The organism is Streptomyces sp. NPDC052101 (genome assembly GCF_040680235.1).
In the GTDB taxonomy this organism is placed as follows: Bacteria; Actinomycetota; Actinomycetes; order Streptomycetales; family Streptomycetaceae; genus Streptomyces.
On the sequence record NZ_JBFAWH010000048.1, the window covers coordinates 1 to 41,160 of the forward strand.

At 74.0% G+C, this 41,160-nt stretch carries 28 protein-coding genes and 2 pseudogenes; 13 read left to right on the forward strand and 17 right to left on the reverse strand.

What is annotated here, in order from left to right:
• Positions 1 to 36: 36 nt before the first annotated feature.
• The 8 genes and pseudogenes from AB0L75_RS39950 to AB0L75_RS39985 all read left to right on the forward strand — a co-directional run.
• Positions 37 to 3,969, forward strand: coding sequence for an SDR family NAD(P)-dependent oxidoreductase (locus tag AB0L75_RS39950; protein ID WP_365191185.1), 3,933 nt, complete (start codon positions 37 to 39; stop codon positions 3,967 to 3,969).
• 49 nt (positions 3,970 to 4,018) lie between these two features.
• A complete protein-coding gene (locus AB0L75_RS39955) occupies positions 4,019 to 5,545 on the forward strand; it encodes an MFS transporter (RefSeq protein ID WP_365191187.1) in 1,527 nt (508 codons plus the stop codon).
• Between the two features lie 101 nt (positions 5,546 to 5,646).
• Positions 5,647 to 5,838, forward strand: coding sequence for a DUF5302 domain-containing protein (locus tag AB0L75_RS39960; RefSeq protein ID WP_365191189.1), 192 nt, complete (start codon positions 5,647 to 5,649; stop codon positions 5,836 to 5,838).
• 367 nt (positions 5,839 to 6,205) lie between these two features.
• On the forward strand, positions 6,206 to 7,999 hold the full coding sequence (locus AB0L75_RS39965) for an acyl-CoA dehydrogenase (RefSeq protein ID WP_365191191.1): 1,794 nt from the start codon (positions 6,206 to 6,208) through the stop codon (positions 7,997 to 7,999).
• A gap of 95 nt (positions 8,000 to 8,094) precedes the next feature.
• Positions 8,095 to 8,967 carry a 4'-phosphopantetheinyl transferase superfamily protein gene (locus AB0L75_RS39970; RefSeq protein WP_365191192.1) on the forward strand — a complete coding sequence of 291 codons (873 nt, stop codon included), beginning with the start codon at positions 8,095 to 8,097 and terminating at the stop codon, positions 8,965 to 8,967.
• 673 nt (positions 8,968 to 9,640) lie between these two features.
• Complete coding sequence (locus tag AB0L75_RS39975; protein ID WP_365191193.1) at positions 9,641 to 11,815, forward strand: condensation domain-containing protein; 2,175 nt, start codon at positions 9,641 to 9,643, stop codon at positions 11,813 to 11,815.
• 308 nt (positions 11,816 to 12,123) lie between these two features.
• Positions 12,124 to 12,327: pseudogene (locus AB0L75_RS39980) on the forward strand (hypothetical protein); the annotation flags it as partial.
• A 391-nt stretch (positions 12,328 to 12,718) separates the two neighbouring features.
• Positions 12,719 to 12,989 (forward strand): annotated as a pseudogene (locus tag AB0L75_RS39985) (IS982 family transposase); the annotation flags it as partial.
• Between the two features lie 58 nt (positions 12,990 to 13,047).
• Here AB0L75_RS39985 and AB0L75_RS39990 read toward each other — a convergent pair.
• The 17 genes from AB0L75_RS39990 to AB0L75_RS40070 form a co-directional block, all read right to left on the reverse strand.
• Positions 13,048 to 14,574 carry an amino acid adenylation domain-containing protein gene (locus AB0L75_RS39990; RefSeq protein ID WP_365191194.1) on the reverse strand — a complete coding sequence of 509 codons (1,527 nt, stop codon included), beginning with the start codon at positions 14,572 to 14,574 and terminating at the stop codon, positions 13,048 to 13,050.
• 91 nt (positions 14,575 to 14,665) lie between these two features.
• A complete protein-coding gene (locus tag AB0L75_RS39995) occupies positions 14,666 to 15,514 on the reverse strand; it encodes an OAM dimerization domain-containing protein (RefSeq protein WP_365191195.1) in 849 nt (282 codons plus the stop codon).
• Between the two features lie 6 nt (positions 15,515 to 15,520).
• Positions 15,521 to 17,095 carry a lysine 5,6-aminomutase subunit alpha gene (locus AB0L75_RS40000; RefSeq protein WP_365191196.1) on the reverse strand — a complete coding sequence of 525 codons (1,575 nt, stop codon included), beginning with the start codon at positions 17,093 to 17,095 and terminating at the stop codon, positions 15,521 to 15,523.
• Complete coding sequence (locus AB0L75_RS40005; protein ID WP_365191197.1) at positions 17,092 to 18,321, reverse strand: L-erythro-3,5-diaminohexanoate dehydrogenase; 1,230 nt, start codon at positions 18,319 to 18,321, stop codon at positions 17,092 to 17,094. Before AB0L75_RS40005 ends, AB0L75_RS40000 begins: the two co-directional genes overlap by 4 nt.
• Positions 18,318 to 19,637, reverse strand: a complete 1,320-nt coding sequence (locus tag AB0L75_RS40010) for a lysine 2,3-aminomutase (RefSeq protein ID WP_365191215.1) — start codon at positions 19,635 to 19,637, stop codon at positions 18,318 to 18,320. Before AB0L75_RS40010 ends, AB0L75_RS40005 begins: the two co-directional genes overlap by 4 nt.
• Before the next feature lie 171 nt (positions 19,638 to 19,808).
• On the reverse strand, positions 19,809 to 20,498 hold the full coding sequence (locus AB0L75_RS40015; protein WP_365191198.1) for a GNAT family N-acetyltransferase: 690 nt from the start codon (positions 20,496 to 20,498) through the stop codon (positions 19,809 to 19,811).
• Between the two features lie 67 nt (positions 20,499 to 20,565).
• Positions 20,566 to 21,594 carry a histidinol-phosphate transaminase gene (locus AB0L75_RS40020; RefSeq protein WP_365191199.1) on the reverse strand — a complete coding sequence of 343 codons (1,029 nt, stop codon included), beginning with the start codon at positions 21,592 to 21,594 and terminating at the stop codon, positions 20,566 to 20,568.
• The gene (locus AB0L75_RS40025) at positions 21,591 to 21,962 is read right to left on the reverse strand and encodes a cupin domain-containing protein (RefSeq protein WP_365191200.1); all 372 of its coding nucleotides are present in this window, start codon (positions 21,960 to 21,962) and stop codon (positions 21,591 to 21,593) included. Before AB0L75_RS40025 ends, AB0L75_RS40020 begins: the two co-directional genes overlap by 4 nt.
• A 96-nt stretch (positions 21,963 to 22,058) precedes the next feature.
• Positions 22,059 to 23,339 carry a hypothetical protein gene (locus AB0L75_RS40030; RefSeq protein WP_365191201.1) on the reverse strand — a complete coding sequence of 427 codons (1,281 nt, stop codon included), beginning with the start codon at positions 23,337 to 23,339 and terminating at the stop codon, positions 22,059 to 22,061.
• 62 nt (positions 23,340 to 23,401) lie between these two features.
• On the reverse strand, positions 23,402 to 24,154 hold the full coding sequence (locus tag AB0L75_RS40035) for a GNAT family N-acetyltransferase (protein WP_365191202.1): 753 nt from the start codon (positions 24,152 to 24,154) through the stop codon (positions 23,402 to 23,404).
• A gap of 43 nt (positions 24,155 to 24,197) precedes the next feature.
• On the reverse strand, positions 24,198 to 25,535 hold the full coding sequence (locus AB0L75_RS40040; RefSeq protein ID WP_365191203.1) for an MFS transporter: 1,338 nt from the start codon (positions 25,533 to 25,535) through the stop codon (positions 24,198 to 24,200).
• On the reverse strand, positions 25,535 to 26,602 hold the full coding sequence (locus tag AB0L75_RS40045) for a methyltransferase (RefSeq protein WP_365191204.1): 1,068 nt from the start codon (positions 26,600 to 26,602) through the stop codon (positions 25,535 to 25,537). The genes AB0L75_RS40040 and AB0L75_RS40045 overlap by 1 nt, the downstream gene beginning before the upstream one ends.
• A 35-nt stretch (positions 26,603 to 26,637) precedes the next feature.
• The gene (locus AB0L75_RS40050; protein ID WP_365191205.1) at positions 26,638 to 27,990 is read right to left on the reverse strand and encodes a hypothetical protein; all 1,353 of its coding nucleotides are present in this window, start codon (positions 27,988 to 27,990) and stop codon (positions 26,638 to 26,640) included.
• 8 nt (positions 27,991 to 27,998) lie between these two features.
• Positions 27,999 to 32,396 carry an amino acid adenylation domain-containing protein gene (locus AB0L75_RS40055; protein WP_365191206.1) on the reverse strand — a complete coding sequence of 1,466 codons (4,398 nt, stop codon included), beginning with the start codon at positions 32,394 to 32,396 and terminating at the stop codon, positions 27,999 to 28,001.
• Positions 32,393 to 32,689, reverse strand: a complete 297-nt coding sequence (locus AB0L75_RS40060; protein ID WP_365191207.1) for an acyl carrier protein — start codon at positions 32,687 to 32,689, stop codon at positions 32,393 to 32,395. The genes AB0L75_RS40055 and AB0L75_RS40060 overlap by 4 nt, the downstream gene beginning before the upstream one ends.
• 20 nt (positions 32,690 to 32,709) lie before the next feature.
• Positions 32,710 to 33,597: a hypothetical protein gene (locus AB0L75_RS40065; RefSeq protein ID WP_365191208.1), complete on the reverse strand. Its 888-nt coding sequence runs from the start codon at positions 33,595 to 33,597 to the stop codon at positions 32,710 to 32,712.
• Between the two features lie 28 nt (positions 33,598 to 33,625).
• Entirely contained in the window at positions 33,626 to 34,924 is a 1,299-nt protein-coding gene (locus AB0L75_RS40070) for a tryptophan 2,3-dioxygenase (RefSeq protein WP_365191209.1), read from the reverse strand.
• Positions 34,925 to 35,340: 416 nt separating this feature from the next.
• Here AB0L75_RS40070 and AB0L75_RS40075 point away from each other — a divergent pair, with 416 nt between their 5' ends.
• The 5 genes from AB0L75_RS40075 to AB0L75_RS40095 form a co-directional block, all read left to right on the forward strand.
• Positions 35,341 to 35,931, forward strand: coding sequence for a TetR family transcriptional regulator (locus tag AB0L75_RS40075; protein WP_365191210.1), 591 nt, complete (start codon positions 35,341 to 35,343; stop codon positions 35,929 to 35,931).
• Positions 35,932 to 36,370: 439 nt separating this feature from the next.
• Positions 36,371 to 37,237: a hypothetical protein gene (locus tag AB0L75_RS40080; RefSeq protein ID WP_365191211.1), complete on the forward strand. Its 867-nt coding sequence runs from the start codon at positions 36,371 to 36,373 to the stop codon at positions 37,235 to 37,237.
• Between the two features lie 745 nt (positions 37,238 to 37,982).
• The gene (gene metK, locus AB0L75_RS40085) at positions 37,983 to 39,191 is read left to right on the forward strand and encodes a methionine adenosyltransferase (protein ID WP_365191212.1); all 1,209 of its coding nucleotides are present in this window, start codon (positions 37,983 to 37,985) and stop codon (positions 39,189 to 39,191) included.
• Positions 39,192 to 39,221: 30 nt separating this feature from the next.
• Positions 39,222 to 40,205 (forward strand): carbohydrate kinase family protein, encoded by a 984-nt coding sequence (locus tag AB0L75_RS40090; RefSeq protein ID WP_365191213.1) that lies wholly within the window; start codon positions 39,222 to 39,224, stop codon positions 40,203 to 40,205.
• On the forward strand, positions 40,193 to 41,160 hold a 968-nt coding region (locus AB0L75_RS40095; RefSeq protein WP_365191214.1), incomplete at its 3' end, for a homocysteine S-methyltransferase family protein. The genes AB0L75_RS40090 and AB0L75_RS40095, both read left to right, overlap by 13 nt.

The window sequence follows — 41,160 nt, forward strand, 5'->3', positions numbered from 1 at the left end:
GAGCCGGTGGACGAAGTCCGTACGCTGGTGCGGGCGTTGGGTGCACTGTATGTGTCGGGGCAGGAGATCGCCTGGGAGGAGGCGCTGCCCGAGGGTGTGCCGGTCGACCTGCCCACCTACGCCTTCCAGCGCGACCACTACTGGCTCGCACCGGCCCGCAGCGGTCTGCGCGACGCGCGGCACGCGGGCCTCGTACCGGCCGAACACCCCTGGCTGGCCGCGATCGTGGCACAGGCGGACGGTGAGGGACACCTGCTGTCGGGGCGGCTCGCGCTGACCGAGCACAGCTGGCTGCGGGACCACGCCGTCTTCGGCTCCGTCCTCGTCCCGGGCACCGGACTGCTCGACCTGGCGCTCACCGCCGCCCGCGCGGTCGGTGCGGCCCGCGTCGGTGAACTCACCCTGGCCCAGCCCCTCGTCCTCACCACGGACACGCCCATGCGGATCCAGGTGAAGGTGGGCGCGCCCGACGACGAGGGCCGGCGGTCCGTCGCGATCTTCAGCCAGCCCGAGGCCTCCGGCGAGCCGGGCGGCTGGACGACGCACGCGACCGGTGAGCTGGCCGACGACGCGCCGGACGGCCGACCGGACGGGCTCGCCGACCTGCTCGACTGGCCGGTGCCCGGCAGCGAGGCCGTACCGCTGGAGGGCTTCTACGACACACTGAGCGCACAGGGACTGGAGTACGGGCCCGCCTTCCGCGGGCTCACCGGTCTCGCACGACGCGGCACCGTCGCCTACGGACGCGTCGTGCTGCCCGAGCAGCAGCGCGCCGACGCCGACGGGTTCGGCGTGCATCCGGCACTGCTGGACGCCGCGCTGCACGTCCTCGCCGCCGTGGACACCGGTGAGCGGCCGGAGAACACCGTCCTGCTCCCGTTCGCGTGGACCGACGTGGCCCTGTACGCGACGGGCGGCACCGAGCTGCGCGTACGCGTCGACGTCACGGAGACGGACGGGTCGGGCGGACACCAGGTGAGCCTGCTCGCCACCGACCCGGCCGGAGAGCCGGTCCTGTACGCGGCCGGGCTCAGGGTGCAGCAGGCTCACGCGCAGCAGCTGCGCCCCTCGGCCCCCACCGCTCCGGACGACCTGTACCGCGTCGACTTCCAGCCGGTGAACCCGCCCGAGGCCACGCTGCCCGAGGGCACCGTCGTGCTGGGCGGCGGCGACGGCAGCGCACTGGCCGAGACGCTGGGCGTGCGGCGCCACGCGGACGTCGACGCGCTGCTGGCGGCGGACGACAACCCGCGCCTGATCGTCGTCGACGCCACCGGCGGCGCCGCCACGGACCTCGAGGCGGCGGCGCGGGCCACCACGCTCGACGCGCTCGGTGTGCTGCAGCGGCTGCTGGCCGAGGACGGACCGGCGGATGCCGCGCTGGTCTGGCTGACCCGCGACGCGGTCGCCGCCCGGCCCGAGGACGCCGTCGGCGCCCTGGACGCCTCCCCCTTGTGGGGTCTGGTCAGGGCCGTGCGCGGCGAGTATCCCGACCGGGTGCTGCGGCTGGTCGACCTGGACGGCACCGAGCCCGGCATCGGTGCGCCGGCCGAGCTGCTGGCCGCCGCGCTCACCCTGGACGACGAGCCGGAACTCGCGGTGCGCGCGACGACCGTGTACGCCCCGCGGCTCGTGCCCACACGACGGGACGCGGCGCGTGGCGCGGCCACGCTCACCCCGCCCGGCACGGACGGCCCCTGGCGGCTGGACATCCGCGAGAAGGGCAGCATCGACAGCCTCGAACTGGTCCCGGTGGACCGGCCGGAGCCGCTCGGCGAGCACGAGGTGCGCGTCGAGGTGCGGGCCGCCGGCATGAACTTCCGTGATGTGCTGAACGCCCTCGGCATGGTCGCCACCCCCGCACTGGGCCTGGAGTTCGCGGGCGTGGTGCTGGAGACGGGCTCCGCGGTGACGCATCTGCGGCCCGGGGACCGGGCCATGGGTCTGGCGCTCGGCGCGTTCGGCACCGAGGTGCGCGGCGACGGGCGGCTGATGACCCGGCTGCCCGGCACGCTGACCTTCGAGGAGGGGGCGACGGTTCCGCTCGCCTTCCTCACGGCGTACTACGGGCTCACCGAGCTGGGCGGGCTGCGGGCCGGGGAGAAGGTCCTGGTGCACGCGGCCGCCGGCGGTGTCGGCATGGCCGCCGTACAGCTCGCCCACCACCTGGGCGCCGAGGTCCACGGCACGGCCAGCCGCGCCAAGTGGCCCGCCCTGCACCGGCTCGGACTGCCGGCCGGGCGGATCGCCTCGTCCCGGGACACCGGTTTCGAGCAGCAGTGGCTGGACGCCACCGGCGGGGCTGGTGTCGACGTCGTACTCAACTCGCTGGCCGGGGAGTTCACGGACGCCTCGCTGCGGCTGCTGCCGCGCGGCGGCCGGTTCCTGGAGATGGGCAAGACCGACATCCGCGACGCGGGGGAGGTGGCCGCCGCCCATCCCGGCGTCACCTACAGCGCGTTCGACCTCATGTCGCTGGAGCCGGAGCACCTGCAGCGGCTGCTGACGGAGGTGTCCGGCCTGCTGGCCGACGGCAGCGTCGAGCCGCTGCCCTACCTCGCCTACGACGTGCGGGAGGCGCCCGCCGCGTTCCGTCACATGGCGCAGGGGCGGCACACCGGCAAGCTCGTGCTCACCGCGCCCCGAGCGCTCGACGCGGACGGCACCGTGCTGATCACCGGCGGCACGGGGGAGCTGGGCCGTGAGGTGGCCCGCCATCTGGTCACCGAGCAGGGGGTGCGGCACCTGGTGCTGACGTCCCGTCAGGGTGCCGCGGCGCCCGGCGCCGCCGAGCTGGCCGAGGAACTCCGGGCCGCGGGTGCGCGGTCCGTGCGGCTCGCGGCCTGCGATGTCGCCGTCCGCGAGGGCGCCGCCGAGGCCCTGGCCGCGGTCGCGCCCGAGCATCCGCTGACCGGCGTGGTGCACCTCGCGGCCGTCCTCGACGACGGGGTCCTGCGCAACCAGACCGCCGAACGGTTCGAGCGGGTGCTCGCCCCCAAGGTGTCGGGTGCCTGGCAGCTGCACGAGCTGACCCGGGACTCGGACCTCGCCGCGTTCGTGCTCTTCTCCTCCGTGGCCGGCACCCTCGGTTCACCCGGCCAGGGCAACTACGGCGCCGCCAACGCCTTCCTCGACGCCCTCGCCGCGCACCGGCGTAGGCGGGGCCTCGCCGGCACCAGCCTCGCCTGGGGCCTGTGGGCGCAGGGCGGTACGGGCCTGACGTCCCGCCTCGGCGAGGCGGAGCTGGCCCGGATGCGCCGCCAGGGTGCCCGTGCGATGACCGTCGCCGAGGGCCTGGCGCTGCTGGACGCGGCCCTCCTGCGGCCCGAACCGCACCTCGTGCCGGCCCGGCTCGACCTCGGTGCGCTGCAGCGTGCCGGTGCCGAGCGGCTGCCGGCCGTACTGCGGGCGCTGGTGCGCACCGGGCCGAAGCAGGCGGCGCAGGCCGTGGAGCAGGGGTCCGCGTTCCGGGACCGGCTCGCGGACCTGCCCGGCGAGGAACGCGCCGCCTCCCTGCGCAGGTTCGTCCAGCAGGAGGTCACCGCGGTGCTCGGCCTGTCGGCCCCCGTCCCCCAGGACAAGCCGATGCGGGAGTTCGGCTGGGACTCGCTGATGGCGGTGGAGCTGAAGAACCGCATCGCCAAGCACACCCAGGTCGCCGTGCCGAGCACGCTGGCGTTCGACTATCCGACGCCCCGGGCGATCGCCGACTTCCTGCACACGCGGCTGTCCGCGGACGAGCCAGGCCGCGACGACACGCCGCCGGCCGACCCGGCGCGGGCCGCCCAGTGGGCGCTGGCCCGGGTCAGCGCCGACCAGCTGCGGCAGAGCGGACTGCTCGACCGGCTGCTGGAACTGGCCCGTCCCACCGCCGCGCCGGCCGACGCCGGCGAGGCACTGCGCGCCGCGGAAGAACTGACGGCCGAGGAGATGGACGAGGCCCTCGATTCCATCCTGGGCGGCGTCTGACGCCGCCCATGTCCCCCCACCCCAACCGTGTTCCACAGGAGTTGATCAAGTGACAGTGGCAACAGGGACCACACCCGCACCGGCGGCCTCGCGCCGCAAATGGGTGGCTCTCGCCGTGGTGCTGCTCGCCGCCTTCCTGGACAACGTCGACTCGACGATCGTGACCGTCGCGCTGCCCCGCATCCAGGACGACCTGGGTGCCGGCTTCGCCACCGCGCAGTGGACGCTGGCCGGTTACGCCCTCGCCTTCGCCGTCTTCCTGATCACCGGCGGCCGCCTCGGCGACATCTACGGGCGCAAACGGATGTTCCTCACCGGCGTGGTGGGCTTCACCCTCGCGTCCGTGCTGTGCGGCGCGGCCGGCTCACCGGGCGTGCTGGTGGCCGGCCGGCTGGCGCAGGGGCTCATGGCCGCGCTGATGGTGCCGCAGGTCATGTCCGTCATCATGACGACGTTCGAGCAGAAGGAATGGGTCGTCGCCTTCTCGATGATGGGCGCGGTGCTCGGCCTCGGCGGAGTCACCGGCCCGCTGATGGGCGGTGTGCTGACGGACCTGGACGTGCTGGGCCTCGGCTGGCGCGCGGTCTTCCTCATCAACGTCCCGTTCGGGATCCTGGCCGTCGCGCTGGCCCTGTGGTGCCTGCCCGAGAGCAGGTCCGAGCAGGCGACCCGGCTGGACGTCCCGGGCGTCGCCCTGGTCAGCCTCGCCGCCCTCGGACTGATGTACCCGCTGGTCCAGGGCCGTGAACAGGGCTGGCCCGGCTGGATGTTCGCCATGATGGGCGTGGCGCTGGCGCTGCTGGTTCCGTTCGCCCTCTACCAGCGGCGGCGGCACGCGAGGGACGGATCGGCGCTGGTGCCGCCCACCCTGTTCCGGCACCGCTCGTTCACCGCGGGAGTGTTCGTGGTGATGCTCGCCTTCTCCGGCATCACCTCGTTCTTCCTGGTCCTCACCTACCAGATGCAGCTGGGCCTCGGCTTCTCGGCCCTGCGCACCGCCCTGGTGACCGTGGCCTTCCCGATCGGCATCACGGCGACCTTCCAGATCGCCTGGCGCAAGGGCACCGCCAACGGGCGGGCGTTCGTCGCCGCCGGCACCTCGGTCATGGCCCTCGGCACCCTGCTGATGATCCTGCTGACGCACACCCAGGGCCGGGACCTGACCTGGTTCCAGCTGGCCGGCGCCGAACTGGTCGTCGGCCTCGGCATGGGCCTGTGCTCGCCCGTCCTCACCAACGTCGTCCTCGGTGACGTACCGCCGCAGGACGCCGGGGCGGGCTCCGGAGTCGTCAACGCGCTCATCCAGTTCGGCACCGCCACGGGCATCGCCGTCGTCGGCGTGATCTTCTTCAGCCTGTCCGGTTCCGGGAGCGGCGACCGCGCCCAGCGCTTCAGCGACGCCACCGCCGCCACCCTCTGGTACAACGCGGCCGTCTTCGCCCTGGTCGCCCTGCTCAGTCCGCTGCTGCCCGGGAAGAAGCAGGCCGCCGAGGACACCGGCGCGCAGGCCGCCGCGGCGGGCGAGGGCGGCGGCACCGGCGGCGCCCCGGGCCGGCTCGCGGCCGACGCGGCGTAGGCCGAATTCCATTCCTCTCGAAAAACAGGGTATGGCCGGTGCCGATTTTCTGTGCCAGCCTGACCGTCCAGTAAATATCACCACTCCCCCCGGAGGTCCGTATGGCGGAGACGCCGCAGAACAAAATCGACGAGAACGGCGACAGCGACGCGCGCCGTAAATTCCGCGAGGCCCTCGAACGCAAGGAGAGCGCCACCCGGTCCAGGAAGGCCCACGAGGAGGGCCGGCTTCGGGTCAAGGGCATGAGCGGACAGGCCGGCCAGAAGCGCTACTTCCGGCGCAAGACCGGCTGACGCCGCACAGCGCGCGCTCGGGCTGCCGCGCCTCCCGGTCATTCCGGAGAGGCGCGGCAGCCCTTTTTGCACCCCTTCTTTCCACTCCTCTTTCCGTCCTCCTTTCCCGTGCCTCTTCTGCCCCTTTCTCCGCCGCTTCGACGGTCGGCTCCGACTCCGCTGGAAGAACGCTTGAAAACCGCTAGGAAACCGCTGTGGTTCCGCTCGCGGGACACTGGAGCAATACCGGATCACGTCGCTGTGAGCAGCGTATTCACGTCACCTGTCCGCCGTGTCCCCGAGCCCGCGTGAACGGCATCTCCAGCCCAGCTCCAGCGGGCCGCGAGCCGCCGCCGCCAGGGTCGTTCCAGGGCACCGCAGGGACATCGTGAGGACGAAGGAGCTGACCACCGTCACCATGACCACCATCGCCGAGACCGCACAGGCACCGGTTGCCCGGCACGGCCGCTGGGAGGCGGACGCACGTACCCGCGCAGCCCGGCTGGAGAACCTGCTCGGCGACCCGTACGACCCCGCCAACCCCCATGGCCTGCACGCCCTGTTCACCGCCGACGACCGGCGCACCCCGCCCGCCGAGACGGAGGCCCTGCTGGCCGCGACCGGCCTCGGAGCCGAGTTCGTGCCCGCCGAGCACGGCGGCCTGCTCACCCGGGCCGACCTGCTCGCCCGCGCCCTGCGTCCCGTCTTCCGGCGCGATGTCGCGCTGGGGTTCGGACACGGCATCACCTCGCTGTTCGCCACCGGCGCGGTGTGGGCGGCCGGCAGCCCGGCACAGCGCCACGACCTCGCGCGCCTGCTGCTCGGCGGGGGACGCGCCACGATCCTGCACCACGAGCTGGCCCACGCCAACGCCATCCTGCGCGACGAGTTCACCGCGCTCCCCGAGCCGCGGCGCGGCGGCTACCGGCTCGACGGCCGCAAGGACGTCATCATCAACGCCTCCCGGGCCGACGCCCAGGTCGTCTACGCCCGCACCGACACCGCGCGCGGACCGCACAGCCACTCGGTGTTCCTCCTCGACCCCGCCGAGGCACAGCCCGGCACCATGCGCCACCTGCCCCGGGTGGAGACCACCGGCATGCGCGGAGTGCTCTTCTCCGGACTGGAGTTCGCCGGCCGTCCCGTTCCCGGCGACGCGCTCGTCGGCCGTACCGGGGACGGCGTCCCGCTCGCCCTGCGCACGTTCCAGGTCAACCGCAGCGTGATCTGCGGTGTCGTCATCGCCGCCGCGGACACCGTCCTGCGCTCCGCGGTCCGGGCGGCCACCACCGGGCGCAGCGGACCTGTCGCCCGCCGCTGGCACAAGGCGCTCACCGGTGTCTTCGCCGACCTGCTGGCCTGCGACAGCATGGCCACCGTCGCGCTGCGCGCCCTGAGCCTGCTGCCCGACCGGGCCCATGTGTTCGCCGCCGCCGTGAAGTACGTCGTACCGGACCTGCTGCGCGAGAACCTGGACGAACTCGCCACCGTGCTCGGCGGCCGCGGCTACCAGCACGGCAGCCCCGAGTACGGCTCCCTCGACAAACTCGTGCGGGACCTGCCCGTCGCCGGACTCGGCCACGCCGGCACCGCTTCCTGCCAGGCCGTGATCGTGCCGCAGCTGCGCACGCTCGCCGAGCACGCCTGGTTCGCCGAGGAGGAGCCGCCGCCCGAGCTGTTCCGCGAGGGTGCCGAACTGCCGCCGCTGGACTACAGCGTGCTGGGCATCGCGGGCGGCGGCGACTTCATGGCCGCCTCCCTCGTCGGCTCGGCCGCCCGGCTCGCGTCCGCGCGCGGTGTCGGCGGCCAGATCGCCGCACTGGCGGAACTGGCCGAGGCGTTCGTCGTGGAACTGCGCGCCCTGCGCGAGACCTGCCGGCGGCTGCCCCCCTCCGCGGCCTCGGCATCGGCGAGTCCCGCCGTGTGCGTCCTCAGCGACCGCTACAGCCTGATCGTCAGCGCCGCCGCGGTCCTCGGCATCTGGGAGGGCCAGGACGGCACGGACCCGTTCCTCGCGGACCCCGGCTGGGCCGTGCTCGCCCTGTCCCGGATCGGCGAGCGGCTCGGCATCCCGGTGCCCGACCTGCCCGACGGCTGCACCCGGCACGTACTGGACGAACTGATCCGCCGCTACCGGGCCGGGCTCAGCTTCGACCTGGACGCGACGGTCCTCGCCCAGTGACCGGGCCCCACCGTGACCGGGCACAGGGTGACACCGCCGGCCCGTCGCGCGTGCGACGACCCGCGGAAGGAGACACAGGCGGAAGGAGATTCAGGGTGAAGGCACCGACCAGCGGCGAACCGGCCCTCCGGCCGGCCGATGCCGACCGCATCACCGAGCCGATCCACGTCAGCGGCCCCGACGGGCCCTGGCACCGGGTCCGCGCCGGGATGGAGCTGCGCGGCAACGCCGTGGTGCACACCACCTGGGGCGAATGGCTCGGCGCGGCCGTCACCGACCCGGCGCTGCGGCCCCTGCTCGGCCGGGACTGGCAGCGCTACCGGCGCACCGCCGACCCGCTCGTCCGGTTCCGGTTCGTCACCTCGCGCATGGTCACCAAGTTCACGGCCGCCGCCGCGCTGGGCACCGAGCCGGCCGAACTGGACCTGGCGTACCGGATCGGCGGGCGGCCGTATCTGCGCGGGCTCGACCAGATCGATGTGAGCCTCACCCACACCGACGACCTGATCGCCGTGGGCGTCAGCCGCAACGGCCGGATCGGCGTGGACGCCGAACCCGCGGACCGGACCATGTCCTTCGACCTCATGCAGAGCCACATCTGCACCGCCGCCGAACGCGCGGAACTGGAGCGCCTGCCCGAGCGGCGGCGGCCGGCCGGACTGCTGCGGCTGTGGACCCTGAAGGAGGCCTACACCAAGGCCCTGGGGCAGGGACTGCGGCTCGGTTTCAGTGAGTTCGGCTTCGGCGCCGAGGGCGGGGGGCTGCTGGCACCCGACGGCCGCCCCGCCTCCCGGGGCGAGTGGGCGTTCGCCACCCACCGCGTCCTCGACCGCTACCTCATCAGCGTGGCCTGCCACGACGCCGGCCTGGACACCTCCCGCGACACCTCCGCCCGCACCATGCTCGACGAGGGCTTCCTGGGCGCGGTCGCCGACCTGCTCCCCACCTTCGACGCGCCCGCCGGGTGACACCTGCCGCGCCGAGGGCGTACGACCGGTACGCGACCGCCGGGTGACACCTGCCGCACGCAGCACGTACGACGGGTAGGCGCCCGCCGGGTGACACCTGCGGTGGGCAGGACGTCCGGCTGGCAGGCGTGCCCGCCGGGTGGCACCTGCCGCGCCGGGGGCGTGCGACCGGTACGCGCCCGCCGGGTGACACCTGCCGCACGCAGCACGTACGACCGGCACGCGCCCGCGGATGACACCTGCCGCGCGCCGAGGAAGTACGAGCGGCATGCGCGCCGGTGTCCGCCGAACCCGGCGCCGTGTCGGTGCCCGGTCCGGGAACCCGGCGTCGACGCTGGGTCCGGGGACTCGGGTCCGGGACTCGGTGTCGGCGCTCGGTTTGGGGATTCGGTGTCAGTGCCCGGCCCGGGACTCGGTGTCGGCGCGTGGTTCGGGGATTCGGTGTCGGTGTCCGGTCCGGGAACCCGGTGTCGGTGCCCGCACCAGCGCCGTGTCAGCGCCGTGTCAGCCCTTTGTGGGCGGGCCCGTCCATACTCGTCGAGCGCTCTCAGACAGAGGGGGGATAGGGGGCCGCCAACGCCGTATGCGCCGTGCGTGAAGGCTCCCGCGCAGAGCCGTCCGTGCCGACGGCACGCCGTACGCGCAGCCGCGCGGTGCGCGCCCCGGACAGCCGATGACCGCCAACCACACCTGGCCCCTGCCGCCCGAGGAGGCGACGACGGTCGTCGTCGCCCTCGGCCGGCCGTCCCACCACGAGACGGCCCTCGAACTGCGCGGCCCCCTGGACCGGGCCCGGATCGAGGCCGCCCTCGACCACGTCGCCGTCCGCGCCCCGGCCGCTCGGGCCTGGCGTCACCGGATCGACCGCCACGGCCCCCGCCACCACACGCTGCGGCTCACCGCCGTGGACGCGGGAACCCCGGCCGACGCCTACCCCTACGGCCTGCTCGCCGACCTGCTCACCCACCCGGAAGACGCCGCCCGTCCCACCTGGCGCATCCGGCCGACCCCGCTGCAGCGGGAACTCCTCGCCGACGCCGACGCCAACCCCGGCCGTCACGTCGAGCAGCTCGCCTGGTCCTGGCACGGGCCCCTCGACGAAGACCGGTTCCGCGCCTCCTGGCAGTGCGTCACCGACCGCGAGAGCGCGCTGCGCACCGTCTTCGACGACGGCCCCGAACCACTGCTGGCCGTGCACGACCATGTCACCGCGGACGTGCTGTGCCTGCCCGCGGGCGCGGCGCACTGGGCCGACCTGGTCGAGGACGACCGCCGGCGCGGCATCGACCCGCGCAGGCCCGGAGCCCTGCGGGTGACCGTCCTGGCCGCGGACCGCCCGGCGCCGTACGGGACCACGCCCGCCCGGGTGCTGCTCACCTACCACCACGCGCTGCTCGACGACTTCAGCGTGCGTCTGCTGCTGCGCGAGTTCTACCGCGCCTACCTGGCCGACGGCCGGCTCCCCGGCGGGGAACGCCGCCCCGACCTGCGGGACTACACCGGCTGGCTCAGCGGCCAGGACACCGGACCCGCCCAGGACTACTGGGCTCGCACCGTCCGCCCGCCCACCACCGCGACCCCTGCCCTACCGCCCACAGCCCCACCCCCACACCTACCCCTACCGTCCGCTGCCACCGGGCCGGCCGGGCACCTGCCCGCCGCCGCGAAACGCGTCCGGCTGCGGCTGACCGCGGAGCAGACGGAGCGGCTGCGCGCCTGGGCGGCACGCTGGGGCGGCACGGAAAGCGTCGCGCTGCACGCCGTATGGGCGGTGCTGCTGTACCGGGCCCAGGGAGCCGAGGCCGCGGCACGGGTCCGCTTCCATGTCGCCGCCCCCGGCCGGGGCATCCTCCTCGACGGCGTGGAGAGCCTGCCCGCCGCGCTGCGCACCCCGCTGCCGCTGTGTGTCGAGGTCGACCCGCGCGCCACCGTGGCGACGCTGCTCACCGAAGTGCGCGACCACGTCCTGGACATGACGGCCTACGAATGGGTCTCGCCGGGCCAGGCACGCTCCTGGAGCGCGGGCGAGACGGGCGAGCCGGACGGCACGGCCCGCCCGGACGGCGCCGACCTGCCGAGCGCCGCGGACGACGGCAGTCTGCTCGTCTTCGAGAACAGACCACGGCACCCGGACGGTCTGACGGCCGGCCTTGCCGCCGAGGGCATCCGCGTGGAACCCGCCGAGACCCTCGGCGCCCTGACGGCGTTCCCGCTCACGCTCGCCGCCCACCACCACGACGACGGCGGACTCGTGCTCACCGCCTCCCACGACCCCTCCCGGCTCGCCGACGTCACCGAGATCCTCTCGGGCAGCGCCCTGCTGCTGTCCGAACTGCCCTACACGGCAGGCGACTCCATGACCGTGGCCGACCTGCTGCGCCTCCTGCCGAACACCGGCACCCCCACCGCCCAGCCGCCCGGTTCCCCAGCCGCGGACGGCCCCGGCCCGGCAACCGACGCGCCGCACGAGGCGCCCCTCGAACCACTGCGCGCCGCCGTGGTGCCCGGCGCGGGCACCATCTGCCTGGTCCCGAGCCGCGGCATCCCGCGCTCCTGGTACGAACGCCTCGCCCGCGCCTACCGGGGCCCCGAGGCGATGGTCCTGCTGCACCCCGGTCCCGGCGGAACACACACTGGGCACACCGCGCTGCGCGGCCTGACCGACCCCGCCCGGCTCGTCGTCGTGGGCGGGTTCTCGGGCGGCGGAAGCGCCGCGTACGAGACCGCCCGGCTGATCGCGGAAGCCGGTGGCCGCCCGCCGCTCCTGGTGCTCACCAGCGCCGCGACCGGGCCCCTGGGCCTGGCCCGACTGCTCGAAACCACCGCCACACGGGCCGACCGCACCTGACGACCGGACAGCTCGCCCGCATCTGAGGCAAGGGCAGGAGGGGGCTCCGCTCACTCGGCCAGGGATTCGGCGACGAGCCGCCGGCGCGCGCCTCGTCGGGGCGGCCGGTGCCGACGGCGATACGGGCACGCACCGCCAGGAGCTGCCGCTCGACGGCCGGTGTGCCCGCGAACGGCAAGGCCCCCTGGACTTCTTCGACGCGCCGCCGGGCGGCCTCGGTCCTCGGCGGATCGGCCATGAGATCGAGTCGGGCGGTACTGACGCGCAGGCCGATCCACATCGTCAGGTCCTCCCGGCCGTCGAAGCCGCGGATCGAGACGCCGGCCGCGGACAACCGGATCCTCGGCACGTCCGGGTCCATCGAGGTCACCGCCGAGTTGCCCGCCGGCTCACGGGTCGAGGCGAAGGCCGCCTGCGCCGAGTTCCGGGGCGTCGGCCGGCTCGGCGACGTCGCCTTCGCGGGCGGCTACCGCTCGGTCAAGCCAGAGGACGCCGCAAGCGCTCGCCTCACCGTCGCCGACGGCGGCGTCGACGTCACGGCCCGCAGTCTGCAGGGAGGAACACCCCGCGTGGTCCGAAGACATGACCGGCGGACGGTGTCATGCCGTTGCCCTGGATGAATGAGTCCAAGGGGAGCGGGCTGGCCGCAACGAGGTTGACTGTGTCCTGTCAGCGCCTGCTCAGTTCAAGCGCCGCCGGTAGTAGGAGATCGTGACGACCCCGAGCAGCGGCCCCCATAGCAGTAGCGGTGCGTAACAGGCGTCCATCACGGCGAGTGCCAGCCCTGTCGGAGCTCCATGCGCCCCTCCGAAGCCGCGCGCGTTGGGGATCGTCAGCAGCATCAGAAGGGCCGCGCCGAGCGATGCCGGAATCACAGCGGCCAGAGGCGCGACACGCTTCCCCCACTTCTGGGGCCTTCGCCTACACCTGGTCTGTACCCTGGGCGCGCTGCCAGTCCTGTTCGCGCTCACCGGCGCGAAGGCCGACGAGCGCGAGACGCTGCGTGACATGCTCGATGCCGCCCCGGAGGTCACCGCCACCCGTCCGACGCAGACGATCACCGTAGTTGTTGCGCCCGGCTCGCAAGGGCGAACCCGAGCGGGCTGGGGCGCATCTGTTCAAGCCTTCGCGTCAGGTCATCGAGTCGATCAACCAGACCTTCAAAGGGCAGCTCAAGCGATCCCTGATCGCCTTCGATCACTGACCTCGACCGACCCCTTGCACTCATCCAACTAGGCGGCGAGCGCTGCCCGGTCCAGTTTGCCGTGCGGGGTCACCGGGAGGCGGTCCAGGTGCAGTACGTGCTGCGGGAGCATATGGGCCGGCAGGCGTCCGCCGAGTGCCGTACGGACGGCCGCCGGGGGCAGCACGTCGCGGTCCGCCACCACGTATGCCGTGAGGGACTGGTCCCCGTGGGGGTCCTGCGTCACCAGGCACGCCGCACCCGAGACGCCGGGCAGGGCGCGCAACGCCGCCTCGATCTCGCCCAGTTCGATACGGAAGCCGCGCAGTTTCACCTGGCCGTCCTGGCGGCCCGCGTAGTACAGCCGGCCCTCCGCGTCGGCCACTGCCCAGTCGCCGCTCCGATAGTGACGGCCCGTGCCGTCCCCGGTGTCGACGAAGCGAGCCTCCGTCAGCTCCGGCCGGTCCAGGTAGCCATGGCTGACGCCCGCCCCGGCCACCCAGATCTCACCGGACTCGCCGACGGCCACCGGGCGGCCCTGCGCGTCGCGCAGCGACACCGAGAGGTGCGGCAGCGGCCGGCCGATCGGAGTGCGGCCCACCGCCGCGTCCCCGAGCACGGCCGGGGTCAGCGGACACCAGGTGACGTGCACGGTGGTCTCGGTGATGCCGTACATGTTGACCAGCTGCGCGTCCGGCGCGATGTCCGCCGCCCACCAGCGGCGCACGTCAGCCGGGACCAGCGCCTCCCCGCCGAACACGACCCGGCGCAGTGCGGGCAGCCGCACCTTCTCCGACTCGGCCTCGGTGACCAGGTTGCCGAAGGCGGACGGCACCTGGTTGAGCACGGTGACCTGCCGCGCTGCGAGCAGCCGGGCGAACTCCAGCGGGTCCGTGGCCGCCCCCCGGTCGACGACGACCAGGTGACCGCCGTACAGCAGCGGCCCCCACAGCTCCCAGACGCTGAAGTCGAAACTCAGCGAGTGGAACAGCGTCCACACGTCCGCCGGTCCGGTGCCCAGCAGCGGTATCGACGCGTCCAGCAGCGCCAGCACCTGGGCGTGGCCGACCATGCAGCCCTTGGGGTTGCCGGTCGATCCGGAGGTGTAGATCACGTACGCGGTGTCCTCGGGCAGCCGGGGCGGTGCGGCCCTGTCCGCGCGGGCGGCCTCCCGGGTCGCCAGGACGTACGGGCCGGCCTGGGCGACGGGCGTCTCGTCCGGGAGCAGACCGCTGTCGGACAGCACCAGTTCCGTGCCGGAGTCCTGCATCAGGTACTCCTGGCGGGCCGCCGGATAGCCCGGATCCACCGGCAGATACGCCGCCCCGGACCGCAGGATGCCGAGCACGGCTCCCGGCGCGTACCGGCTGCGCGCGGCTCGCAGCGCCACCAGCCTGCCCGGGCCCGTACGGCCCGCGAGCCGCTGGGCGATCTCGTCGGCGAGCCACTCCAGCTCCAGATAGGTCACCTCGCCGTCCGCGTCGGAGGCGGCGGTGCGGGCGGCGTTGCGGGCCGCGACCGCCGCGAACCTGGTGTCGAGGCGGTCGGCCGCATGGGCGGCGATGGGGGCGTTCATCGGGTCCTCCTGTCGGGCGGGAAGTCGGGCGGGACACGGGCGGTTGTGCGGACGGCCACGCCGGCGGTCGTAGGGGCGGTCATAGGGGCGGTCATACAGCGCTCTCGGCGAGCACCGCCGGGACCGGGACCGGGGCCGGTGACGGTGCGGGGGCGGGTACCAGGGCGTGCACCAGATAGCTGGCGACGTCGCCCGGCGTCGTACCGCGGCCGAAGATCCGGTCCGCGCCCAGCGCCTCGGCCGCCGCCGCGTCGAAGCGGGGCCCGCCCACGACCAGCAGCGGCCGCTCGTGTTCGGCGAACTCCGCCCGCAGCTCCGCGCTCAGCTCGCGCACATTGGTCAGATGCGCGTCCCGCTGGGTGACGGCCTGGGACACCAGGACGGCGTCGGCACGCTCCGCCCGGGCCCGGCGCGCCAGGTCACCCACCGGCACCTGCGCGCCCAGGTTGACCACGCGCATCTCCTTGTAGGCCTCCAGGCCCTTCTCGCCGGCGAAGCCCTTGATGTTGAGGATCGCGTCGATGCCGACCGTGTGCGCGTCAGTGCCGACGCACGCGCCGACCACCACCAGCGGACGGCCGAGCCGTTCGCGTACCGCGGCGTCGGCCTCCTTCGCCGACAGCAGCGGGTAGTCGCGCTCGGCCACGACCACCTCGTCGAGGTCCACGGCGTGCGCGACCGGCCCGTACACCACGAAGAAACTGAACTGGGTGCCGCCGACCGGCTTGCTGTGCACCAGCAGCGGCCGCTCCACGCCCATGCGGCGCGCCAGTTGCAGCGCGGCGCCCTCGGCCCGCGGGCCGTGCGGCAGGGGCAGGGTGAAGGACAGCTGCACCATGCCGTCGTCGGTGGTGTCGCCGTACGGGCGGACCGGCCCGGCGTCACCGGTTGCGGCGGCACGCAGGGCGGCCGGATCCCGGTCAGGGCGCGGAATGCTCATGGGATCTCACGTTCCTTCCAGAAGGTCGACGGCCGGATTGCGGTATCCGGGCGCTCGGGCCACCACACCGTCCGCGCCCCGGCCGCCGTCCGCGGGGCGCCGCATGCCGCCGAACGTGCCGCGCCCGATGGCGTCCAGCAGCCCCGTCCCGCAGATGTCCTCCAGCAGGGCGACGGCCTCGTCGAGGACCCGGTGCGCCCGCTGGACGATGAACCCGTCCGGGGCGGGCCGGAAGTCCTCGGCCAGCGAGCCGGCCGCGCCGAGCACATAGCGGACGTTGCGCAGCGCCAGGTCACGGTCGGACAGGAAGGGGGTGACGACGGCCTCCGTCATCATCCCGACCAGCAGGATGCTCTGCCCGGTCAGCGCCCCGGCCAGGTTGAAGAAGCCGTTCAGGAGATAGCCGCGGAAGATGTCGCCGGTCATGTGCTTCGTCGGCGGCATCCACTTCAGCGGCGCGTCGGGGAACAGTTCGCGGGCCAGCAGCGCGTGCGCCAGCTCCAGCCGGAACGACTCCGGCCGGTCCGGGTCGATCTCGAAGGCGTGCCCGAGGCCCATCTGACCGGCCGCCAGACCCGCCTCCGTGGCGAAGTACTCGTTCAGCAGCTGGCTCGCCGTCACCGTGTGCGCGGCGTCCACCGCGTCGGCGGTCGTGAGGTAGTTGTCCTCGCCGGTGTTGATGACGATGCCCGCCCGCGCGTGCAGCTGACGGGAGAAACGCTGGTCGACGAAGGTGCGCACCGGGTTGATGTCGCGGAAGAGGATGCCGTACATGGAGTCGTTCAGCATCATGTCGAGCCGTTCGAGGCCGGCCAGCGCCGCGATCTCCGGCATGCACAGCCCGGACGCGTAGTTGGTGAGCCGGACATAGCGGCCCAGTTCCGTCGAGACCTCGTCGAGCGCGGCGCGCATCAGCCGGAAGTTCTCCCGGGTCGCGTAGGTACCGGCATAGCCCTCGCGGGTCGCGCCCTCGGGCACGTAGTCCAGCAGCGACTGGCCGGTGGAGCGGATCACGGCGATCACGTCGGCGCCGCCGCGCGCCGCGGCCTGCGCCTGCCGGATGTCCTCGTAGATGTCACCGGTCGCCACGATCAGATAGATCCACGGAGCCGGCGGGTTCCCCAACTCGCCCGCCATGCGATCCCGTTCGGCCCGCCGGGCGTCGATCACGGAGATACCCCGGGCGACCGCCCGGCGTGCCGCCAGCGCCGCAGCCTCGGCGTCCGCGCCCTCGGGGACACGGAAGCGAACACCGCGCGCCGCGGCCTTGGCGGCCAGCTCGGTCAGATCCCGGTACGCGCCGGTGCGCAGCGCGTCCCACACCGGCAGGCACACACCGTGCTCCAGGCCGACCGCGTCGGCGACGGTGTCGACCAGGCGGTTGACCCAGGGGATGCCCTCGGCGTCGGCGCCGTCGAGGCCGGCCAGGCGCAGCGTGGCCCGTTCCACGGACTTCGTGGTGTGCGACCGGGCCAGCTCCACCACCGGGCGCCCGGCCCGTTCGGCCAGCGCCCGCGCCCGGGCCACGGCCGCCTCGTCCAGCCCCAGCTTTCCCGACGAGATCGCCACGGGCGCCGTCATGGCGTCCCTGCCAGACCGGCGACGCGGCCGCCCCCGGCACCCACCGCCCGGCCGCCCCCGGTACCGACCGCCAAGTCGTCTCCGGCGTGGGGCGCCGGGTCGTTCCCGGTACGGGTCGCGGGGTCGTCTCCGGCACCCACCACCGGGTCCGCCTTGGCACCCACCGCCCGGTTGAACAGGGCGCGTACCCCGGGTACTTCGCGGAGCAGTGTGAGGGCGAGGTCGCTGTGGCCCGGCTGGTAGCCGTTGCCGATGAGGAGGGTGACGTCCCGGGCCAGCCCCTCGGCGCCGAGCGCCGCCGTTGCGAACGAGGTCGCCATGGAGAAGAACACCACGGTGCCGCCGTCCCGGGTGGCCAGGACTGCCGCGTGTTCGCAGCCGGCCACGTCCGTGCATACCACCGTCACGTCGAACTGGCCGCCGTACGGCCCCAGTTGCGTGTGCAGGGCGAGCGCGTCGCGGGCATCCGCCCGTACCGTCTCGTCCGCGAGTCCGCTCGCGGTCAGCGCCGCCTCCTCCGCCGCGTCGGGCACCACCCCGGTCAGCCGCCCGGCACCGGCCCGGCGGGCGGCCGCCAGGGACAGCGAACCGGACTTGCCGGACGCGCCCAGCACCAGCACCGAGGGCGCGGTGCCCGCGCGGCTGTACGAGGTGACGACACGCTCGGTCAGCGCTGGGGCCCCGCACACGTCCAGGACGGACAGGGCCAGTTCGCCGGGCAGGTCGTCGGGCAGCACCGCCGCCACCGACCGGCCGAACAGGATCGCGTGGCCGCGCGCGGGGACCCGCTCGCTGAGCCCGTCCCAGTCGCGCAGCCCGTCGGTGATCTCCAGCGGAGTCAGGGTCAGCGACACCAGCGTGGCGACCCGGTCACCCGGGCGCAGCCCCAGCGGGGAGGCCGGGCCCACCTCGGCGACGGTGCCGATCAGCATGCCGCCCGACCCGGTCACCGGGTTGTGCATCTTGCCGCGGTCGCGCACGATCGCGCACACCGCCGCCCGCAGCGCCCGGGCGTCCGTGCCGTGCGCCTCGCGCAGCTGCCGGAACGAGGCGGCGTCGAGGTTCAGGCACGCCACGTCCACCCGGACCTCGTCCGCGGCGATCCGCGGATCGGTGTCCAGGCGCAGCGCCGCCTGCGGCAGCACCCCGGCGGGTTCCCGCACCCGGTGCAGGCCGAGCCCCGAAGACGTGGCCGCCGTCGTGGCCGCCGTGGTGGCCGTACTCACGAAGCCGCCCCCATCAGCACCTGGGCGCTCGACCACCACCGTCGGCCCTCCTCGGGCAGGGTGTGCACCGGGTCGTAGTAGTGGTGCACCCGCTCCAGCGCGGTCGGATCGTCGTGCTCGACGGTGGTGCGGTAGTTCTTGCTCCACGAGGAGATGCCGCGCTCCCGGTCGTAGCCGTCGGCCTGGTCCACCCACCGCTTGCCGACGTACGGCACGTCGCACACCAGCCGCGGGGTGGCGAAACCCGGCAGATAGCCCATGATCGACCGCTGCAGCCGCTGCGCCCGGGCCAGCGGGAGCCGCCAGTGCTCGGCGCCCGGGATCATGTCGCAGAGGTAGAAGTAGTACGGCACGACACCCGCCGAGTCCAGCAGGGCGAAGCACAGGTCGAGCAGGGCCTCGGGGGTGGCGTTCACCCCGTCGAGCAGCACCCCCTGGTTGCGTACGTCGCGCAGCCCCGCCGCCAGCAGCGCCCGGGAGGCCTCGGCGACCAACGGGGTGATCTGCTGGGCCGCGTTGGCGTGGGTGTGCAGGGCCAGTGAGACACCGCGCGAGCGGGCCTTGGCCGACAGCTCGGCGATCCCCTCCAGGACGCGTGGCGCGAGCCAGTGCTGCGGCAGCCCGATCAGGCCCTTGCTGGCCAGGCGGATGTCCCGCACCGAGTCCAGCTCCAGCAGCCGGTCGACGAACGAGGCGAGCCTCGGCCAGGGCACGTTGGCCACGTCGCCGCCCGAGACCACCACGTCGCGCACGGACGGCGTGGCCCGCAGATAGTCGATCATCCGGTCCAGCCGGTCCGCGGGACGCAGCACGAAGCGGTACTTGGTGACCTGCGGCGTCGACGTTCCGACGAGGTCCATGCGGGTGCAGTGCCCGCAGTACTGCGGGCAGGTCGTCACCAGCTCCGCGAGGACCTTCGTCGGGTAGCGGTGGGTCAGGCCCTCCACCGCCCACATCTCCGCCTCGTGCAGGGAGTCCCGGGACGCCAGCGGATGGCTCGGCCACAGCGGCTGCCGGTCGGAGGCGACCGGCAGCATGTACCGGCGCACCGGGTCCTCGTACCAGGCGGCCGTCTCGACCGGCCCGTCGGGCGCGATGGTGTTCAGCACCTGCGGCGGCAGCAGCAACGGCATCGTGGCGTGCTCGCGCTGGTCGGCCACGAGATCGTCGTAGAAGGTGTTCGCGAGGCCGCCGCCCGCCACCGCGCGCAGCTCCTCGACACCCTTGACACAGTGCGCGCGCTGCCACTGCGCGTCACGCCACTGCCGTTCGGTGACGTCCCGCCAGCCGGGAAAACGCCGCCAGTCCGGCTCCACGGCCGCATGGCGGCGGTAGGCGTACGGCTGCGGAAGAGGCTCGGCGACGGTGTCCGCGGGGACGGTCCCTGCGAGCGGTGAACGGGACACCCTGCTCCTCGTTTCCTCCGGCGTCTCGCCGGTCAGTCGGTGGGCCGGCCGGACGCCAGCGGGCGTCCGCCGCCGGCCTGGTCAATGGGCGAAGCGGTAGACCAGCAGGTCATCGGCTCCGCGTTCGGGCAGCAGCGTGAACCCGGCGCGTTCCATGACGGCCTGTGAGGCCCGGTTGTCCTCGGTGGTCGTGGCCACGACCGTGCGGACACCGGGCCGGGTCAGCGCCCAGTGGGCCAGCTCACGCAGCGCCTCGGTCGCATACCCCCGGCCCCTGGCCGCTTCGGCGAGGTCGAAGCCGATCTCCGCCGAGCCGTCGGCGGGCGGTCCGTGGAAGCCCATCGCGCCGACGACCTGGGCGTCCTCGGTGCTCAGCAGCAGATACATGCCCCAGCCCGGCTGGTGCAGCCCGGCGTCGGCGGCCCGCACCAGCATCTTCGCGGCGATCCGGGTCTCGGCGCTCGGCGCGCCGCCCACCCAGTGCAGTCCGGCCGTCTGCCCGCCGGTGATCTCCCGGGCCTCCTCGGGCAGCGCCTCACGCAGCCACAGCCGGTCGGTCGCCAGCAGCTGCGGCGCGGAGCGGGCGGCGTCCTCGGCGGCGGCGCGGCGGACCGGTGCGGGGCGGCCGTCGGACCACACCTCGGCGATCCGGTCCAGGCAGGCCTGCTCGGTCCCGGTCCAGTCGGTGGACTCCCAGCCGGCCGGCAGCGGCGACCGGCTGGGCCACACGGCGTACTGCTGCCGGGTGTTGACGATGACTGCGTGCGTCATGCTGATTTCTCTCCTGGAGGGGTGTGGTCCGCTTCGCCGGGCAGTTGTCCGGCGGCAGGGCCCGGGGTCACGGGAGCGGGTCGATCCCGTCGAGGGCGTCGAGGAGGCGTTCGAGGTCCTCTTGCGGACCGAGGGACACGCGCAGATGTCCGGTGAGCCCGAACCGTCCGGCGTCCCGCACGAGAATGCCGTGCTCGTCGGCGAGCAGCCGCTCGGCGGCCGCGGAGTCGGAGACCGGTACGGCCACGAAGTTCGTCGCGGAGGGCAGCGACCGCCGGCCCCGGCGCTCCAGCTCCGCGTGGAACCAGGCGCGGCGCAGCGCGTTGTCGCGGCACACCCGCCGCAGGTGCTCGCCGTCGGCGAGCGCGGCGACGGCCGCCGCCTGCGCCACGGAGTTCACGCTGAACGGCATGGTGCCCTGCACGGCGCGCAGCCGGCCGATGAGATCCGGGCTGCCGACGGCGTAGCCGATGCGCAGCGCGGCCAGACCGTGGGCCTTGGAGAAGGTGCGCAGCGACAGCAGCGGAGCGCCGGTGCCCAGGTAGTCGCACAGCCGGGGGGTGCCGGCCGGGGCGAACTCCAGGTACGCCTCGTCCACCACCAGGGGTGTGCCGGTCACCGCGGCCCGCTCCACCAGCAGTTCGAGGTCGGCGTGGCCGAGCACGGACCCGCTCGGGTTGTGCGGGTGGCACAGGTAGACGATGCCCGCGCGCTCCATGGCGGCCGCGACGGCACCGGCGTCGGCGCGGTTCCCGTCGAGCGGGATCTCCTCGCAGCCGCGGCCCGCCGCCTCGAGACAGATGCGGTAGCCGGGGAAGGTCCCGGCGGTCGTGACACCCGGCCGGCCGCGGTCGCCGAGGGCCAGCGCGGTCAGCAGGACCAGCTCGTCGCTTCCGTTGGCCACGGCGACCCGGTCCTCGGCGACACCGTTGTGCTCGGCGATGGCCCGGACCGGATCGAGCCGGGCGGGGTCGGGGTAGCGGGCCGTGGGGCACAGCGCCTCCTGGGCGGCCCTCAGCGCGAGGGGACTGGGGCCGTAGGGGCTCTCGCTCAGGTGCAGACGGGCCGGGCCGGTACGGACGGCCGCCGTGGTCACGCCTTGTCTCCCAGCAGGACGCCGAAGCAGTAACTGCCCGGCTCCGCCTCCAGGGTGAGGAAGCGATGCTCGGCCCCGGCGGGCACATGCAGCAGCGCCGGGGACGACAGCTCGTGGGTCTCGCCGTCGACGGTCACCTCGATGCGGGCGCCGCCCGGGCGGGGCGAGACGAGGAAGTAGATCTCGGGCACCTCGTGCCGGTGGAGGTCGGCGACGGGCCTGCCCACCAGGTGGTCGATCGGACCGCCGGCGAGCTGGACCGGCACCCCGCCGAACATGTCCGCCGTCAGATAGAACGGCGCGGGCTCGTGATGGCCCGCCACCGGGAGGAACTGCGGTATGTCAGTGCGGACCTCGGCGGTTGCCACGATGACTTCTCCCCTTTCGGACCAGACCGGGCAGTGATGCTGCGCAGAGCGTGGACGATCCGGCTCGAGCGCCGCTGGAGCTGTTGCCCGGCCGGTTCACGAGGCCGGCGCGAGGACGGACCCGGACACCGTGCGCTGCTGCCTGCCGGGGACCTCCACCGTGAAGGACAGCAGGCCGAGCACCTCCTCGACGACCTGGAACATGGTGTCGTGGTCGGGCACCGCCCCCTCCACCCAGCCGATCTCGCCCGACTGCACGCCCGCGGGGACGGGGTCACCGGGGGAGAACGGGCAGACGACGCTCTCCACGCCGTCCAGGGCGAGGGTGGCGCGCAGGCCCTGCACCCCGGCATAGGTGCCGCCCTCGACGGGCGCCGCGAACGAACGGGTGAACACCACCCGTTCCCCGCCCTCCGGCGCGTCCGGCACCTGCTCGCCGAGGGCCAGGCGCCCGGCGAGCGTGACGGGGTGCGGATCCCCGGCGAGGCGGGCCAGTTGCACCTGCCAGCCCCCGAGCCGCCCGTTGACCTCGATGATCCGCGGGCCGGCCGGGGTCAGCTTCACCTCGGTGTGGGTGATGCCGGTGGTCACGCCCAGGGCGTGCAGCGCGTCGGTGACCAGCCGGAGCGTGGCCGCGTGTTCCGGCTCGGGCAGCACCGCCGGGCGTATCTGTCCGGTCTCGCGGAACGGCGGCGCCAGCGGGAACTTGCCGGTCACCGCCCAGTGCGAGACACGGCCGCCGGACACCGCCGACTCCACCGAGACGTAGTCGCCGTAGGGCCCGCAGTCCCGGCCCCGCAGGTACTCCTCCAGCACCAGGTCCGCCTCCCGGTCTGTGCCGGACAGCAGCTCGCCGGCGAGTGCGGCGCCGTGCTCGGCGTCCTCGACCAGATGGGTGCTGCGGCTGCCCTCACCGGACGACGGCTTGAGCACGGCGGGCAGCCCGACCGCGGCGAGCGCCGCCGCCCAGTCGCCGGGCTGTTCGAGCCGGTGGGAGCGTACGGAGTCCACGCCCCGTTCCCGCAGCCGCCGCCGCTGGGCGTACTTGTCGCGCAGCAGCCGCACCGTCTCCGGCGCGTGGTAGGGCAGCCCCAGCCGTACGGCGAGTTCCGCGGTGTCGGACAGCCTGGACTCGCTGAAGGTCACGATGGCGTCCGGGCGGTGGGCCCGCAGCAGCTCCGCCGACGCGTCGAGATCCCCGGGATCCAGTACGACGACGGGCGCCAGATCCTCGACCAGCGGCCGGACGGAGTCCGTGTCCGGGGAGGGCCACATCGCCAGCACCGGCGTGCCCAGCGGAGCCAGGCCGTCGACGATGTCGAGCGCGGTCGCGGAGCCCCGGTCGTAGACGACGGCGATGACGGAACGGTCGGGCATGGGCGTCTTCCTTCGCTGGCGGGTGGGTTCGTGGGCTGTGCGGGGGCTTCGGACTGCGGGCTTCAGACCGTGGGCAGGTCGGACTCCTCGGCGTAGCGCACTCCGGAGAGCACACTCGCCAAGGGGGCGTGCGGGGCGGCGGATCCGCCCGGGCGGGCGGGCGGGGCCGGAACGCCGAACAGGGGCAGCGCGGGCCCGGTGCCGCTCACCTCGGCCCCGACGGAGCGGTGCGCCGACCAGCGGTCCCGGCTGAGCCGGAAGCGGTCGCTGACGGCCCGTTCGCCGCGGACGGCGTTGACCTGGACGCCGTCGTGCTCGAAGCCGAACTTGCGGCACACGCCCTGCGAGGCGTCGTTGCCCTGGCGGACCACGGAGAACGCCTGCTCGGCGCCGAGCCCCGTGAAGGCCAGCTCCAGGGCGGCGGCCCGGGCGTGCCCGCCGAGCCCCTCGCCCTGCCGGCTCCGGGACAGCCAGGACGTCAGCAGGACCTCCCGGGTGACGCCGAAGTCCCGCGCGCCGAGGCTCTGCGAGCCGATGACCTCGCCGTCGTGGACGACCACCAGGTAGAGCGTCCAGTCCTCGGGGCTCCAGGACGCCATCGCGTTCCAGTGCCGCTGCAGCACCCGGCGGGCGACCTCCTCGGGGGTGCCGTCCGTCCACTGAGAGAAGAACGGCATGAAGCCCGGCGCGTGAACGCCCTCGACGGCACGCTCGGCGAGCGCGTCCAGATCCTCGGGCGAGGGCCAGCGCAACTCGATGCGCGAGGTGCGCACCCGGACGGCGGTGAGCGGCCAGTGGTTCATGGTGTACGACATCTGCGGACCTTCGCTGAGGATTTCGCTGAGGATTTCGCTGGGGCTAGGCGGCGGCCGGAGCCGGTTCGGGAGTGGCGACGGCCCGGTCCTCCTCCGCTTCGGCGGTGCTCTGCTCACCGTCCACCGCGGGCAGGTCCGCGGCGGCGCCGAGCGTCGTCCGCAGCCGTACGGCCACGGCGACGACGGCGAGGCAGGCGAAGACCAGCACGGCCACCAGGGCGATGCCGTCCGCGACCGGCAGAGTGGCGCCGGCCAGAGCCGGGCCGGCCACGGAACCGGTGGAGACGGCCACCGACAGCAGGGCGTTGACCCGGCCGCGGATCGCCTCCGGCGCGAGGTCGTTCAGCAGGGACGTGACCACCGGGAAGACCAGCGCCTCACCGACCGAGAGCAGCACGACTCCGGCCAGCGCCAGGCCGAGCGCGCTCCCGCCGCGCTGTTCCCCGGCGGCCAGGACCAGGGCCCATGCCACGGCCCAGGTCGCCCCGGAGACGGCGAGGACCGTGCTGCGCCTGATCCGCCCCAGCCGTTCGGCCAGCAGCACCTGGGCGACCACCGCGACCACGATGTTGACGGCGAAGGCGCCGGAGACGCCGCCCGCTCCCACCGCGCCGTCCCTCGTCAGATAGCCGGGCAGGCCCGAGCGGAACTGCCCGTACGACACGAGTGAGCACAGCGTCAGAGCGCCCAGGAGGGCGCCGATGTGACGTTGTGTCAGCACCTCGCGGTAGCCGCGCCGGCCGGTGCTCTGCACACCGTCACCGCCGCCCGCGCCGGCGGCCTCGACGGCCCGCGGCAGCAGCCAGAACAACGCCGCCCCGGCCAGCCAGAACGTCGCACCGTCGGCGAGGTACAGCGCCGCGAACCGCGCCGCCCGGGATCCCGTGTCCAGGGACGCCACCGCACCGCCGGCCAGCACACCGAGCCCGGTCATGGCGTTGAACACGGCGTAGTCCGCCGAGTAGGCGAGCTGCCGCTCCCGCGCCGAGGCGGCCCCGGCGTACAGGAACCGCAGCACCGTGCCGACTCCGCTGATCCCGAAGCCGTACACCACCGCCGCGACCATCGCCGTGACCGCGCCGGTGGCCTGCGCGTACAGGGCCGTGCCCGCGCCCGCGACCGCCATCACCACCGGGACCGTGGTGCGCGGCGTGAACCGGTCGAGCAGGGCGCCCCACAGCAGCCCGCCGACCACGGCGGTGGCCGCCTGCACGGCCAGCGTCGACGACGGCACCCACGCGGGCAGCCCCCGTACCTCGCTGAGATAGATCCACAGGAACGGCAGCACCAGGCCGCCGCCGAAGGAGTTGACGGCGTTGACGCCGAGAACGATCCGGGTGCGGGGGGTCAGCTCCCGTACCGCTGCCAGGGGCCCGGGCATCAGTGCGCCTCCAGTACGTACAGCCACGAGTGCGGCGTGCCGAACGGCACGATGCGGCGCGGCACCAGGCCGGCCGCCGCGAACAGTTCCTCGTAGGTCTCCTTGGTGTGCAGCGGGACGCCCATGAGGGCGTGCGCCAGCTCGTAGCCGAGCGAGAACACCGGCAGTGCCGTCGCGTTCTCGCTGTCCGGACGCAGCACGGTGTCGGCGAGCACGAACGTGCGGGCCGCGGGGAACGCCTCACGCATCCGCGTGAAGGTGTGCGGACGGGTCACCGGATCGGCGAGCAGGTCGTGCAGCAGGAAGAAGCTCATCACCGTGTCCACTTCCGCGAGCTTGTCGCGGTGCGCGTCCCGGTGGCACACGTCCAGCACGTCCGTCTGGATCGCCTGCACCCGGTCCGCGAGCCCCGCCTCGGCGATCGTGCGGTGCCCCAGCTCGGTGGCCGGGCCGCTGATGTCCAGGCCCAGGCCGCGGGTGCCGGGGCGCTCGCCGACGACGCGGGAGACCCGTGCGGAGATGCCGCTGCCCAGGTCGGCGAGGACGGAGAAGTCCACGTCGGCGAGGACCTCGTCGAGCGTGCCCGCCATGAACGAGCGGTCGTTCTGACCCGAGCCGAGCGCCACCATGGCCTCGTCGCGCAGCACGCCGGTGCCGAACGCAGCCTCGCCGGAGACGATGCGATGGGCCTGTGCGAACACCTCGTCGTATCCGCCGACGCCCCAGGTGAAGTAGCCGCGCATGCGGATGATCTCCTGGCCGGCGGAGGTCAGCAGCGCCTTGTCGCCGTCCTGCAGCCGCAGCCAGCCGCAGGTGGCGGCGGCCCGGACGAGTTCGCGCAGGACCCGCTCGCGGACGGCGGGGCCCAGGTCGGCGGCGACGACCCGCAGGTCCAGCAGCGGGTCGGCGGCCAGCCGGTCCCAGATGCCGAGGCGGTCCAGGGCGTGGACGACCGTAGCGGCGACATAGCCGTTGAAGGCCTGGTCCACGCCCATCGGGGCGGGTGCGGCACCGGCCCAGTCGGCGGGCGGTGCGAGGGCGGTGGTGTGGTCCTGGACGACGGTCATGACAGTCCTTTCAGGGGGAGGGGGTCGGCCGGGTGTCAGACTGCGGTGGGGGCGGGCCACTCGGTGAGCAGCTCGTCGAGCAGTTCGGCGGCGGAGGCGGATCCGGCGACGGGGGCGTAGACGGCGAGCGCCACCGCCCACCGGCCGTCCGCCGGAGCCAGCGCACACCGCACGAGCGGGACGTCGGCGGCGGCGAACGTCGCCTCGACGGCGGCGGCGCGCGCGCGGGCGGCCGGCTCGCCGCGTTCGTCCCGGGGCAGTACGTCCGCCGGCACCGGCTGCCGGGAGACGGCCGCGAACCAGCGGCCGGTGTGCCGGGTGAACACCGTGCGCAGCTCCGGACGCCGCTCCAGCAGCCGGGCCAACGCGGCCTCGGCGGCGGCCCGTTCGGGCGCCGGGCCCGGCAGCACGGCCGTCGCGCACAGCGTGTGCTCCACGGCGTCGCCGCGGCGCACCAGGTCGTGGAAGAGCCAGCGCTGCTCGTGCGGCGTGAGCGGGCGCAGCCCGGGCGGCGGGGCGGCGACGGAGCCGGACCGCTGGAAGGGGTAACCGGGCAGCCGTACCCGCCGGCCGGGCGCCCCCAGCGAGCAGTCCACGTCGATGCCGTGCTCCCACAGCGCCGCGAACAGCCCTGCGTAGGACGCCGGTTCCAGCGCGTCGAAGGACAGCTCGCGACCGGAGTCGGCCGTGCCGCGGGCGTCCGCCACCGGCCCGGTAGCCCCGTCGGCCCGTACTGCCAGCCGGATCACCAGGTCCGGTTCGGCCGGGGCGTCGGCCGCGGGGGGCAGGGTGTGTGCGGCAGCCGCGCGCAGCGCGTCCGGCAGCGCGAGCGAGCCGTGCAGGGCCGCCGCGGCGGCCGCCGCCGGGCCCCGGCCGCGTATCGCGTCGGGACGCAGGCCGCGGGCGGCCAGCCACGCCCCGACGCCGTGCAGCACGGCGGCCGTGCGGGCCGCGGCCCGGTCGGTGTCCGGCCCCAGCTCCAGCGCCTCGGCCAGGGCGAGCGCCTCGGCGACCTGAGGCAGGTCCGGCTCGCCGCCGGGCGCCGAGCCGTCGCCGAGGTCCAGCACCAGGGTCCCGGCGGATCCGGCCGGGCGCGCACGGCGGGCCGAGGCGCGCAGCGCCGCCGCCAGCCCGAGCGGGTCCGTGCCGGTCACCGCGTGCCGTACGGCGAACCGCTCACGCCCGTGCGCGAGGGTCACCGCCACGTTGTACACACCGAGCGACGGATCGCGCTCCAGCCGGTCGGCGAGCCGCTCGCACGCGGCCGCCGCGGACGGCTCGTCGCGGGCCGAGACGGCCAGCACCCGGGGCGCACCCGGCAGTGCCGGGAACACCGCCGCCCGTGCGGTCGCACCGGCCGACCAGGTCGTCGTGTCCGTGATCGTCATGGCGGCGTTCACACCCTTTCCCGTATGTGTTCCTGCACGACCACATGGGCGTTCGTGCCGCCGACTCCGAAGGAGCTGACACCCGCGGTACGCGGCCCGGCGGCGGGGGAGTCCCACGCCCGGGTCTCGGCCAGCAGGCCCAGCCGCCCGCCCGGCACCAGCTCGTCGATCGGCTCGCCCACGTTCGGTGTGGCGGGCAGCACCCCGTGGTGCACCGCGAGCACCGTCTTGATCAGCCCGGCGATGCCCGCCGCCGTGTTGCAGTGACCGACGGACGCCTTCACCGAACCGACCGCGACCGGGGGCCCGGACGTGCCCAGTGCCTCACCGAGGGCGCTCGCCTCGATGGCGTCCCCGAGACGGGTGCCGGTCCCGTGGGCCTCGACATAGCCCACGTCGGTGCCGGACACCCCGGCCGCCTGCAGCGCATGGCGGATCACCCGCGCCTGGCCCTCGACCCCAGGGGCCGAGTAACCGACGCGCGCCCGGCCGTCGTTGTTGACGGCGCTGCCCCGGATCACGGCGTACACCGGGTCCCCGTCCCGCTCGGCGTCCGAGAGCCTGCGCAGCAGCAGCGCGCCCGCGCCGAACCCGCCGACGGTCCCGGTGGCCCGCCGGTCGAAGGGGCGGCACACCCCGTCCTCGGCGTACAGCAGGCCCGGCCGGAAGGTGTAGGAGCCGTCGGACTCACCGTCCAGGGAGACCGCCCCGGCCAGGGCGTAGTCGCTCTCCCCGCGCAGCAGCGCCCGGCAGGCGAGGTGCACCGCGTACAGGCCGGTGGAACAGGCGGTGTCCAGCAGCAGGGCCTCGCCCCACAGGTCGTGCAGATACGCGAAACGGGACGCGACGAACGTCGGGTCGGCGTTGACCACGTCGTCCACGCGGGCCTCCCCGTCGGTCCGCACGACACGGGGGCACCCCGCGTACAGGCTGGTGCGGCGGGCGATGTCGGACAGGCGCAGCGAGGCGTCCTCGACGGCCGCCCACAGCACCTCGTGCAGCACGCCCTGCTGCGGGTCGCCGGCCGCGACGTCCTCGGCGGTGAAGCCGAGCAGTCCGGCGTCGAAGCCGGTGCCGTCGGCGGGCATGCCCCAGCGGGCCACCCGGCGCGTCCCGTCGCCGTGTTCGGTGATCAGCGGCCCCGGGCCCTCGCTGAAGCAGTCCCGGCCGGCCTCCAGGTTGTCCCAGAACGCGGCCAGGTCGCCCGCTCCGGCGAACCGGGCACCCATGCCGATCACGGCGATGGCATCGCTCCCGGCGCCGTCGCCCGCGGCCGTCGGCCGCGAGGTGCGGGCCGTGGTGGGCGCCTCCTCCTCGCCGGCCGCGGCGCCGCCGAGCAGCCGGGCCTGGGCCCGTACGGTCGTGTGCCGCATCAGGTCGGCGACGGACGGCTTGGTGCCGGTGGCGGTCCGCAGCGCCTCCTGCAGCCTGGCCAGCAGCAACGAATGGCCACCCGCGTCGAAGAAGTTGGTGTCCCGGTCGAAGACGCGGCCGGGCAGCACCTGCTGCCAGGCGTTCAGCACGGCGCCCGTCACCCCGTGCACGCCGTCCGCCGCCGGCGCCGCGCCGCGAGCGGCGGCGGGTGCGGGCGCGTCGGGCGCGGGTGCGGCCGCCGTCGCGTCGGGCGGCTCGGGCAGCCGCCTGCGGTCGATCTTCCCGTTCGCGGTCAGCGGCAGCTCGGACACGGTCAGCAGATGCGAGGGCACCGCGAACTGCGGCAACACGGTGCGCAGATGGGCGCGTACGGCGTCCAGGGCGGCCGGACGGTCCAGGACCGCGTAGCCGACGATCTCCTTCTCGCCGCGCCCGTTCACCCGCGCGGTCACGAACGCGCCGCGCACCTCCGGGTGCGCGCGCAGCGCCGCCTCGACCTCGCCGAGTTCCACCCGCTGGCTGCGGATCTTGACCTGGTTGTCGTCGCGGCCGATGAACTCCAGCTGCCCGTCGGCCCCCCACCGCACCCGGTCGCCGGTACGGTACAGCCGCGCGCCCTCCTCACCGGAGAACGGGTCCGGCACGAACCGTTCCGCGGTACGCCGCGGGTCGCCCAGGTAGCCCCGGGCCACGCCCGCCCCGCCCAGCACCAGCTCACCCGGCACATAGGCGGGCGCGGGCTCCAGCGTGCCCTCCAGCACCACATGCAGCCGGGTGTCCGGTACGGCCTGCCCGATCGGCACGGTCCGCGCCCCCTCGGGCACCGCCTCGATGGGATGCCAGGAGGAGGTGAAGGAGTTCTCGGTGGGACCGTAGCTGTGCAGCAGCGTGCCCGGTCGCGCCCAGCGCAGCGCCTTGCGGATGTGCGGCACGGAGATGATCTCCCCGCCGAAGTAGACGCGGCGCAGCGACTGCAGCAGGTCGGGCGCGTCCTCGATCAGACGGTTGAGCAGCGGCGTGGTGACCAGCAGCGTGGTCACCTCCAGCGCCCGCAGGGCGGACCTGAGATCCCGGGGGCTGAGGACGAGTTCCTTGCCGAGCACGGCGAGGGTGGCACCGTGCGTGAGCGCGCCCCAGATCTCGTAGGTGGCGCCGTCGAAGTTGAGCGGTGACAGATGCGAGACGGTGTCGTCGGGCCCGAGAGCGATGAACTCGGGGCGGTGCATCATCCGCAGCACCCCACCGTGGTGCAGGACCACGCCCTTGGGCCGGCCCGTGGACCCGGAGGTGTAGAGCACGTTGAACGCCGTGTCCCGGTTCGCCGAGGTCTGCGGAGGCAGCACCGGCATCGGTGCGGCCGCCCGCCGGATCCCGCGCGGGCTGTGCACGGGCAGCCCGTCGACGCGGTGCTCCTCGCCCTCCTCGGCGATCAGCAGCCGGGGGCGGGCGTCGGCGACCACCATCCGCAACTGGGCGTCGGGATAGGCCGGGTCGAGGGGCAGATAGGCGGCACCCGCCAGCCCGACGGCCAGCAGCGCGGTCACCGTGTCCGGGCCCGGCCGCAGCAGCAGGGCCACGATGTCGTCGGTGCGCACCCCCTGCGAGCGCAGCCAGTGCGCCATCCGTGCGGCGTCCCGCACGAGTTCGCCGTAGCTCAGCCGCACCCCGTCGTGGACGACGGCGACCGCGTCCGGAGCCCGGCGCGCCTGTTCGAGGACCAGCTGCGCAACGGTGGCCGCGGCGACCGGGTCGCTCGCGGGCACCGCAGCGGTCCGGTCACGCTCGGCGGCCAGGGCGGAGATCAGTTCCCCGCAGGTGATGTCGGGCCGGGCCGCGGCGGCGAGCGCCCGGTCGAGCTGTTCGGTCATCAGCTCGGCGGTGGCGGGCGTGTACAGGGCCGCGTCGTAGTCGATGCGCAGTACGAGGTGGTCCGGTGCCTCCACGGCCGCGAACGCCAGGTCGTACTTGGCCACCGCGGTGTTCGGGTGCAGCAGCCGCACGGTGGCGTCCGGCATCCGCCAGGACGTCGTGGAGCGCGGCTGGTGCAGGAAGACCGTCGAGTAGAGCGGGGTGGACCCGGGCGGCGGGTCGCCCGCCTCGGCGTGGGCCTCCATGGACGACAGCACCTGCTCGCCGAGATCGGCGGCGTAGTCGCCGAAGGCCCGCCCGGCGTTCCGCTCGGTACGCACTGGCAGCACCCGGGTGAACAGGCCCACCGCGTCCTCGGTACCCGGTTCGTCCCGGCCGGCGAACGGCATGCCGAGCACCCCGTCGTCGTCGCCGGACCAGGCGTGCAGCAGCAGGCTCCACACCGCGAGCAGCACGATCGCGGGACTGACGCCCTCGCGGGCGGCGAGCGAGCGCAGCGCCGCCAGGCGCGCCGCCGGCAGCGGACGCTCGGTGAAGCCCGCCGGCCCGCGCAGTCCGTCCTCGGCGCGCACCAGGTCGGGCAGCGGGGCGAGCAGCGCCGGGTCGCCCCGCAGCAGGTGCGCCCAGTACGGGTCGGGGGCCTTGGGGAGCGGGCGCAGGGCGGGCACCGGCACCGGCACGAAGCCCGGATCGCCGCCCGCGCTGCGGGCCCGGTAGGCGCTGACCAGGTCCTCGGCCACTACCTCGGCGGAACGGCCGTCGGCGACGATGTGATGCACCGTCACCGTCACCAGCGAGACGCCCTCGTAGCGCACCGCCTCGGCCCGCAGCAGCGGTGCGGTGCCCGGGTCGAGCGGGCGTCCGGCGGCTAGGGAGGCGTCGGCGAGCGCCGCCGACCGGTCGTAGCGCCCGGGGCGCACGGAGATGTGCAGCGGCGTCACCGCGGTGGGCTCGGGGACGTGGTAGAGGTCCCCGTCCGACGTCTCGAACCGTCCGGCGAGCGACGGGTGGCGGACCAGGACGTCCGCGAGGGCCTTCCGGAGCGCCCGTTCGTCCAGCTCGCCGCGGATCTCCAGGCTGAACGGGATGTTGTAGCGGCCGGACTCCGGCTCGCACTGGTCGGCCAGCCAGATCTCCAGCTGGGCGGCGGAAGCGGCGCTCACGCCCCGGCCTCCGTACGGGCCGCGCCGTGCGCCGCGGCCGGGACGGTCCCGGCCAGGAACACGGCCAGTTCCGCGACCGTCGGGTACAGGAAGAACTGCCGTACCGTCAGCGATGAGTTCAGGCGGCCCTTGAGGGCGCGCACGATCCGCACGGCGCACATTGAGTGGCCGCCGACGGCGAAGAAGTTCTCGTCGTCGTGGAAGTCGTGGTGGCCGAGGCCCTCGGCCCATGCGGTGCGTACCAGGGTCGCAAGCTCTGCGGTGCGGTCGTCGGCGGAAAGCGTCGAGGTCATGGCAGGTCCTTCGGGATCGGTCAGGACGCCGGAGCGGCGGGGACGAGACGTCGGTAGATGGCATCCACGGAGTCCCACAGCTGGGGGAAGAGGGTGCGTTCGGCCATCTTGCGGAGGCTGAGCGTGGACTCACCGCGCAGGCTGGTGGGCAGGACGGGGCAGCCGCCCGTGGCGTGCGCGGTGGCCTCGGCAGGCCGGCCGGGGTCGGCCCCGGCCAGCGGTTCGGCCTCCGGATGCCCGCCCAACTGGCCCCACACGAGCCGCAGATGGAGCTGTTTCCAGTCGCCCACGGCGGCGTCGAGCCGCATCAGGCCCTGCCGGACCAGGGCCAGTTCGACGGCGGCCCGGTCGTCCTCGGCGGGCCGGGAAGTGCGGCCCTCGGCGGTGATCAGATCCTCGGGCGTGCGCTCCGCGCGCTCCAGGGCGCGGGTGAAGGCCCGCCATAGCGGCTGAGCGGCGCGGCGCAGGTTGCGTGCGCCGGGGGAGTCCAAACCGGTGGTGTTCGGCGGGAACGACTCCCGCATGGCCAGCAGGGCAGTCTGCGGCAGGAACTCCACGAGAGTGTTCAGCGCCTGCACCGGGATCCGGCCCAGCGCGGCCGATCGCTCCAGCACCTGGGCGGCCAGCAGGAAGTCGCCCTCGTCGAGCAGCTGCACCACGCGGCACATCTCGTGGTGCATCGCCGCCCAGGCGTACTCCGAGATCAGATGTACGCTCTGGAACAGCCGTTGGTCGGGGTGGATCAGCTGCTCCGCGGGCAGCAGGGCGGACAGCGCGGTGGTGAGCCGGGTGTCCTTCTCGTAGTTGCTGCCGCGGTCGTACTCGTAGACCAGCAGATGGTCCGCCGCCTGCGGGTTCAGGGCGCGGCGGGCAGTGCCCGGGCGTCCGCTCGTGGCGCGCTTGCTCATGGGGTTCGGTGTCCCTCCGTTCGTTTCCTCAGCCCGCCGCGGGCTGCTGCTCCAGAGCCGGCCCGGCGACGGGTGAAGGGCCGGACTGCACGGCCGGGAAGAGGCGGTTGGCGATGACCGACTTCAGGTACGGAACGCCCTCGGTGGACCCGGTGCCGGTCCGTTCCCCGATCATCCGCACCGCCAGCCGGTAGTGGGTCTGCTTCCACCGCTGGTGCACCGCCTCCAGCTGCCGTGCCGCCGCGCGTACGGCGCCGGCGTCCTGCTCGGTCAGCCAGCCACTGGCCACTACGTCCTCCCAGGTGCCCTGGACGGTCTCCCGTCCGGCCAGCACCGCCTCGCGCACCCTCGGTACGGCGGTGAACGCGGGCGAGTCGAGCCGTGCCCGCGCCGGGGTGGAGCAGTACGTCTCGAAGGTCTTGTAGCCCTCGGACTGGATGGCGCTCGCTCCGTCGGTGTACTGCCGGAACACCTGGAACGACTCCGGCTGCATGGTGGCCAGCAGGGAGAACAGCGGCAGCGACTCGCGCAGCACGTCGGCGACCGAGGCGATCAGCGTGGCGGCGTCACCGGGCTGCTCGCCGGTGAGGGCCCGCACCGCGGCGTCCAAGGTCCGGGACATGAAGGCGAACGTCGTCTCGAACGTCTGCAGGACGCGCAGGAACAGGTACTCGTCATGGAGCACGTACACCGGCTGCACGCTGGTCCGCAGCAGCAGCCGCTCCTCGTCGGCGGCGGCGGCCAGGACCGCCATCGCCAGTGGGCGGGCCGGGGTGCGGCCGGGCGTGGCCGCCACGGAGACGGGGTCGACGGCGGAGTCCAGGACGCGCAGCGCCGCCGGCTCCATCACCCGGACCGCCAGCCGCAGCCGTTTGCCGAGGAGCGCGGGATCGGGCAGGGCGCCTTGCGGGTCCGCCGGGGTGCCGTCCAGCACCAGCTGCTCGAACTCGATCAGATCCGCGAGCAGCAGCAGGACCAGGCGGTCGCGCCGGTGGCGCGTCGCCGTCCAGTTCCCGGCCGGCTCGGCCGGCTCGGGCGCCGACTGCTGGAACAGCGGCAGCCCGGTGTAACTGGGGTAGTCGTACGAGCCGTCGTACTTGTCCAGCAGGACGTCGAGGAACCGGGCGAGGTAGGTGTCGCCTTCGCCGGTCCGCTCGGCGAGTGACTGGCGGCAGGTGTCGAGCAGGGCCAGCAGCCGCGGGGAGAGGAAGTGCTTTCCCACCTCGCGCAGATGGTCGATGACGGCGTCGTAGGGGAAGGTCTTCGCGCCCTCCGCACCGCGCCAGCCGGAAAGCTCGCGCCAGAGGGGTTCCTCGGTGCCTGCCACGCGAAATCTCCTTCAGGAGAGGAAGTGGTCCGTTGGAGATTCGCTTGAGGTTCTGGAGGGCCACTCAACTTCCGGTGCAGGACAGGTCGGCCGGCCGCCGAACGCAAAAGTCGCCGGCCCCCTCGTGAGGAGGCCGGCGACTGGTCGTCGTGGGCGGTCGGACTGGGCGGTGACTCACCGCCGGGTGCCGGGCTTGGGCAGCGGGCGGGGACGGGGAACGGACCGGGGCTTGGGCTGCCGGACGCCATGACCGTGCCGGCCACCGTGGCTGAACTGGGCGAACGGCAGGGACTCAGGCTGGTCGAACGGGCGGATTCGCATATTGACTCCTGGGGGCCGTTGCGGTGTACCGTGATGAAGTGCTTCGACCGTAGTACTTCAAGTGAAGTGGTGTCAACACCTTAGGAGAGGACCCCTTGCGACAGAACCCGGCGCGCCGTACCGCCCTCCTCGACGCGGCCATCGAAGTCCTCGCCCGCGAAGGCTCGCGCGGCCTCACGTTCCGCGCGGTCGACGGCGAGGCCGGCGTGCCCGTGGGCACCTGCTCCAACTACTTCCGCAACCGGGACGACCTGCTGCTGCAGATCATGGGCCGCACCCACGAACGCATCGCGCCCGATCCCGAGCAGGTCACCGAGATCATGCGCGCCGAACCCTCCCGCGAACTGGTGGTTCTCCTGGTCCGCCAGATCCACCAGCGCATGGAGGCCGACCGGGCCGGCTACCTCGCCATGCTCGAACTGCGACTGGAGGCCACCCGCCGCCCCGAACTCGGCCGCGAACTCACCAAGGCGATGAGCGAGGTCCTGGAGGAGAACGTCCGCTTCCACGTGGACGCCGCCCTGCCCGGCGACCGCGTCGACGTCGTCCTGCTCTACCTCGCCGTCCAGGGCATGATCCTCGACGACCTGACGGTCCCCGAGGTCCTCGCGCCCTACCGCGGCGACGACCTGATCGGCGAACTGACCCGCCGCCTGCTACCACAGAAGCCGAACGATCACCGCTGAACGCCCGCGGCGACCACCCGACTTGAACCGACGCGAGCGCCTGGCGGCCGGTCATGGAGCCCTGCCTTATGTGGCTGGCCTGGGCCGTTGCGGGGGCCGTTCGGGCTGGGCTGGTCATGGAGCCCTGTCTCACGCACCTTGCCTGGGGCGGCGCGGTGACCACCTGGCCTGGACCGAGTGAGCGCCTGGCGGCCGGTCATGGGGCCCTGCTTTGCGCGCGTGGCCTGGGGCGGCGCGGTGACCACTCGACCTGGGCCGGTCACGGAGACCTGTCTCACGCACTTCGCCCGGGTCGGCGGGACGCCCCGCGCGGGTGGTCAGGGAGTGCTGTCCCGCCGCCGCAGGACCGCTGGAGCCTCGCTGGAGGTGCGTGGCCCGGCCCGCGGTGCGGGGGTTCACTGGGGCCATGGTCCGTCACACGCACACCCCGTCGTGTCCGATGCTCCTCGAGCCGCGGCTGCGTGACGCCCAGGCGCTGCTGCTGGCCGGGCACCCGCGCCGAGCCGCCGACCGCTGCACCCGGGCGCTCGGGCGGCCCGTACCCACCGGCACGCCCGGCCTGAAGGCCGCGTTCGGCGCGCTGCGCGCGGAGGCCCTGCTGTGCCTCGGCGACCTCGCGGCCGCCCAGCGGCAGGCCGAGACCGCCGCGCGCACCGCTCCGCCCGGCAGCGCCCTGACGCTGTGGCCGACGGCCGTCCTGGCCCAGGCGCTGACCGAGCAGGGCCGTTACGAGGAGGCCGCCCGGCAGCTGCGCCACGCGGCCCCCGGGCCCCTGCCGGACACGGCGTACGCGCTGCCGTACCTGAGAGCCCGCGGCCGGTACCTCCTGGCCACGGGGCCTGCCGAGGAAGCGCTCACCGACTTCCTGCGGGCAGGGCAGCTCGCCACCCGCCGGGACGCCGCTGTCTTCTCCCACCTGCCCTGGCGGACCGACGCCGCCGAGGCCCTGCTCCGCCTGGGCAGGCCCGAGCAGGCCGCGGACCTGATCACCGAGCAGTCCGGCGCGGCCGGCGACCTCGGCGCACGCCACCGCGGCATCGCGCTGCGCGTGCGGGCCGCCACCGAGGAACCCGTCCGGCGGCCCGGCACCCTGGCGAGGGCGACCGTCGAACTGCGCGCCGCGGGCGACCGGCTGGAACTCGCCCGCGCCTACGCGGGCCTCGGGGACGCCCTGTCCGAGCTGGGAGAGGACTCCATGGCCGACGCGATGCTGGGCCGCGCCCGGCACCTGGCGGCGGACTGCGGTGCGGCCCCGCTCCTTTGGCACACGCTGCCCACCGCGCCCCCGGTCCTCCCCGTGCCCTGACCGTACGGGCTGCGCACGCCCGTACGAGCGCCCTCCAACCCGAGCCGGGTCTGCGGCTCTGCGACGACGTCGAGCGGTCCTCCACCCGTTCTCGACGGACGAGAACCACGCTGGTGCCGCCGCAGACCCGCCAGGAGGGACAGCACATGTCGGAGGAAGAGCCGGTACGGCTCTACTGCTTCGCGCACACCGGCGCTGGGGGCTCCGCCCGCTACGGCTGGACACACACCACGGGCCCGCACCCGGATCCGGCGCCCGCCCCGAGCTGCCCGCACCCGCACCCGCACCGCACGTGCCGGGCTCCTGCGGCTGCCCCGACGAGGAGCCGCCCGGTCCGGAATCGCACCGTGACGGGCGATCACTTCTCCGTCCGGAGAGACGGGGTACCCCGGCGGAACGAGCCGGCATCCGCCTGACGTCCGCCCCGGCGACTGTATACGGACCCCTCCCGCCGGAGTCGCCGCCGCCCGCGATGCCCAGGCGCACCCCGTCACAACCCGCCACAGCCCACCGCAGCCCGGCGACCGGAGGTGGCCGAGGACCGACAGGCACCCGGCCACCGCCCCCGTACCCCGTGCCCCGTACCGCGCCGCCCCGGCACTAGGCACCCGGCTCCCGCTGCCCCCCGCCCGACCACCGCACCCGCCCCGACCTGTCACCGCCCCCGCGCCCGCCGCCCGGCGAGCCCCTGACCGCCCCACGCGGGCCGCACGTTGGACCACGACCCCTCACGCCTAGGAGAGACATGACAACCCGGCTGTTCACCTCGGAGTCCGTCACCGAGGGCCACCCCGACAAGATCGCCGACCAGATCAGTGATGCCGTCCTGGACGCCCTCCTGCGGCAGGACCCGGCCTCCCGGGTGGCGGTGGAGACCCTGATCACCACGGGCCAGGTCCACGTCGCCGGTGAGGTGACCACCGCCGCCTACGCCGACATCCCCGGAATCGTCCGCGAGACCGTCCTCGGCATCGGCTACGACTCGTCGGCCAAGGGCTTCGACGGCGCGTCCTGCGGCGTGTCGGTGTCCATCGGCGCCCAGTCCCCGGACATCGCCCAGGGCGTGGACACCGCCTACGAGCAGCGGCTCGGCGACACCGACGACGAACTCGCCGCCCAGGGCGCCGGGGACCAGGGGCTGATGTTCGGCTACGCCACCCGCGAGACCCCCACCCTGATGCCCCTGCCCATCGAACTCGCGCACCGCCTGTCGCGCCGGCTGTCCGAGGTGCGCAAGAACGGCGCGGTGCCGTATCTGCGCCCCGACGGCAAGACACAGGTCACCATCGAGTACCGGGACGACCGCCCGGTGCGCCTGGACACGGTGGTCGTCTCCTCCCAGCACGCGGCGGGCATCGACCTCGACCACCTGCTGACGCCGGACATCCGCCGGCAGGTCGTGGAGCCCGTACTGGCCGTGCTGGCCGAGGACGGCATCAAGCTGGAGACCGACGGCTACCGCCTGCTGGTCAACCCCACCGGCCGCTTCGAGATCGGCGGCCCGATGGGAGACGCCGGCCTGACCGGCCGCAAGATCATCATCGACACCTACGGCGGCATGGCCCGCCACGGCGGCGGCGCGTTCTCCGGCAAGGACCCCTCCAAGGTGGACCGCTCGGCCGCCTACGCGATGCGCTGGGTGGCCAAGAACGTGGTCGCGGCGGACCTCGCCGAACGCTGCGAGGTGCAGGTCGCGTACGCGATCGGCAAGGCCGAACCGGTCGGCCTGTTCGTCGAGACCTTCGGTACGGAACGCGTACCGCGCGCCACGATCGAGCGGGCCATCAACGAGGTGTTCGACCTGCGCCCGGCGGCCATCATCCGCGATCTCGACCTGCTGCGGCCGATCTACGCACGCACCGCCGCATACGGCCACTTCGGCCGTGAACTGCCCGAGTTCACCTGGGAGCGCACCGACCGTGCCGACCTGCTGAACGCCGCCGCCGGCCGCTGACCGGCCGGGCCGACAGGGACAGGAGTTCCCATGCGCATCGCGGTGACCGGCTCCATCGCCACCGACCATCTCATGACCTTCCCCGGCCGGATCGCGGACCAGCTGATCCCCGACCGGCTCGACCGGGTGTCCCTGTCGTTCCTCGCCGACGAGCTGGAGGTGCGCCGCGGCGGGGCCGCCGCCAACATCTCCTACGGCCTCGGCGGGCTGGGCCTGACCCCCCTGCTCGTCGGCGCGGTCGGCAGCGACTTCGCCGAGTACGAGCAGTGGCTGAAGGACCACGGCGTCGACACCGGCGCCGTACACGTCTCCACCCGGCGGCAGACGGCCCGGTTCCTGTGCCTCACGGACCAGGACGCCAACCAGATCGCCGCGTTCTACGCCGGCGCCATGGCCGAGGCCGGGGACATCGACCTGGGGCGCCTCGACCCGCTGCCCGACCTCGTGGTTGTGGCACCCGACGCCCCCGACGCCATGCTGCGGCACACCGAGCGGTGCCGTGCGCTCGGCATCGCCTTCGCGGCCGACCCCTCGCAGCAACTGGCCCGTCTCGACGGCGAGCAGACGCGCACTCTGGTGACCGGGGCGCGCTGGCTGTTCACCAACGAGTACGAAGCCGCCCTGCTGCTGGAACGCACCGGCTGGAGCCGCGACGACGTCCTGGGGCAGGTGGGCGCCTGGGTCACCACGCTCGGCGCCGACGGGGTCCGGGTCGAGGCCGCGGACCGCCCGGCGTTCACCGTACCCGCCGTCGCCGGTGTCCGGGTCGCCGACCCGACCGGTGCCGGCGACGCCTTCCGCGCGGGCTTCCTCGCGGCCCTCGCCCGGGGCCTGAGCCGCCTGCGCGCGGCCCAACTCGGCTGTGCCCTGGCCTCACTGGCACTCTCCGAGACGGGTTCCCAGGCCTACGAACCCGACCCCGGCCGGCTCACCACCGTCATCGCCGAGTCCTACGGCACGGCGGCGGCCGAGGAACTGGCGGCACACCTGGGAGGCCTGCCATGCCCGCGGTGACCTCGGACGGCGAAACCCTCCGCCAGGTGCTCGCCACGCGTGTGGTGGTCGCCGACGGAGCCATGGGCACCATGCTCCAGGACCAGGAGCCCACACTGGAGGACTTCCAGCAGCTGGAGGGCTGCAACGAGATCCTCAACGTCACCCGCCCCGACATCGTCCGCTCCGTCCACGAGGCGTACTTCGCGGTGGGCGTCGACTGCGTGGAGACCAACACCTTCGGGGCCAACCACGCGGCGATGGCGGAATACGAGATCGCCGACCGGGTGCACGAGCTGTCCGAGGCGGGCGCCCGTATCGCCCGTGAGGTGGCCGACGAGTTCGCCGCCGGCGACGGTCGCCCCCGCTGGGTGCTCGGCTCCATCGGCCCCGGTACCAAGCTGCCCACCCTCGGCCACATCGGCTACACCACCCTCCGGGACGGCTTCCAGGCGAACGCCGAAGGCCTGCTGGCGGGCGGCGCCGACGCCCTGATCGTGGAGACCACCCAGGACCTCCTGCAGACCAAGGCCTCCGTCCTCGGCGCCCGCCGCGCCATGGAGGCCCTCGGCGCCGAGGTCCCGCTCCTGGTCTCGATGGCCTTCGAGACCACCGGCACCATGCTGCTCGGCTCGGAGATCGGCGCGGCCCTGACGGCTCTGGAGCCGCTGGGCATCGACATGATCGGCCTGAACTGCTCCACCGGCCCCGCCGAGATGAGCGAGCACCTGCGCTATCTCACCCGGCACTCACGCATCCCGCTGCTGTGCATGCCGAACGCGGGCCTGCCGGTCCTCACCAAGGACGGTGCGCACTTCCCGCTGGGCCCGGAGGGGCTGGCGGACGCGCAGGAGACCTTCGTACAGGACTACGGGCTCTCTCTGGTCGGTGGTTGCTGTGGTACGACGCCGGAGCATCTGCGGCGGGTGGTCGAGCGTGTGCGGGGCCTGACCCCGCCCGAGCGTGATCCGCGTCC

What these genes read in the sequence shown, in the direction of transcription:
- AB0L75_RS39960 (WP_365191189.1), top strand. Translation starts at nt 5,647, where the DNA reads ATGGCGGAGACGCCGCAGAACAAAATCGACGAGAACGGCGACAGCGAC.
- AB0L75_RS39975 (WP_365191193.1), top strand. Translation starts at nt 9,641, where the DNA reads ATGACCGCCAACCACACCTGGCCCCTGCCGCCCGAGGAGGCGACGACG.
- AB0L75_RS39990 (WP_365191194.1), bottom strand. Translation starts at nt 14,574, where the DNA reads ATGAACGCCCCCATCGCCGCCCATGCGGCCGACCGCCTCGACACCAGG.
- AB0L75_RS39995 (WP_365191195.1), bottom strand. Translation starts at nt 15,514, where the DNA reads ATGAGCATTCCGCGCCCTGACCGGGATCCGGCCGCCCTGCGTGCCGCC.
- AB0L75_RS40000 (WP_365191196.1), bottom strand. Translation starts at nt 17,095, where the DNA reads ATGACGGCGCCCGTGGCGATCTCGTCGGGAAAGCTGGGGCTGGACGAG.
- AB0L75_RS40015 (WP_365191198.1), bottom strand. Translation starts at nt 20,498, where the DNA reads ATGACGCACGCAGTCATCGTCAACACCCGGCAGCAGTACGCCGTGTGG.
- AB0L75_RS40030 (WP_365191201.1), bottom strand. Translation starts at nt 23,339, where the DNA reads ATGCCCGACCGTTCCGTCATCGCCGTCGTCTACGACCGGGGCTCCGCG.
- AB0L75_RS40035 (WP_365191202.1), bottom strand. Translation starts at nt 24,154, where the DNA reads ATGTCGTACACCATGAACCACTGGCCGCTCACCGCCGTCCGGGTGCGC.
- AB0L75_RS40040 (WP_365191203.1), bottom strand. Translation starts at nt 25,535, where the DNA reads ATGCCCGGGCCCCTGGCAGCGGTACGGGAGCTGACCCCCCGCACCCGG.
- AB0L75_RS40045 (WP_365191204.1), bottom strand. Translation starts at nt 26,602, where the DNA reads ATGACCGTCGTCCAGGACCACACCACCGCCCTCGCACCGCCCGCCGAC.
- AB0L75_RS40050 (WP_365191205.1), bottom strand. Translation starts at nt 27,990, where the DNA reads ATGACGATCACGGACACGACGACCTGGTCGGCCGGTGCGACCGCACGG.
- AB0L75_RS40060 (WP_365191207.1), bottom strand. Translation starts at nt 32,689, where the DNA reads ATGACCTCGACGCTTTCCGCCGACGACCGCACCGCAGAGCTTGCGACC.
- AB0L75_RS40065 (WP_365191208.1), bottom strand. Translation starts at nt 33,597, where the DNA reads ATGAGCAAGCGCGCCACGAGCGGACGCCCGGGCACTGCCCGCCGCGCC.
- AB0L75_RS40080 (WP_365191211.1), top strand. Translation starts at nt 36,371, where the DNA reads ATGCTCCTCGAGCCGCGGCTGCGTGACGCCCAGGCGCTGCTGCTGGCC.
- metK (WP_365191212.1), top strand. Translation starts at nt 37,983, where the DNA reads ATGACAACCCGGCTGTTCACCTCGGAGTCCGTCACCGAGGGCCACCCC.
- AB0L75_RS40090 (WP_365191213.1), top strand. Translation starts at nt 39,222, where the DNA reads ATGCGCATCGCGGTGACCGGCTCCATCGCCACCGACCATCTCATGACC.